Genomic DNA, 57,450 nt, shown 5'->3' with positions numbered 1-57,450 from the left:
TGTCCAGATGTCCTTGTACATCACCCAGTCGCCCATGAAGCTGTAAAGCGGGCGCTTGAAGCTGGCGGGCTTGTTCTTCTCGAAACCAAAGTGCCCCACCCAGGCAAAACCGTAGCCGCAGAGGAGGCCGTACAGCAGGTACTGGGGCTTGCCGGTGGCCACCATCATGCCCAGGCAGACCAGGGCGAGTGTCGAGCCCACGAAATGCAGGCGGCGGCAGGTGCGGTTGCTGTGCTCGCTCAGATAGAACGGGTAGAAATCGGCAAAGCTCTTGAAGCTGCGCGGGTCGGTGGGCGTGGTGCTGGTTGGCGCGCTGATGTCCATCGTTGTCTCCTCTGTTGTAGTTCAGGAGCCTGCCAACATCCCGCATGCTCGCTGCGAGCAATGGAACGAGGCGGCTCCTGGCGCTTTATACGCCCAAGCCCGCAGCAATGGGGTAGCGGATTTGACAGGGGCGCGGGTGCAGTGTTTTAATAAATCGACTGGTTGATCTATTAATAACTGCGCAAGGTTTTTGACATGCGTACCGTGGACCCCGAGCGCCATCAGGCGCGGCGCCAGCAGATCCTGGAGGCGGCCGTGGCCTGCTTCATGCGCAAGGGCTTTCATGCCACCCGCACCGCCGAGATCTGCGCCGAGGCGGGCATGAGCCCTGGCAACCTGTTCCACTACTTCCCCACCAAAGAGGCCATCATCGCGGCCATCGTGGAAGAGGACCAGTGCGAGACGGCCGCGCGTTTCGCCGCTGCGGCGGGTGCCCGCAACCTCTACGATGCCTTGATCGCCATCGTGGAAGAAAGCCTGGCCCTGCTGGCCGACCCGGTGTACACGCGCATCGGCCTGGAGGTGCTGGCCGAAGCCGTGCGCAACCCCGAGGTGTTTGCCAGCGTGGCCCAGAGCGAGGCTGGCCGCAAGGCCCAGCTGGTGCACCTGCTGGCAACCGCCGTGGAGCGCGGCCAGGCCCGCCTGGCCATGCCGCCCGCGCAGGCCGCCGACTGGATCCTGCTGCTGCTGGACGGTGCCTTTGGCCGGGCCATGGTGGAAGAGCATTTCGATGCGCAGGCTTATCACACGCTGGTGCTGGGGGCTCTGGCCGCAGTGGTGGTGCCGGCAGGAGGGGGGGCATGACCCAGGCCGTGCACTCCATCGAACCACTCCGCCCCCCCGACCCCGTTCAGCCTGCAGCGGCCAGTGCCGGGCGCGAGCGCGCCATCGACGCGCTGCGCGGTTTTGCGCTGCTGGGCATCCTCATGGTCAACGCGGGCAGTTTTGCATCCACCTACTTTGGCGTGAGCGTGGCAGACCCGGCCTTCTCCCGCCCCGTGGACCATGCCGTGCGCTTGCTGGTGAGCCTGGTGTTTGAAACCAAGTTCTACCTGCTGTTCTCGCTGCTGTTTGGCTACAGCTTTGCGCTGCAGATGGATTCGGCGCAGCGCTCCGGCAGCGCCTTTGTGCCGCGTTTTCTGCGCCGCCTGCTGGGGCTCTTGCTGCTGGGGCTTGCGCATGCCTGGCTGCTGTTTGCGGGCGACATCCTGGTCACCTACGCACTGCTGGGCTTGCTGCTGCTGGCCTGGCGCGGGCTGAAACCCGTGGCTGCCACGGTGCTGGCCCTGGTGCTGCTGGGCATGGTGGCCTGGGGCTGGGGCCTGCTGGCCTGGCTGGTAGCGCATGTGCCGCCCCTGGAGGTGCCGGTGGCCGAGCTGCATGCCAAGGCGCAGCAGGCTGCACAGGCCTACCGCGCGAGCGCCCTGGATGCCATCGCCCAGCGCGGGCGCGACATGGCCGAAGGCGTCTGGTTTGTGCTGGTGTTTGTGCAGGGGCCCTGTGCACTGGCCATGTTCCTGCTGGGGCTCGCAGCCCATCGCTCGGGTTATCTGGCCCGAATGGCGCAGCAGCCCGCGCGCCTGCGGCGGTGGATGGCGTGGTGCCTGCCTGTGGGAGGGGCGGGGGCTTTGTTCTATGCCACGGCACAGGTGGGCACCGGTAGCGTGCAGCAGCCCGAGCACGTGGTGCTGGCCGCGCTGGCGGTGGACCTGGCCACGGCGCCGTTTCTCACCTTGGGCTACGTGGCGGTGCTGCTGTGGTTACTTCAGCACCGTCACGTAGGCCAACCCCTGGGCGCGGCGCTGGAGCCTGCGGGGCGCATGGCGCTGTCCAACTACCTGCTGCAGTCGTTGGTGGGGGCGCTGGTTTTCACTGCCTATGGACTGGCGCTGGTGGGCCGGGTGGCGCCCTGGCTGGTGGCGCTGGGCGTGTGCATGCTCTACGGGGCCCAGTTGGCGTGGAGCCGCCGCTGGATGGCCACACACGCCTATGGCCCGGTGGAGTGGCTGCTGCGCGCCTTCACGCTTTGGCAGTGGCCTGCGTGGCGGCGCGGCGTACGCTGACCTGCGGCTTGGCAGGTCAGCGGATTCAACAGACCCGCGAGGATCAGCGGGCCAGAAAGTCGCGCAGCGCGAACAGCGTTTCTTCCGGCGCCTCGGTCATCTGGTGGTGGCCCACGGGCAGGCTGGCGATCGAGACCGATTGGCCTGCAGCACGGGCCGCGTTGATCAGGCCTTGCGCGGCCTTCGGGGGGGTCATCTGGTCCTGCGCGCCCAGCGCAAACAGCACCGGGCAGGTGAGTTGCGCCATGGCCGCTTCGCCACCGGCATAGCTGTCGCACGCCACAAAACCTCGGTGGAACACGTTGACCGCCGTGTTGCTGCGCAGCACCTTGCGCCCCAGCGCCATGCCCGCGCCAAACACCCAGGTGCCAGGCCCTAAAGCAGAAGGGGGCGCTGACAACGTGCTGCGCGAGAACACATTGACCATGCGCATCGCCTTCTCCGGGGCGGTCTGCGAGGCCTCGATGAGTGCGGGCGACACCTTCATCGGGAACGCCGTTCCCACCAGCACCAGATGGCTGATGCGGTCCTGGAGCCGTGCGGCAGCTTCCATGGCGATGAGCGAGCCCCAGCTGTGGCCCACCAGCGCCGCACGCTGCACGCCCGCGGCATCGAGCAGCGCGCCGATGAAGTCCGCGCCTTGCTCCACCGTGGCGGGGGCATCGCCGCCACTGCGGCAGTGGCCGGGCAGGTCGATGGCCAGCACGTTCCAGCCGTGGTTGGCCATGTAGCGGCTTTGCAGGGCCCACACGCTGTGGTCGTTGAGCACACCGTGGATGAACACCACCGTGGGCTTGGCGGCATCAAACGCCTTGCCGCCGGTGTAGCAGTAGATGGTGGCGCCGTTGACTTGGATGTGCATGGTCAGGCCCCGGCTTTCTCGGCGGCTTTCAGCGCGCGTTTCAGGTCGTCGATGAGGTCGTCGGCGTCTTCGAGGCCGATGGACAGGCGGATCGTGCCCTGGCTGATGCCTGCGCCCGCCAGCGCGTCGTCACTCATCCGGAAGTGCGTGGTGCTGGCCGGGTGGATCACCAAGCTGCGGCAGTCGCCCACATTGGCCAGGTGGCTGAAGACCTTGAGGGTTTCGATGAACTTCTTGCCCTGCTCGCGGTTGCCCTTGAGGTCAAAGCTGAACACCGAGCCCGCGCCACGCGGCAGCAGCTTTTGAGCGAGGGCGTGGCTGGGGTGGGATGCGAGCATGGGGTGGCCCACGCGCGACACAAAGGGCTGCGCGGCCAGAAATTCGACCACCTTCTCGGTATTGCGCATGTGCTGCGCCATGCGCAGCGGCAGCGTTTCGATGCCTTGCAAGATGAGCCAGGCTGTGTGCGGGCTCATGCAGGCGCCAAAGTCGCGCAGGCCCTCGCGGCGGGCGCGTAGCAAGAAGGCGCCCACGGTGCTCTCTTCGGTGAACACCATGTTGTGAAAGCCGTCATAGGGCTGCGTCAGCTCGGCAAACTTGCCGACGGATTTCGCGCCGTCCCAGTCAAAGCTGCCGCCATCCACCACGATGCCACCCACCACGGTGCCGTGGCCCGAGAGGAACTTGGTGGCCGAGTGGTAGACCAGGTCCGCGCCATGTTCAAACGGTTTGATAAGCCAGGGCGAGGTGAGGGTGGAGTCCACCAGCAGTGGCACGCCCGCTTCGTGCGCAATGGACGACACGGTGGGGATGTCCAGCACATCCAGGCCGGGGTTGCCCACGGTTTCGCCAAAGAAGAGCTTGGTGTTGGGGCGCACAGCGGCGCGCCAGCCGTCGATGTCACCCGGCTTGACGAAGGTGGTCTCGATGCCAAAGCGCGACAGCGTGTAGTGCAGCAGGTTCTGCGATCCGCCATACAGCGCCGTGCTGGCCACGATGTGGCTGCCCGCGCCCATCAGTGTGGCAATCGCCAGGTGCAGCGCGGCCTGGCCGCTGGCGGTGGCGATGGCGCCCACGCCGCCTTCGAGGGCGGCTACACGCTGCTCCAGCACTGCGTTGGTCGGGTTGCTAATGCGGCTGTAGACATGGCCGCCGCGCTCCAGGTTGAACAGCGAAGCCGCATGGTCGCTCGATTCGAAGACGAACGAGGTGGTCAGGTGGATGGGCACGGCACGCGCGCCGGTGGCGGGGTCGGGGCTGGCGCCTGCGTGCAGGGCCAGCGTGTCAAAGCCGGGGTCGGAGTAACCGGGCATCTGTGTGTCTCCCATGTTGTCAATGCAGGCGGGCATTGTGGGCTATATTTGCTGACAAACGGCCTGCAGCACCTGGGCAACCCCAGCGGATGTGCTGGTGTCTGCGGGCCCACACATACTCTTTCCGATTCTTCCCGATCCCCCGGAGACTCCGCACCATGAAAGTCAGCGACATCCTTCGCGTCAAAGGCAACACCCTCTACACCGCATCGCCGGATGAGCCGTTGGCGGGTGCTGTGAGCCTGATGGCCGAGCGCGACATTGGCTCGCTGGTGGTGATGGCGCATGGCGATTTGGTGGGCATGCTCACCTTCCGCGAAGTGATCCAGGCCCTGGTCAAAAACGGCGGCAGCGTGGGCACGATGCTGGTGCGCACGGCGATGGACGACGCGCCCCTGACCTGCACGCTGGAAACCGACATGGACGAAGTGCGCCGCATGATGCTGGACCGCCATGCACGCTACATGCCCGTGATGGACCGTCGGATGCTGATGGGCGTGATCAGCTTCTATGACGTGGCCAAGGCCGTGGTGGACAGCCAGAACTTCGAGAACAAAATGCTCAAGGCCTACATCCGCGACTGGCCTGAAGAAGAGCCCCGTACCTGATGTCGTGAGCAGGGCCTGAGACGCACGCCCTGGCCCAACCCACCTAGGACTCTGACCGTATCAACGGTAAGGGCTAGGCGCCTGGGCACACAGCCAGGCCTCAATCTCATCGGGCGGCAGCGGCTTGCCAAACAGATAGCCCTGCATCACCGGGCAGCCATGGGCCTGCAGCCACTGCTGCTGGCCGGTGGTCTCCACGCCTTCGGCCACCACCACCATGCCCAGGCTGTGCGCAATGCTCAGCACCGACACCGTGAGGGCGCGTGCCGTGGCGCTGGTGGTCAGGTCTTGCACAAAAGCCATGTCGAGCTTGAGCTCGCTGATGGGCAGGCGGTGCAGATAGCTCAGGCTGGAATAGCCGGTGCCAAAGTCATCCAGCGACAGCTTGAAGCCCTGGTGGTGCAGTGCCTCGATGTTCTTTAGTGTGACGGGCCGCGCATCCATCATCACGCTCTCCGTGATCTCCAGCAGCACATCGCTGGTGCGCAGGCCATGGCGCTGCAGCGCATCGCCGATTTCCTGTGAAAACTCCGGCCGGTGGAAGCTGCGGCCCGACAAGTTGACGGCCACGCAGGGTACGTCATGGCCTGCAGCGCGCCAGGCCGCCAGCTGGCGGCAGGCTTCGTCCAGCAGCCACAAGGTCAGCTCGTGGATCAGCCCGGCGTCCTCGGCCACGGGGATGAACTGGGACGGCGGCACCATGCCCCACTGCGGGTGGTTCCAGCGCGCCAGGGCCTCTACACCATGCAGTGTGCCGGGTGAGCTGCTGAGCACCTGGGGCTGGTAGTGCAGCGTGAGGCTGCGTTCGGACAGCGCCTGCTGCAGCGCACGCTCCAGCGAGGCGCGCTCCTGGGCGCGGCGGTTCATCTCGGCGCTGAACAGCTGCATGCTGTGCCGGTGGTCGCTCTTGGCCTGGTGCATAGCCTGGTCGGCATGGCGCAGCAGGGTGTCGATGGTGTCACCATCGTTCGGAAACATCGCAATGCCAATGCTGGCGTGGGGCACATGGGTCTGCCCCAGGATGTTCAGCGGCTGGGCAATGTCGTGCAGCACGCGGTGGGCGCTTTGCACCGCTTGTTCGGTGGTGCACTCGGACAACAGCAGCACAAATTCGTCGCCGGACAGGCGGGCAATCAGGTCGCGGGCGCGCAGGCCCTGTGTCAGTCGCTTGGCCACTTCGCTCAGCAGCACATCGCCTGCGGCATGCCCTTGGGTCTCGTTGATCTGCTTGAACCGGTCCAGGTCCAGGAACAGCAGGGCACCGGTGTGGCCACCCTGCTGCAGGTCGGTCAGCGCGCGGTCGGCGCTGTTGCGAAAGAGGGCGCGGTTGGGCAACCCGGTCAGCACGTCAAAAAACGCCAGCTGGTGGATGCGCTGGTGCGTGCTGTCACGTTCAATGGCCAGCGCACACAGGTGCAGGCACACCTGCACCAGCCGCTGGTGCAGCGCGTCGGGCGCGCGGGGCTCCCGAAAATAAAACGCAAAGGTGCCAATCGGCTCGCCCCGGTGGTCGCGGATGGGGCTGGACCAGCAGGCACGCAGGCCGCTCGGTGCAAACAGGTCCTTGTAGTCAGCCCATAAGGGATCGGTCCGGATGTCGGTGACGAGCACCGGGGTGTTGAGAAATGCCGCTGTGCCGCAGGACCCCACGGTCGGGCCGATGGGTAGTCCATCGAGGGTCCGACTGATGGATTCGGGCAGGCTGGGGGCTGCCAGCGGATGTAACCGCCCTTGCGCATCCACCGCCAGAATGGTCGCAGTGACTTCGGGGGCAATGCGTTGAACCTCGCGGCACACCAGTGCCATCAGGTCGGACAGGGGCAATTCATTGACCATGCCTTCGAGCACCCGTGTCTGCAGCACCTCGTGCATCTTGGTGAGCGTGATGTCTGTCAGGATCGAGATGCTGCCCCCCGGGCCGCCGGTGTCCTCGTCGGATGCATTGATCACCAGCGACACCCAACGGGGCTGCCCCGTCTTGCTGTACAGCAGTGTGTCGGTACGAAACTGGCCGCAGGTCTGCAAGTTGGTGCGGATGCGTTCCAGTAGATCGGGGTTCGAGTGCGGGCCCAGCAGCACTTCGCTCAGGATCCTGCCCAACACTTCAGCAGGCTGATAGCCAAACAGCCGCGTGAATCCGTCGTTGACATACACCACGCGTCTGGCGCTGTTGGTCAGGATGATGGCGTTGTCGCTGGCATCCAGCGCATGGCGCAATGGGGCGTCGGCCAGAGGGGCGGGCGCGTAGGCATTGGACGGCGACGGGGGAACCAGAGAGGGCGGCGCAAATGCGGGCATGAATGTCCCAGAAATCGGTGGTCGATGCTAGCAAGCGCGCATGGCTCTGCCAAGCACGATCTGTCCAAACCGTGCGATTTGCACCGGTGATGGCGTGTTGTCCGCTTGGCCTGGGTAGAGCGTGGCGTGGTGCCAAGGCTCTGGGATAATCCCGCCCATGAGCGGCAACACCATCGGTACCCTATTCGCAGTCACCAATTTTGGTGAATCCCACGGCCCGGCCATTGGCTGCGTGATCGACGGTTGCCCGCCTGGCATGCCGCTGGTCGAGTCAGATATCCAGGCAGACCTGGACCGACGCCGCCCTGGCACCAGCCGCCACGTCACGCAGCGCAACGAGCCCGATGCGGTGGAGATCCTGTCCGGCGTGTACGAGGGCAAGACCACCGGCACACCCATTGCCCTGCTGATCCGTAATACCGACCAGCGCAGCAAGGACTACAGCAACATCGCCGAGAGCTTCCGCCCCGGCCATGCCGACTACACCTACTGGCACAAGTACGGCATCCGCGACCCGCGCGGCGGTGGTCGGTCGTCGGCGCGCCTCACGGCCCCCACGGTGGCCGCTGGCGCGGTGGCCAAGAAGTGGCTGGCCCAGCAATACGGAGTGCAGTTCCGCGCCTGCATGACGCAGTTGGGCGAGTTGGCCATCCCGTTCGAGAGCTGGGACCATGTGCAGAGCAACCCTTTCTTCGCCCCCGTGGCCGACGTGCAGCAGTACGAGGACTACATGGACGCCCTGCGCAAGGCCGGTGATTCGTGTGGCGCCCGCATCCGTGTGCAGGCTACGGGCGTGCCCGTAGGCCTGGGTGAGCCGCTGTACGACAAGCTCGACGCCGACATCGCCCACGCCATGATGGGCCTGAACGCCGTCAAGGGCGTGGAGATTGGCGCCGGTTTTGCCAGCGTGGCCCACCGGGGCACCATGCACGGTGATTCGATGACGCCCCAGGGCTTTCGCACCAACCATGCGGGCGGCGTGCTGGGTGGCATCAGCACCGGGCAGGACCTGGAGGTGAGCATTGCCATCAAGCCCACCAGCTCCATCATCAGCCCGCGCGAGTCCATCGACATCCATGGCAAGAGCACCGAGGTGATTACCAAGGGCCGCCACGACCCGTGCGTGGGCATTCGCGCCGCACCGATTGCCGAAGCGCTGCTGGCGCTGGTGGTGATGGAGCACGCACTGCGCCACCGTGCCCAGTGTGGCGACGTGGTGCCACCCGTGCCGCCCATTCAGGCCTCGTTTCTGTAAACCTTTTCTTTTTGCGCCGTCCCCTGGGGCGGTCTCTTTCCTATGAGCAACCGCTTGTTCAAGGCCGATGGCCCGACGGCGCGCATGCGCTGGGCCCTGCGGGGCACCTGTGGCGTGGTGCTGGCCAGCAGCATGGCACTGTGGCTGACCGGTTGCACCAGCCCAGGGGCTCCCGCGCTGGTGGCTGAGGCCACGCCGCCCGCCATCGACATTACCCTCATCGGCTTCAACGACCTACACGGCAACCTGGAGCCGCCCCACATGGCGCACCGTGTGCAGGGGCCCACAGGCCCGGTGCTGGCGCCTGCCGGGGGCATGGCGTACTTCGCCAGTGCCATGGCAGCCCTCAAGGCTCAGTCTCGCCACCACGCCGTGGTGTCTGCGGGTGACATGGTGGGTGCGTCGCCACTGGTGTCGTCGTTGTTTCTGGACGAGCCCACGATCGAGGCCGTCAACCGCATGCAGATCGACTTCAATGCGGTCGGCAACCACGAATTCGACCGGGGCTGGCGCGAGCTACTGCGGTTGCAGCACGGGGGCTGCGAGAAGTTCACCTCGCGCGAGCCTTGCCGCATCAGCAAACCCTTCGAGGGCGCCAAGTTTGGCCTGTTGGCCGCCAACACGGTGCGCGAGGACGGTCGCACCCTGCTGCCCGCCACGGGGCTCAAGCGGTTTACCGAAGGCGGTGTCACTGTGACGATGGGCTTTATTGGCCTCACACTGCAGGCCACGCCCACCATGGTCAGCCCCTCGGGGGTGGCGGGGCTGCGGTTTGAAGATGAAGCTGCCACAGCCAACGCGCTGATCCCGCAACTCAAGGCCCAGGGCGCTGATGTGATCGTGGTAGCCATCCACGAAGGTGGTGGCACCACGGCGGGCGTGCAGGAGACCAGCTGTGCAGGTCTGTCGGGCGACATCGTGCCCATTCTGGAGCGCCTGGACCCGGCCGTGGATGTGGTGGTCTCCGGCCACACGCACCAGGCCTACGTGTGCGACTACAGCCGTGTGAACCCGGCCAAGCCCTTCTTGCTGACCAGCGCAGGCCAGTACGGCACGCTGCTCACCAACATCCAGCTGCGCGTGGACACCCAGACCCGCCGCGTGATTCGCAAGACGGCCCGCAATGTGGTGGTGCAGGGCGAGGCTTTCACGGGTGCCCAGGGGGCTGTGCCACTGACCACCGCCGTGCCGGTGTTCCCCGCCGATGCGGGCGTGCAGAAGATCATCGATACCTATCGAGCCGCCGCCATTCCTCTGGCACAGCGGCCGGTGGGCCAGGCCCAGGGGGCCATGCGCCGCCAACCCAATGCGGCGCTGGAGAGCGCGCTGGGCAACCTGGTGGCGGACGCCCAGCTGCTGGCCACGCGAGCGCCTGCGGACGGCGGTGCGCAACTGTCCTTCATGAACCCGGGTGGCCTGCGCGCCGACCTGGTGCCTGATGGGCAAGGCCTGGTGCGTTACGGCCAGCTGTATGCGGTGCAGCCCTTTGGCAACCAGCTGGTGGTGAAGACCTTCACGGGCGCGCAGATCCGCGCGGTGCTGGAGCAGCAGTTCGCCAGCGGCGGCAACACCGTGCAACGGCCCCGGGTGCTGTCGGTGTCCAGCGGGTTCAGTTACCGCTACGACCTGAGCCAGCCAGCCGGGGCGCGCATCAGCCACATGGTGCTGAATGGCGCGCCGGTGACGGATGCGCAGTCCGTGCGTGTGGTGATGAGCAGCTTTCTGGACAGCGGCGGCGACAACTTCACGGTGTTGACACAAGGCCAGGACCGGCGCGTGGGTGAGCTGGACCTGGATGCGCTGGAAGCCTATTTCCGTCTGCAGAGCCCGGTGGCTCCCCCAGCCACCAACCGTATCACCCGCGTTGCGACCGTCGCGCGCTGAGGCGCGCCCCCGGCGCTTGGTCGCTGGGTCAGTCAGTGGGGCAGTGGATCAGCCATCGGTGCGGCGCAGTGCGCCCAGCCATCGCAGGGGGTTGAAGCCCGTCACCAACCCGGTCGCCACCAGCACCAAGGTGCCGCCCCAGAGCATGCCCGGCCCCAGGGCTTCGCCCAGAAACACATGCCCCCAGGCCACACCAAACAGCGGGATCATGAAGGCGGAACTCATGGCGGCCACGGGCGAGACATGTTGGAGAACCCGCAGGTTGAGCCAGTACGCCAGCCCCGAGGTCACGATACCCATCACAGCCACGGCGGCCAGCGCCTCCGGGGTGAAACGCGCGGTGGGCAAGGTCCACGCCGCACCCGGTAGCAGCAGCACCAGGGCTGCGGCGTGGATGCCTGCAGCAATCGACAGCGGTGTCATGCGTGTCGTCGCCCGTTTCATCCAGGTGAGGGACAGGCCATAACAGGCAGCAGCTGACACGCACGCGCCCGCCGCGAGCAGCACCGATGAGGTGGGCTCCACAGGCCCCAGCTGCACGATCAGCGCGACCCCCGCAAAGCCGCTGAGGCAACCCGCCCATTTGCGCGTGCTCAGCGTGTCTTCCTTCATCCAGGCGGCGGCAATCACGCCAAACGGTACGGCCATGGTGTTGAGCAGCGAGCTGTAGCCCGCAGGCAGGTGCAGGGCCGCCCAGGCGTACAGCAGAAAGGGCGCGGCCACCGTCAGCGTGCCCAACCCCAGCAGCTCCCGCCAGTGGCGCCAGGGCCAGGGCTCGCCTGCCCACCGCATGATGCCGATCAGCGTGAGGGTGGCCAGGCCAATGCGCAGCGCGGCCATCACATTGGGGCCCAGCACCGGGCTGGCGACGCGGATGAACAGAAAGGAAGCGCCCCACAGGGCAGACAGCAGCACCAGCTGCAGGAAATGGCGGGTTCTCACCGCGCGCATTGTGGGGCACGGGGGACGTGCGCGCTGGCGCATGCCTGGCTAACTTTTAAGTCAAATTGGCCTCTGGCGCTTATCCATAAAGCGCGAGCAGCTATCAATACAGGAGTATTTTCGATGTGGCACGCGCGACAGCGGTGGTCCACCCCGGCACACACCCATATCCTTTGGACGTGAGTTTGCTATGATGTTTATAGCTTTTGGTGCTTGTGGGCTATGCGCTGGAGGCCAAAAACGCTTTAAATCACCCGGCCCTGATGCCGGCTCCGGTGCAGATGCGAATGCAAGTGCCGTTTACTTGCGCACTTCATCGACCATGGCGCGGAAGTCGTCGATGTCTTCAAAGCTGCGGTACACGCTGGCAAAGCGGATGTAGGCGACCTTGTCGAGCTTCTTGAGTTCACGCATCACCAGCTCGCCAATGCGGCTGGAGATCACTTCGCGCTGTCCCAGGTTGAGTAGTTTTTCTTCGATGCGCTCGATGGCGCTGTCGATCTGGTCGGTGCTGACCGGGCGCTTGCGCAGTGCCAGATTGAACGAGGCGAGTAGCTTGCCTCGCTCGTACTCGATGCGGCGCCCGTCCTTCTTGACGATGGCCGGGAAGCTCACTTCCGGCCGCTCGTAGGTGGTAAAGCGCTTGTCGCACGCGCCGCACTGGCGGCGGCGGCGAATGAACACCCCATCCTCAGACACCCGTGTTTCAACGACTTGCGTTTCGAGGTGACTGCAGAAGGGGCACTTCATGGCGCTGGGCTGCTGGTTTAGCCGTAGACAGGGAAGCGTGCGGTCAGGGCGTTGACCTTGGCGCGCACTGCGGCGATGTTGGCCTCGTCGCGCGGATTGTCCAGCACGTCGGCGATCAGGTTCGCCGTGATGCGGGCTTCTTCTTCCTTGAAACCGCGTGTGGTCATGGCGGGGGTGCCAATGCGCACGCCGCTGGTCACCATCGGCTTTTCAGGGTCGTTGGGGATCGCGTTCTTATTGATGGTCATGTGGGCAGCGCCCAGCACGGCCTCGGCTTCCTTGCCGGTGATTCCCTTGGCACGCAGGTCGACCAGCATCACGTGGCTTTGGGTGCCGCCAGACACGATGCGCAGGCCGCGTGCGGTCAGCGTCTCGGCCACGACCTTGGCGTTCTTGGCCACTTGTTCCTGGTAGGCCTTGAACTCGGGCTGCATCGCTTCCTTGAAGGCCACGGCTTTGGCTGCGATCACGTGCATCAGCGGGCCGCCTTGCAGGCCAGGGAAGATGGCGCTGTTGATGGCTTTTTCGTGTTCTGCCTTCATCAGGATGATGCCGCCACGGGGGCCGCGCAGGCTCTTGTGCGTGGTGGAGGTCACCACGTCGGCGTGGGGCACGGGGTTGGGGTACACACCGGCGGCGATCAGGCCAGCGTAGTGGGCCATGTCTACCATGAAGATCGCGCCGATTTCCTTGGCGATCTTGGCAAAGCGGGCGAAGTCGATGTGCAGGCTGTAGGCGGATGCGCCGGCCACGATGAGCTTGGGCTTGTGCTCGCGGGCCTTGGCTTCCATCGCGTCGTAGTCAATGGCTTCGTTGGCATCCAGGCCGTAGCTGACCACGTTGAACCACTTGCCCGACATGTTCAGCGGCATGCCGTGTGTCAGGTGGCCGCCTTCGGCCAGGCTCATGCCCATGATGGTGTCGCCGGGCTTCAAGAAGGCCAGGAACACGGCTTCGTTGGCAGATGCGCCGCAGTGGGGCTGCACGTTGGCGGCGTCGGCGCCGAAGATCTTCTTGACGCGGTCGATGGCCAGTTGCTCGGCCACGTCCACATGCTCGCAGCCACCGTAGTAGCGCTTGCCGGGGTAGCCTTCGGCGTACTTGTTGGTGAGCTGGGTGCCTTGCGCCCACATCACGGCGGGGGAGGCGTAGTTCTCGCTGGCGATCAGCTCGATGTGGTGTTCTTGGCGGGCGTTTTCAGCCTGGATGGCGGCAAACAGCTCGGGATCGGTTTGTTCGACAAGAATATTGCGGTCGTACATGATTGGCAGTCCTATGAACTTGTGTCCCTTGAAACAAGGGCTGCCCAGGCGAACGGCTGAACGCACGGGGCTTACCCCCTGCGGCACGCTTCCCAGTGGTTCACAAGAAGTAGGTTCTTGCTGGTTTCCACGTCAGCGGCAACATCCAGTGACTGAATGCAGCGCCTATCGCCAGTCGCGTACTTCGCTAGTGTAGCCGACACTGCGCAACCGGCGTACTAGGCCATCAGCTTGGCGCAAAGGTCGTTGCCAGGGCGCTGGGTGACCTGCCTTTTTAGAGGCTAGGCGTCAGCAGTGCCACCTTGTCGCTGGCTGCTGCCGGGGGCGTGATGCGGGGCGCTGCTGCGGGAATGCTCTGCACCGGAGCCTGTGTGGACAAAGAGGGCGGAGGATTGAAAGGCACCGCGCGGCCACCCGCCACCTGGCGCAGGCGGAAATGTTCTGCCATCACCTTGGCTGCATAGCCGCCATCGTCGGCCATGTTGCCCGCGCCCACATAAAAGCGCAGGCCACCTTCGAGCGAGCCAGCGCGGGCGATGCACTCCTGTAGCACCTTCACACCCACCCGCAGGTTGCTCACCGGGTCAAAGGCGGCAAAGTGGCCACCAAAGTTCTGGTACTTGTCGGTGTGCACGCGGGTCATCACCTGCATGAGTCCTTGTGCGCCAACGGCGCTTTCGGCAAACGGGTTGAAGCTCGACTCGATGGCCATGATGGCCAGGATCAGGGTGGGGTCGATCTTGGCACGGGTGCCAATCTCGTAGGCCTCGGCTACCAGCGCGCTCAGGGGCTCGGGTGCCACACGGTATTTTTTGCTGAGCCAGAAGGCCACCGCAGCCTGTTCCTTGGGCAGGTCCTTGGGGTTGACGGCCGTGGCGCGCTCGCTGGCTTCCGGTTCGATGGGCATGCCTAGCACCTCCACCTGGCGGGCCTGCAGCCAGTTCATCAATTGTTCTTCACCCGCCTGGCGCAGATCGGGCCGTGCTGTGAGCGCAATGACGACAAAGGCAACGGCCAAGCCGATGAGGGCAAAGCTGTTATGGGTGATTTCAAGAAAACCTTCGGTCACGTCGGCCACGAAGGTTCGCACGCCGGAGACTATTTTTCCTGACGCTGTCATAGCTCTTCCTTTCTGAGGCGGGCCAGTGGAGCGGCGCAGTCGCGGAGGACTGTGCTTTTCTGGCAGATCGCCTGGATTGGTACGCCATCAAGTCCGGGCTGCACGTCTGTGGAGTGCTTGGCGCCCTGAGTTGACTTAGCCGGGTTCGGCAGCGATTGGGGTTTGTACTAGCCCCGTTTTTGGGGCTGGCGGATTCTAGAAGCTCACTAAATGCATAGTCAATACTAACAAACAAATTTTTAAGACATATGAGTTATGAAAAAACATGTAAAAAAGCACAGTTTGGTGCTTCGGAGCGCGGTTTTGCGCTGTGGGTAGGCAGGGGGCGGCAGACATCAGCATGTCAAATTCAATCGGGCTTTTCGCAGCCATTGAGAATTCGATTTGAGTTGACGGGATGAGTTTGATAAGGTGGAGGCGCCTGTAGATTTCAGGCATCGCCAGACGAAGCGAAGTCTCCCTCCGAGGGCATTCAGTGCCAAGGTGCAGCAGATACCGCTTCCATGGCAACCCCTGGAGGCAATACCTTGCCTCCTCGCCATGTGGACCTTTCTCTCCGCATAGCGACCGATGGCAAAGACCGTTGTGTCAGCCGTCAAGCCCGGCGGGCAGGCCCTTCAGGCACTGCTCGTCGGGCTTTCTTGTTGGTGCTTCGCCATGTGTGTGGGCGGCACTGCCTTATATATAGATAATGGGGGCTGTTCCCTAGAGCGGCGACCCTTCGCCCGGAGTGTCGCGCGGCGTCTTCGCAGAGGTCCATCAGCGGGGCGGCCTGTCTCGCAGAGCCTTGTGCCAGATCACCCTGCAGGTGTTGATGAGGCACCCCGCTACGGCCTGCTGGCCCAATCCGGTGAAAATAGCCCCTTTGTTGCCCTCGCGTGCGCATGGTGCGGTCGCTCGGGCACGGCCCCAGGCACTGCGCCTGGGACGCCTTCGTTATCCATTGGATCCATGTTTCCATTTTTTTCCCGCAGCAAAATGTCCGACGCACCTGAAGTGAATCCGGCCCCGGCCAAAACCCACGAGCCGCACCCGCTCGATGCGCTGACCGGCGGCGCTTTTTCTGCCGCCACGTCGGGTGAGCGCGCCTCCCGCATCCGCGACTGGCTGGCCACGCAGCCAGCGCCCGAGCAACTGCAAGAGGTGTTCAAGGAGTTGAGCGGACGTGACAAGGGTGCAGCCCGCGCTGTGCGCGAACGTCTGGATGAAATCCGCCGTGCCAAGGGGCAGGAAGCCATTGCTGCCGAATGGGCTGACAAGGCCCAGGCCCTTCTTGCAGCCTCCAAGCTCAATATTGCAGATGCCCTGGCCTGGCAGCGTGATGCCGCCAAGGCAGGGGCGCCGCTGTCGCGCGAGCCGCTGTCGCTGCTCAAGGTGCAGCTGGCAGACCGTGTGAAGGTCATCGAAGACCTGCAACACCGCGTGCAGGTGCAGCGCGAAGCCGCCGTGCTGTTGGCGCAGCGCATCGAAGTGCTTTCTACCAAGCCTTGGCGCGACGCCCATGCCACGCTGGAGCTGCTGCGCGCCGATGTCGCGCGCTGGCAGGAGCAAGCTCAGGAGCTGACGGGTGACGCGAGCTGGGCGAGTGTCGAGGCGCGGTTCCCCCCTTTGCTGGATGCATCGCGCACCCAGTTGCTGGTGGTGTGGGAGGCTTTTCAACCCGCAGTAGCCCAGGCCGCCGCAGCCGCAGAAGATGCCTCCGCGCCGCTGCCACCCGTGCCGGTGTGGGCGGACGAGTTGCGCGCCGCGCGTGGCCTGCCTACTGAGGCCGCCGCCGCTGCGGCCGCTTCCGCCGCCGCCAGCAAGCCAGCGCGTGCCGCCAAGCCCAAGGTGGCGCCAGAAGTGATCGAAAAGGCGCACCAACTGGTGCGCGATGCGTTGGCAACGCTCGAAAAAGAAACCGCCGAAGGCCATGGCAAGGCCAGTGCTGGCGCGGCAGCAGCACTGCGTGCCGTGCTCAAGGTACATGGCAAACACATTGACAACGCCCTGGAGCAACAGGTGCACACGGCGCTGGTGGCTGCGGGTGAACTGGAAGGCTGGCAGCGCTGGAGTGCAGACCAGGTGCGTGAAGACTTGGTGGCCAAGGCTGAGGCCCTGCTCAGCCGCCCTGAGGGTCAGGCCCTGGGTGGCCGCAAGATGCAGGAGACCCTGCGCAATCTGCGAGACCAGTGGAAGCAAGCAGACCAGGGCGGCGCCCCCAACCACGCTCTCTGGAAAAAGTTCGATGAAGCCTGCAACGCCGCGCACAAGGTGGTTGAGTCCTGGCTGGACAAGATCCGCGCCGAAGCGGCTGAGCACAAGGCCCAGCGCCTGGCGTTGATCGAAGAGGTCAAGGCCTGGGCGCAAGAGCATGCTGCGTCGGGCGACTGGAAGTCCATCAACCGTGCGCTGTACCAGTTTGGCGACCGCTGGCGCGAAGGCGGCCATGTGGGGGAAAAAATCTTTGCCGAACTGCAGCCGTTGTGGAAGCAGGCCATTGCCCTGGCTGCTGCGCCGCTGGAAGCAGCACAAAAGGAAAGCCTGGCACGTCGCCACGCGATGATTGACGAAGCCACAGCCCTGGGCGCTGCACCGTCGCTGCGCGTCGATGCCGTCAAGGCGCTGCAGCAGCGCTGGCAAGCCGAGGCGCAGGCGGTGCCGCTGGACCGCAAGCATGAGCAAAAGCTGTGGGACGCGTTCCGCAAGCCCATTGACGAAGCGTTCAACCGCAAGTCGGCAGATCGTGATCGCGCTGTCACCGAGCTGAGTGCGCGGGACCGCGTTGTTCTAGATGCATCGAAGGCCCTGGAGGCTGCCAACGCCACCGGTGACGCGCAGCAAATCCGTGCTGCCATGCAGGCGCTGGAGGCCGCATTGCGCGGCCAGGCACAGGCGGCCGAAGCTGTCGCTACGGCCAACAAGGATGCACAGTCGCACGCCGAAGCGCAGGCGAATGCTGCTCCAGTTGCGGTTGAAGGCGGAGTTGATGCGTCTGTGGATGCCGCCGAAGGCGGTGAGGTTGCCGCGCCTGCTCCAGCACCTGCGACTCCCAAGCCTGCTGCACGACCTGTCGTGGCTGTGCGTGGGGATGATCGCCCTGGCATGAAGAAAGACGCTCCGGTTGCCCCTGGTCGTGGTGCGCGACCCGGTGACCGCCGTGATGGTCGTCCTGGCGACCGTGACGGTGCCCGTGGCCCACGCACTGATGGCCGCATGGGAGATCGCGCCGACCGGGGTGGCCGTTTTGGTGATCGTCCGGCGTTCGAGGACCGTGGCCCCCGTCTGGGTGACACGGCCTTCCGCGCTCAGCGTGAGGCGATGGAACACGCGCAGCTGGCTCTGAAGAAGTTGGCCGCGCAGGCCCATGGCGAAGCCCTGACCCAGTTATTGACCGCATGGGAAAAGCGTGATGCAGCGCAGGTGCCCGGCACGCAAGACCTGGGTTCGGGTGTGACGGCGTCGGTGCGCAGCGCCTGGACCCAAGCGCTGTCGGCCGCACCCAAGGGAGATGCGGCAGAAGCGCTGCTGCGCCTGGAGATGGCGGCTGAGGCCCCAACGCCAGCGGAGCACATCGCCGCGCGGCGCATGCTGCAGCTGCAGTTGCTCACACGCCGCAACGACCCCGCGCCGGCCCAGACCTGGGGTCTGGATGTGGCGCGCGTGCTGACGAGCGCCAGCGATGCTGCCAACGCACGCCGTTTGCAAAACGTGCTCAAGACGCTGCTGCGCAAGTAATCGGAGGGCTGGGGGTGTGCGCACTGCGGTGCGTGTGCCCGCAGCGCAGCAGTCAGAACAAAAGACGAGATCTCTGGCGGTCTCGTCTTTTTTCTTTGGTGGCCTGAAAACAAAAAAGCCGTTGCAGTTGCAACGGCTTTTTATGTGTTTGGTGCCCAGGAGAGGACTCGAACCTCCACGATGTTACTCGCTAGTACCTGAAACTAGTGCGTCTACCAATTCCGCCACCTGGGCTTTCAGATCAGCCTCGAATTATAGGACAAGAAATTCGGGCTTTCGGAAAGTTTGCAAAAAAATATGCCGAACGCTTCAAATGGAAAGCTGGCAGCAGGCGATGCCAAGCGCATCGGCAAATAAAAAAGCCGCTGTGGGCACAGCGGCTTCGATATTTTGAAAACCATCACTGGTTCTCGTTAAACTTGGTGCCCAGGAGAGGACTCGAACCTCCACGATGTTACTCGCTAGTACCTGAAACTAGTGCGTCTACCAATTCCGCCACCTGGGCATTTCAGGAAAGACTAAGATTGTATAACAAAAAATCCACCCTCGGCACGCAGCCGGCCACACATTTGTCGCAAGAGATCGAAGGCAGCGTGCAGGGGCACCGTGATGGACACGGTTTCGTCATCCGCGACGATGGCGAAGGCGATATCTATATCCCCCCGAACGAAATGCGCGCTGTCCTGCACAAAGACCGCGTGCGCGTGCGCATCGTCCGCCAGGACCGCCGTGGCCGCCCCGAGGGGCGAGTCGTTGAAATCATTGAGCGTCCACCCCAGCCCATCATTGGCCGACTGCTGCAGGAAAGCGGTGTGTGGCTCGTTGCGCCCGAAGACAAGCGCTATGGCCAGGATGTGCTGATCCCCAAGGGCGCCACCGGCGCCGCGAAGCCCGGGCAGGTCGTGGTGGTTGAGCTGACAGAACCTCCTGCCTTGTTCGGCCAGCCTGTGGGCCGTATCACCGAGGTGCTGGGCGAGGTGGATGACCCCGGCATGGAGATTGAAATCGCCGTGCGCAAGTACGGCGTGCCGCACGAGTTCTCCGCCGAGTGCCTGGCGCAAGCCAAGGAACTGCCCGACAAGGTGCGAGCGCAAGATAAGAAGCGCCGCGTGGACCTGACCGATGTGCCTCTGGTCACCATCGACGGTGAGGACGCTCGCGACTTCGACGATGCCGTGTACTGCGAGCCCGCCAAGGTCGGCCGCAGCAAGGGTTGGCGCCTGCTGGTGGCTATTGCCGATGTGAGCCACTATGTGGAGACCGGCAGCGCCATCGACATCGATGCCTACGACCGCGCCACTAGCGTGTACTTCCCGCGCCGCGTGATCCCTATGCTGCCCGAGAAACTCAGCAACGGTCTGTGCTCGCTCAACCCCGAGGTGGAGCGTCTGTGCATGGTCTGCGACATGCTGGTCACGGCCAAGGGTGAGGTGCATGCGTACCAGTTCTACCCGGCCGTGATGTTCAGCCACGCCCGCTTCACGTACACCGAGGTGGCGGCCATCCTGGCCAACACGCGCGGCCCCGAGGCCAGCAAGCGCAAGGACCGCGTGAAGGACCTGCTCAACCTGCACGACGTGTACCGCGCGCTGCTCATCGCGCGCCAGGCGCGCGGCGCCGTGGACTTCGAGACCACCGAGACGCAAATTGTTTGTGACGAAAACGGCCGCATCGAAAAGATCGTGCCGCGCACCCGCAACGATGCGCACAAGCTCATCGAGGAGGCCATGCTGGCCGCCAACGTGTGCAGTGCGGACTTCATCGCGCAGGGCGGCCAGCCGGGCCTGTTCCGTGTGCACGAAGGCCCCACGCCCGAGAAGCAGGAGATCCTGCGCAACTACCTCAAGGCCATGGCCGTGGGCATGACGATTGGCGACGACCCGAAACCCGGTGACTTCCAGGCCATCGCCACGGCAACCAAGGACCGGCCCGACGCTCAGCAGATCCACACCATGCTGCTGCGCTCCATGCAGCAGGCCATCTACACGCCCGTCAACAGTGGGCACTTTGGCCTGGCGTTCGATGCCTACACGCACTTCACCAGCCCGATTCGGCGCTATCCCGACCTGCTGGTGCACCGCGTCATCAAGGCCATTCTGAGCAAAACGAAGTACGCGCTGCCGTCCTTGCCCACACCCGGCGAAGCCCATGCCAAGTTGGCCAAGCGGTTGGCGGCCCGCGTGGCGGCACCCGGCACTAAGCCCCGCAAGGATGTGGCACCGCCAAGCCGCGACACCCAGGCCTGGGAGGCCGCTGGCCTGCACTGCAGCGCCAACGAGCGCCGCGCCGACGAAGCCAGCCGCGATGTGGAAGCCTGGCTCAAGTGCAAGTACATGCGCGAGCACCTGGGCGAGGAGTACAGCGGCGTGGTCAGTGCGGCGACGAGCTTCGGTATCTTCGTGACGCTGGATGCGATGTACGTCGAGGGTCTGGTGCACATCACGGAGCTGGGCGGCGAATACTTCAAGTTCGACGAGGCGCGCCAGGAACTGCGTGGTGAACGCACAGGCATCCGCTACGCCATCGGCGCGCGGGTCCGGGTGCAGGTCAGCCGTGTGGACCTGGACGGACGCAAGATCGACTTCCGCCTGGTGCGTGAGGGCGAAGAGCTGCTGGGCCGCGCGCTCAAGGACAAGGGCGCGGGCGCCGAGGGCGCTGGTGGTGGTGCCCGCAAGGCGGGTGGCCGCTCCGGCGGACGCAAGTCCGACAAGGCCGCAGGTCCATCTGCCACGGAGCAAGCAGGCCTGACCCGCGAGCGGGCCGCGCGTTCGCCGATCCAGTCGCTCAAAGCATCGGTCAAGAAGGCGGTGGCGGGTAAATCCAGCAAAGGCAAAGCGCGCAAGCCACGCCGGGGCTGAGGTCGCCGAGCTGGTGTGCAAAGGACTCTCCAGTCCGCCTCCTCACTGCTACTTAATTGATAGCTGTTGGCGCATATAGAACATGCGCTAGCGGCTATTTTTTATTGAAATGTGCATGCTTGGCGCTTTGAGGTGTGCTCAATTGCTCCAGAAAGCGCGCATACCGTTGTGCCGTGTCGGCGGGGGCTTCCATCATGGGCAGGTGCCCAATGCCAGGCAGCGCCGCGATCTGCGCCTGCGGCAGCAACTTCTGCACCGTCTGCAGGCCAGAGCGGTCGAACACGCGGTCGCTGTCGCCCCACAGGACCAGGGTGGGGTGTTGCTGCAGGTGGCCCAGGTGTTGTTCCAGTAGATAGCGGTCTTTCAGCTGCGCGTCCCACAGGCGGGTGTTGGATGTGGCGTTGTGTAGCGCGTCCTGCTCGGACGCGTGCAGGATGGGGTAGGGCAAAAAGGGGCGCTTTTCAAACACCAGATCCATCATGGCGCCGAAGGCTGCGGCATCGTGGGCTACCAGCGGGCGTTGCCCGGCGTCGATGAGGCGGTCCATGGTGCTGGGCTGGGGTGATCGGATGCCGTGGGGCGCGCCGATGAAGGCCACGCTGGCTACGCGCTCGGGGTACTGCAGGGCAAAGAGCGCTGCGATGGTGCCACCCATCGAGTTGCCCGCCAGATGCACTTTCGCAAGGCCGAGCGCGTCCAGAAACGCGGCCAGCCGCGTGACGTGGGCAGCGTAGTCGTAGGGCTGGTCGTCCCGCCGCGTGCTCTCGCCAAAACCCGGGATATCAGGGGCAATCACCCGGTACTGGCCGGTGAGCGGTCGCGCAAAATCCACCCAATGGTCCTTCTCCGCAAAAATGCCGTGCAGCAGAACGATGGGTGTGCCAGTCCCGGTGTCAGTGCCGTGGCCCGGCGCGGGGTTTGGGGGCGTGCCGTTGTCCAGGTAGTGGATGGCGTGCATCGCCGCGTCGGTGGTTTTTTCTTCCAGACCGGACAGATGGCGATTGGCGCTGAGCAGAGGCTCTTTGAACAGCGAAGGTGCCCCGTAGTAGAGGCCGACCATGCCCAGTACCAGTGCCGTTGCGACAGAAATAACGATGCGTTTCAAAAAGCGTTCTCCAGGAAGATGGCGGTGTGCATGCCAGTGGGCCGCTGCTTCAACACCTGCTCGACCCACGGCGGGAGAGGCAAGGCTACGGAAGCCGCGGTAAAAAGACTTGTAGGTTTGGGCTATGTCGACACGCAACACACTGACCCTGGGCACTGACCGGGCGCTCTATGTCGGAGAGATCCCGGCCACGGGCTGGCATTGCCATGCGTCGCCGGTGCTGCTCATGGGGCTCTCGGGTCGGTTCGCCGTGCACTGGGGGGCGGGGCGTGTGGAAACCTGCCACAGCGCGCTAATCGATGCGGGTGTGGAGCACCTGTTTGACCCTTGCGGCGAGACGGTTGCCCTGGTGTACATGGAACCCGATTCGCACGAGGCGCGCGGCCTGCGGGGGCTGTTCGGGCAAGAGGAGGGGGGCGTGGTGCTGGATGTTGCAGCTCCTGTGGGTGCACGCAGTGCCATGGAGGGTTATCTGCATCACTTCGACCTGCCCTCCTTGCTGCGGTGCCCGCTCGATAGCGAGGTGGCGCCTCTGGACCCACGCGTGGCGCGCAGCCTGCATGTGCTGCGCCATCCGCAAGCGGGGCGGGTGGCACGCGGTGAGCTGGCCTCGGGCGTTCAGCTTTCAGCGTCGCGTTTCAACCACCTGTTCCGTGCCGAGATGGGGGTGAGCTTGCGTACTTATCGGGTCTGGTCTCAGGTGCGGCTGGCCATGGCGGGGCTGGCCGTCAGCCCGCGATTGACCGATGCAGCACTGCACGGCGAGTTTTCTGATTCGGCCCACTTCAGCCGCATGTTCCGGCAGACCTTTGGCATGACACCGTCGAGCGTGCTCAAGCCACTCCGGCAGGTCACACTGCTGCGTTAGTGCTCAGCCGCCCACGCGCCCTGCCAGCACGCTGGCCGTCAGCGTCTGGCACGCTGGCCAATCATCAGCCGCCAGGCCATGCTGGTACACCGCTTCACTCGCAGCGCGCAAGGCGCTGGCGCCGGCGGCCAGGTGGGCGCCCACCATGCCTGCCAGTACATCGCCCGTACCCGCTGTGGCCAGCCGCGCGTTGCCTGTGGGGTTGATGGCCGGAATGTGGTCAGGTGCAGCAATCACGGTGCCCGAACCCTTGAGCACGGCCACACAGTTGAACTGGTCTGCCAGCTGCTGCGCGGCATCCAGCCGATTGGCCTGGACTTCGGCCGTGGTCAGGCCGAGCAGGCGGGCGGCCTCCAGTGGGTGGGGCGTCAGCATCGTGGGTTGCCCGTGCTGTCCGCGTGCCACCACCAGTGCGTGCAGTGCGGCCTGGGTGGCGATGGTGTTGAGCGCGTCGGCATCCAGCACCAGGCGGGCCGCGCGGGTGATGACCTCGGGCAGCACACGCGCGATGGCCTGGCCGCCGCCACAGCCGCAGACCACGGTGAGCTGCTCCAGCGCCAGTGCATCAAAGCGGCGCAGCATCAGCTCTGGCTGCTGCAGGTCCAGTTGCAGATGCCCGTTGTCCAGCAGTGCCACCAGCACCCGGCCCGCGCCGCTGTGCAGGGCGGCCGATGCGGCCAGCAGGGCGGCGCCCGCCATGCCCATGCCGCGCTCGGCCAGTCCCTCGCCGCCCACCACGGCCACGTCGCCATAGCTGCCTTTGTGGCTGGCATGGGCGCGGGGGGCGGGCAGGGCGGGGCCGGAAAGCCAGGCGTTGGGCGGCTTATGCCCGGGTGCTACGCCCAGATCATCCAGCCAGACCTGGCCTGCAGCATCCCGCCCGGCGGCGGTGAACAGGCCGGGCTTGAGGGTGAGCAGACTCAGCGTGTGGCGTGGCGGGGGGGCGTGATGGTGCAGGTGGGGTGGGGTGTTGGGTGCAAAGCCTGCAGCAAACTGGCCGGTGTCGGCGTCCAGCCCGCTGGGCAGATCCACAGCCAGCACGGGGGCGGGGCTGCGGTGTAGGACTTGCAGGCAGGCCTGGAGCCGTGCATCGGGCGTGCGTGCGGGGCTGTGGTGTGAAGAAGAGACACCAATGCCCAGCAGCGCATCAATGCACAGGTCGCTCGCACCCAGGTCGTCGGGTGCGGTGTCGGCCCAGACCACGCCCGCGTCCCGTGCGCGTTGCCACGACGCCCTCGCATCTGCCGGGGCCGTGTCGGGCTGGCCCAGCCAGGTCACTACGACCCTGCGGCCACTGCGCTGCAAGTGCATCGCAGCCTCCAGCCCGTCACCGCCGTTGTTGCCGGGGCCGCAGGCAATCCACACCGTGCGCGCGTGGGGCGCCAACGCCTGGGCCAGCCGCGCCACGGCCAGACCGGCGCGTTGCATGAGTGCGTGCGGGGGCAGGGCGGCCGCTGCCGCTTTCTCCAGGCGGCGTGTGGCTGCTGTGTTGAACAGGGGGTGGGGTTGGTGGGCGGTGATGCGGTGCATGGGGCTGCATGGGGCGATAGGCGCTGTAAACGGCAGTGCGCCTGCCATTGTGCGCCGCCGCCCGGTGTGGTGAAAGCGCAGGCTGGCTTAGAACCGGCGCATGCCCAGCCCGTCCAGCGACAGCTCGGGCTCGCGCTGCGCGATCAGGTCCGCCACGGCCCGTGCGCTGCCGCAGGCCAGGGCCCAGCCACCGGCGCCGTGACCGGTGTTGAGCCACAGTCCTGGCACGCCGCTGGCGCCTACCACCGGGGCGCCGTCGGGCAGCATGGTGCGTGCGCCGCGCCAGATTTGCAGGTTGGACGACAGCTGCGCGCCACCAGGGAACCAGTCGTTCAGCGTGCGGTACAGGCGCTGCAGTGTGGGCGTGTGGTGTTCGGCATCGGCGCCCGCCAGTTCGGCGCCGCCAGCAATGCGCACGCGCTGGCCCAGGCGGGTGATGGAGATCTGCTGGCCCGCATCCACCACGCTGGCGCGGGGGGCGTGGGTGGATTCGCGCAGCGGGGCGCTGACGGAATAGCCATACACGGCCGCCATGGGCAGGCCCAGGCCCAGCGCGGGCAGCAGCGTGGCCGATGCCATGCCCGCGCACAGCACCACGGCATCAAAGCGGCGCAGGTCCGCTTCGCCTTGCAGCGCCACGCCGGTGGGGCTGGTGCCGAGGCGGTCCACGCGGGTGTTGAACACAAACTGCACACCTGCACCTTGGATGCCCTGGCGCAGCAGCTGGGCAAACAGGCGGCAGTTGCCCGCGCGCGCGTCGGGCAAGTGGATGGCGCCTGCCAGCGGCGCCTCAGGCGACAGGCCGGGCTCGATCTGGCGTGCCACATCGGCATCGATCTCGCGCAAGGTCACGCCGCTGTCGCGCAGCACCTGCAGCGCGGGCTGCAGGCGGGTGCGGTCTTCCTCGGTGCGCAGCAGCACCAGGCGGCCATCGCTGGCCTCAAAGTCCAGCTCGTGCTGGCTGGCGATGGCTTGCAGGCGCGTCTGGCTGTACTGCGCCAGGCGCTCGACGGCGGCGGCCGGTGCGCTGTGGCTGCGAGCCATGCTGCGCCAGCGCCGCAGCCAGGCCCAGTTGGCGCGGGTCAGGCCACCAGCCAGTCGCAGGGTGGCCTGTGCCCCCATCAGTCGCAGCGGCTGGCCAAAGCCCGGCAACGCCCAGGGGTTGAGCAGGTGGGGCGCGAGCAGTCCGGCGGTGGCAAAGCTGGCCTCTTCGGCGGCCGCGCTGCGTTGTTCAAACACCGTGACTTCGTGGCCGTCGCTGGCCAGTTCGTACGCGGTGGTGACGCCGACAATGCCGGCGCCCACGATGGCAATCTTCATGAATTTGGGTGTTTTTGGCTTCTAGCGCTTATTGGTAAATCGCTAGTAGCTATTATTTTTGTAGTATTTGTTCGATCTGCAGGCTCACATTGAGCACTGTGTCGTCCCTGAGCGCTCCGTGCCAGACCATCAGCCCGACCGGGAGTTCCCCTTGCACATGGCAGGGCAGGGACAGCGCGCAGCCGTCCAGCAGGTTGACCACGCTGGTGTTGCGCAGCAGCAGGTTGTTGACGCGGAAGAACTCTGCGTCGCGGGCTGCGTCCTGGGTTTTATCTACGCCATCTACGGGGGCAACATCGGCCACCAGCGGTGCCACGATGGGCACGGTGGGCGACAGCAGCGCGTCGTACTGATCCATGTCGGCGAGCATGTGTGCAATCCATTGCTGGCGCGCCTGCAACAGGTCGATGTATTCCCAGGCCATCAGCGTGGCGCCTTTTTCGATGCGCATGCGCACCCGGGGGTCGTAGCGGTCGCCTGCGCGCTGCAGCAGGTCGCGGTGCCAAGCGTAGGCTTCGGGGGCGGCAAATCCGTAGGCGGGTTGCTCCAGCACGGCGGGCAGGGCGATGGTGTCGATCTGGGCGCCAGCCTGGCGCAAGGCTTCCACACTGCGCTCAAAGGCGCGGGCCACAGTGGCGTCCAGCCCGTCGAGGAAGAGGGTGGATGGCACGGCCAGCCGGTACTGGGACAGTGGCGCCAGGCTGCGCGTCACGCGCCGGGCGGCCAGCACCTCGTGCGCCACGATGGCATCTCGCACGGTGCGCGTCATGGCGCAGGCAGTGTCGAGGGTGGTGGACAGTGGCACAGCCCCGGTGGTGGGCACCAGCCGGGCGGTGTTCTTGAAGCCCACGATGCCATTGAGCGCTGCAGGAATGCGGATGGAGCCGCCGGTGTCAGACCCCAGCCCGATGAACGCAGCCCCGGTGGCTACCGACACCCCGGCGCCAGACGAAGACCCCCCTGGCACGCGGGGCGCGCCAGGCAGGGCGCCAAAACGGGCGTCCCAGGCTGCGGGGGTGCCGTAGTGGGGGTTGACACCCACGCCCGAGAATGCGAACTCCACCATATTCGTGCGGCCAATCAGGCTGGCACCCGCCGCGCGCAGCCGGGCCACGGCCGGGCAGTCTTGCGCTGCTGCGGGAGCCCCTGTCAGCGCGGTGGAGCCCGCCGGGGTGGGTTGGCCTGCCATGTCAAACAAATCCTTCACCGACACGGCCAGCCCTGCCAAGGGCAACTGGGCCACGCCTGGCTGCACCGCCGTGGTGCGTGCGGCGTCAAACAACGTTCGTACAAAGCTGCGGGTGTTGGAGGTTGCCTGGGCCGCGTTGATGCAGCGCTCCAGTTCGGCGGGCGCGGTGGTGGCGCCGTCCCGCAGTTGCTCACGGGTGGCGATGAAGTCAGGGAGCATGGGTGTGCTAGAATCTTTGGGTTTTGCTGGGAGCAGTAGCGCTGTGTGCAAGGTTTGCACAACCGGCGTGGCCGCTGCGGCAAGACCAATCGCAAAGCAGCCCTGTCAAGGTGTTGCGGTGTTCGTGAGGATCACGGCACTGCAAATATTGGGGCTGATTTTAGACCTAACCTTTGGAGTATTTTTATGTCCGTTACCATGCGCGAAATGCTGGAAGCCGGTGTCCACTTCGGTCACCAAACCCGCTTCTGGAACCCCAAGATGGCCCCCTACATCTTCGGCCATCGCAACAAGATTCACATCATCAACCTGGAAAAGTCGCTGCCACTGTTCCAGGAAGCCCAAAAGTTCGCAAAGCAACTGGCTGCCAACCGCGGCACCATCCTGATGGTCGGCACGAAGCGCCAAGCCCGTGAAATCCTGGCCACCGAAGCGCAACGCGCTGGCGTTCCCTTCGTGGACCAGCGCTGGCTGGGCGGCATGCTGACGAACTTCAAGACCGTGAAGACCTCGATCAAGCGCCTGAAGGACATGAAGGCTCAGCAAGAAGCTGGCCTCGACAGCCTGAGCAAGAAGGAGCAACTGACGTTCTCCCGCGAAATCGAGAAGCTCGAAAAGGACATCGGCGGCATCCAGGACATGGCTGCTCTGCCCGACGCCATCTTCATCATCGACGTGGGCTTCCACAAGATCGCCGTGGCCGAAGCCAAGAAGCTGGGCATCCCGCTGATCGGCGTGGTTGATACCAACCATTCGCCCGAAGGCATCGACTACGTGATCCCTGGTAACGACGACTCGGCCAAGGCTGTGACGCTGTACGCCCGTGGCATCGCTGACGCGATCATCGAAGGCCGCGCCAACGCCGTGAACGAAGTTGTGAAGGCTGTTGCTGCCGAGAGCTCCGACGAATTCGTGGAAGTGCAAGAAGCCGCTGCCTGATAGCCCGGCTGCGCGATCCGTCGCGAACAAAAGCGGGGCCCCTGGTGAGCCCCCTTTTTTTTAGCTCGACTCTGAACTGACTGAACTGAACACTGAAGGAATAAAGATGGCTGCAATTACCGCAAGCATGGTGGCTGAACTGCGTGGCAAGACCGACGCTCCGATGATGGAATGCAAGAAGGCTCTGACGGAAGCCGACGGCGACATGGCCAAGGCGGAAGAGCTGCTGCGCGTCAAGCTGGGCACCAAGGCTGGCAAGGCCGCATCGCGCATCACCGCTGAAGGCGTGGTCGCCAGCTACATCGACGGCACCACGGGTGCCCTGGTCGAAGTCAACAGCGAAACCGACTTCGTCTCCAAGAACGACAGCTTCATCGCCATGGCCAATGCTGCTGCCAAGCTGGTGGCCGAGCACAACCCTGCTTCTGTCGAAGCCCTGGGTGCGCTGCCCTACATCCAAGACAGCTTCGGCCCCACGCTGGAAGACGTGCGCAAGGGCCTGATCGGCAAGATCGGCGAGAACATGTCGTTCCGCCGCTTCAAGCGCTTCAGCGGCTCCAACTTGGCTGCCTACCTGCACGGCTCGCGCATCGGCGTGGTCGTCGAGTTCGACGGTGACGCCACCGCCGCCAAGGATGTTGCCATGCACGTGGCCGCCATGAAGCCCGTGGCCCTGACCAGCGCCGACGTGCCAGCCGACCTGATCGCCAAGGAGCGCTCGGTGGCCGAAGGCAAGGCTGATGAGGCCAACAAGGAACTCGTGGCTGCTGGCAAGCCCGCGCAAAGCGCCGAAATCACGGCCAAGCGCATCGACGGCGCTGTGCAGAAGTACCTGAAGGAAGTCTCGCTGGCTGACCAGGTCTTCGTGAAGGCTGCCGACGGCAAGCAGACCGTGGCCCTGATGCTCAAGGCTGCCAACACCAACGTGAAGGGTTTCACCCTGTACGTGGTGGGCGAAGGCATCGAAAAGAAGGTGGACGACTTCGCTGCTGAGGTGGCTGCCCAGGTGGCTGCTGCCAAGGCTGCTGCCTGATCGTTCCCTGTATCCACCCCACCCAAGCCTCGTACCACTTACCGGAGAAATTTCCCATGTCCAACGCTGCACCAGCCCACAAGCGCATTTTGCTCAAGCTGTCTGGTGAGGCGCTGATGGGGGATGACGCCTTCGGTATCAACCGTGCCACCATCGTGCGCATGGTCGAGGAGATCGCCGAAGTGACCCGCCTGGGTGTCCAGGTGGCCGTGGTGATCGGTGGGGGCAATATCTTCCGTGGTGTCGCGGGCGGCTCGGTCGGGATGGACCGGGCGACTGCCGACTACATGGGCATGCTGGCCACCGTGATGAATGCCCTGGCCCTGGCAGATGCTATGGACAAGCAGGGCTTGGTGGCCCGCGTGATGTCCGCCATTGCCATCGAGCAGGTGGTCGAGCCCTATGTGCGCCCCAAGGCGCTGCAGTATCTTGAAGAGGGCAAGGTCGTGGTCTTCGCGGCCGGGACGGGCAATCCCTTTTTCACCACCGACACGGCGGCCGCCTTGCGTGGCGCCGAAATTGGTGCCGAGCTGGTGCTCAAAGCCACCAAGGTGGACGGCGTTTATACTGCCGACCCCCAGAAGGATCCTACGGCAACGCGCTACACCAAGCTCAGCTTTGATGAGGCCATGTCCCGCAATCTGGGCATCATGGATGCGACCGCCTTCGCCCTGTGCCGTGACCAGAAGCTGCCGGTGAAGGTGTTCTCCATCATCAAACACGGCGCCTTGAAGCGCGTGGTGATGGGTGAAGACGAAGGTACGCTGGTTTACGCTTGACCACGATGGATGATGGCCTGCACCGGATGCAGGCCGGCCCCAGGAGAAAACATGACGATTGCCGACATCAAGAAAAATGCAGAAACCAAGATGGACCAGTCCATCTCGGCGTTCAAGAACAACCTGCAGAAGATCCGCACAGGCCGAGCCAATCCGGCGCTGCTTGATACGGTGCAGGTCGAGTATTACGGCTCCCTGGTTCCGCTGAGCCAGGTGGCCAATGTGGCCCTGATCGATTCGCGCACCATCAGCGTGCAGCCCTGGGAAAAGGGCATGGGCGCCAAGATTGAAAAGGCCATCCGCGAGAGCGACCTGGGCCTGAACCCGGCCTCCATGGGCGACCTGATCCGCGTGCCCATGCCCCCCATGAGCGAAGAGCGCCGCAAGGAAATGACCAAGCTCGCGCGCAACGAAGGTGAAAGCGCCAAGATCGCCGTGCGTAACCTGCGCCGCGATGCCAACGAATCGGTCAAGAAATTGGTCAAGGACAAGCTGGCGTCCGAAGACGACCAGAAGCGCGCCGAAACGGACGTGCAAAAGTTCACCGACAAGCACATCGCCGAAATCGATGCGTTGGTGGCTGCCAAAGAGCAGGAAATCATGGCGGTTTGAGCCCCCAGGGCTCGAACATTCTCATGTCTGTATCTCCGGTGGTGCCACACCACATTGCGATCGTCATGGATGGCAACGGCCGCTGGGCCACGCGCCGATTCCTGCCGCGTCTGGCCGGCCACAAACAAGGGGTTGACTCACTGCGCCGCTGCGCACGCGCTTGCGTGCAGCGCGGCGTGTGTGTGCTCACGGTGTTCGCCTTCTCTTCCGAAAACTGGAACCGTCCCGCGGACGAGGTCTCTGGCCTCATGGAACTGCTGGCGATGGCACTGGCACGCGAAGTGCCGCAACTCAAGAAGGATGGCGTGCGTCTTCACTTTGTGGGCGAGCGAGACAGCCTTTCGCCCAAGGTGCAAAACGGCCTGGCGCAGGCGGAAGCTGCCACGGCGGACAACACCAGCCTCGTGCTCAACGTCTGTTTCAACTACGGAGGCCGTTGGGACATCGCGCAGGCTGCCGCATCGCTGGCAGCCCGTGGCGAGCCCATCACCGAGGCCAGTCTGCACAGCGCGATGGGATTGGCCCATGTGCCGGACCCCGACCTGGTGATTCGTACCGGGGGCGAGATGCGGATCAGCAATTTTTTGCTCTGGCAGTCGGCATACTCCGAGTTCTTCTTCAGCGACCGGCTGTGGCCCGATTTCGATGAGTCCGCACTGGACGAAGCCATCGACGCCTTCAGCCGCCGCGAGCGCCGTTTTGGCAAAACCTCTGAACAGATTCTGTCCGCGCATCCTGACCCGATGCCGGGCTGAGAACCTGAACAGGTTCTGAAAGCCCCCATGCTTCAACAGCGCGTGATCACCGCCCTTGTTCTGCTGGCTATTTTGTTGCCCGCGCTTTTCTATGCCAACACCGTCCCGTTCACGCTGGTCGTACTGGTCCTGATGGCCGCAGGGGCTTGGGAATGGGGTCGTCTGAGCGGATTTGGTCAGGCGGGCTCTGTGGCGGTGGGTGTGGCGTGTGTGGCTCTGTGTGCCGGGTCGTGGGCTCTGGGCTGGGTGGGCCGGCCGCTGACCGCCCTCTGGGTGGTGGGGGGCGGGCTGTGGGTCCTGGCAGCGGCCTGGCTGCTCAAGGCCGGAGTGCCCGGCTGGCCCCGCATACCGGCGGGTTTGCGCCTGGTTGCCGGTGTGCTCGCCTTGTGGTTGGCGTGGCTGGCCGTGGTGCAGGCCCGCAATGTGGGCATCAACTTTTTGCTGTCGGTGTTGTTGCTGGTGTGGGTGGCAGACATCTTTGCTTACTTTGCGGGCCGCGCGTTCGGGCTGCGGTTTACCAAGGGCAAGCTCGCACCCTCGATCAGCCCCGGCAAGAGCTGGGAGGGCGTGTGGGGTGGCCTGGCAGGTGTGATGGTGATGGCCTTTGTCTGGGTGGCGGCCGATGCCCACTGGCAGGCGGTAGTGCCCAGTTTCTACACCCTCATGGCGCAACAGGGCTGGTGGTTGCTGGTGATTGCGGCGCTGTTCATGGTGGCCATGAGCGTGTCGGGTGACCTGGTGGAGTCGCTCATCAAGCGCAGCGCCGGTGTCAAGGACAGCAGCGGTCTGTTGCCCGGACACGGCGGCGTGCTCGACCGCGTGGACGCCTTGCTGCCCACACTGCCCCTGGCCATGATGCTAACGAGCCTGACGACCCCATGATGAAACAACGACTCACCGTTCTCGGCTCCACCGGCTCCATCGGGACCAGTACGCTGGATGTGGTGGCACGCCACCCCGAGCGCTTCGAGGTGTTCGCCCTCAGCGCTGCGACACAAGTGGACTTGCTGCTGGCGCAATGCGCTCAGTTTCGCCCTCGCTATGCGGTGATGGCCAGTGCCGCTCATGCGGCAGTTCTGGCAGAGAAATTGCAGGCGAATAGCCTTCCAACGCAGGTGATTCAAGCGCAAAATGCTCTTGAAACCATAGCAGACCATGAGGAAGTCGATGCCGTGATGGCGGCCATCGTGGGGGCGGCCGGCCTTGCCCCTTGCCTGGCTGCGGCGCGTGCAGGCAAACGATTGCTGCTGGCCAACAAGGAGGCCCTGGTGGTGGGCGGTGGGCTGTTCATGCAGACCGTGCGCGACGGCGGTGCCACATTGCTGCCCATCGACAGCGAACACTCTGCGATTTTCCAGTGCTTGCCGGAAGACCCTGCCACCTGGTCTGACCGGGTGGACAGTATCCTGCTCACGGCTTCAGGCGGCCCGTTCCGTCAGCGGGACCCGTCCACGCTGTCGCAGATCACCCCCGACCAGGCGTGTGCGCACCCCAATTTCTCGATGGGGCGCAAGATTTCGGTGGACTCGGCCACGATGATGAACAAGGCCCTGGAGGTCATCGAGGCGCGCTGGCTGTTTGACCTGCTCCCGGACCAGATCAAGGTGGTCATCCACCCGCAGCAGATCATCCACTCGATGGTTCAGTTCAAGGATGCCTCCATCCTGGCTCAGCTGGGTACCCCCGACATGCGCGTGCCCATTGCCTGTGGCCTGGCCTGGCCCGAGCGCATCACCAGCGGTGCCAGCAAGCTCGATTTCTCCACCCTGAGCGCCCTGGCGTTCGAGGACGCGGATGCCATGCGCTTTCCGGGCCTGCACCTGTCCTGGCAGGCCCTGAAGGCGGCGGAGGGAACCACGGCGGTGCTGAACGCTGCCAATGAGGTGGCGGTGGGGGCCTTTTTGTCTGGCCGGCTGCGTTTTGACCATATTCATGCGGTCAACCTTGCAACTTTGGATGCAGTTTCGCCCTCCAAGCCCGATTCGCTCGCCGCATTGCTGGATCTGGATACTCAGGCCCGCCATGCGGCAGAACATGTGGCGGGCCGTCTGGCTGCCTGACTGTCGCCCAACTCAGGAACCATCCATCCATGCTGCTCACTATCGCTGCCTTCATCGTGGCCCTCGGTCTTCTGATCGCGGTGCACGAATACGGGCACTACCGCGTGGCGGTGGCCTGTGGGGTCAAGGTATTGCGGTTCTCAGTGGGTTTTGGTAAGCCATTGCTGCGTTGGCAGCCCCAGGGCTCGCCCACGGAGTTTGTGCTGGGCGCCTTCCCTCTGGGGGGCTATGTGCGCATGCTGGACGAGCGTGAGGCTCCGGTGCCTGCCGAAGAGCGGCATCTGGCCTTCAATACCCAACCCCTGCGCTCGCGTGCGGCCATCGTGGCTGCCGGGCCTGTCGCCAACCTGCTGCTGGCAGTGCTGCTGTATTCGGTGGTGAACTGGAATGGCGTTGAAGAGCCTCGGGCCATCTTGGCGAGTCCGGTGGCGGGCTCCGTGGCACAAAGTGCTGGTTTGCGTGGTGGCGAACTGGTGGAGCGCGCCGCATTGGGCGCCGAAGATCTGGAGCCGGTTCGCTCGTTTGAAGACCTGCGCTGGCTGCTGACCCGTGGTGCGCTGGAGGGGCTGAACGTACGCCTTGACGTGCAGTCTGCCCATGGTGCAGGCCACCGCGAGGTCGTACTCGACATGTCCCGTATCGACAGCCGTGAGGCCGATGCCCAGCTGTTTCGCAAGGTCGGCATCCTTGGCCCCTGGACCCGTCCCGTGCTGGGTGAGGTGATGGCGCAAAGCGCGGCCGAGCGCTCTGGTCTGCGCCAGGGCGATGTGGTGCTCAAGGTGGGCCAGACCGATGTGGTGGACGGGCAGCAGCTGCGCGGGCTGATCCGGCAGTCGGTGCGTGGCAACGAGCCGCTGGTGCAGCCATGGCGCATTGAGCGCGGTGGTCAGGTGATCACGCTGGACGTGTTGCCAGAGGCCGTGGCCGAACCCGGTAGTACGGTGGGGCGCATTGGAGCTTATGTGGGCGCCGCGCCAGAGTTTGTCACGGTGGACTACGGGCTGGTCGATGGCCTGTGGGGTGGGGTGGTGAAGACCTGGGATGTGTCGCTGCTCACCCTGCGCATGATGGGGCGCATGGTAATCGGCGAGGCGTCGCTCAAGAACCTCAGCGGCCCCTTGACCATCGCCGACTATGCGGGCCGCTCGGCCAGCATGGGGCTCACCCAGTACCTCATCTTTCTGGCCCTCATCAGTGTGAGCCTTGGGGTGTTGAACCTGCTTCCACTACCTGTCTTGGACGGTGGGCACCTGATGTATTATCTTTGGGAGGGTGTCACGGGCAAAGGCGTTTCGGATGCGTGGATGGAGCGACTGCAGCGTGGAGGCGTTGCAGTCCTGTTGGTCATGATGTCCATAGCCCTGTTCAACGATATCACCCGGCTCTTTGGCTAACACTTTTGCCGCGCTTGCCTAGCAACTGCGGCTCCCGCTTCATTCATGAAAAAACACATCAATCGCCTGGGCGTGCGTACCGCATCGGCCGTTGCAGCCATGGTTTTTGCCGCCAATGCGGCATGGGCTCTGGAGCCATTCAAGGTGCAGGACATTCGCGTGGAAGGCTTGCAGCGTGTGGAGCCCGGTACCGTGTTCGCGTCCATGCCCCTGCGGGTCGGTGACGACTACAACGACGAAAAAGGTGCAGCGGCGATCCGCGCCCTGTTTGGCCTGGGGCTCTTCAAGGACGTGCGCCTGGAAGCCAGCGGCAGCGTATTGGTGGTGGTGGTGGAAGAGCGCCCCACGGTGGCCGACGTGGACTTTGCCGGTGCCCGCGAATTCGACAAGGACGCACTCAAAAAAGCCATGCGCGAGGTGGGACTGACGGAGGGGCGCCCTTACGACAAGGCGCTCACCGACCGTGCCGAGCAGGAGCTCAAGCGCCAGTACATCAACAAGAGCCTGTACGGCGCCGAGGTGGTGACCACGGTGACGCCCATCGAGCGCAACCGCGTGAATCTGACTTTCACGGTGACAGAAGGCGAGCCTGCGCGCATCAAGGAAGTGCGTATTGTGGGCAACAAGGCGTTCAGCGAGTCGACACTCAAGGGCCTGTTCGACCAGGACACGGGGGGCTGGCTGAGCTGGTACACCAAGTCCGACCGTTATTCGCGTGCCAAGCTCAACGCCGACCTTGAGACGCTGCGTTCGTACTACCTGCAGCGCGGCTACCTGGAGTTCCGCGTGGACTCGACGCAGGTCGCCATCTCCCCGGACAAGCAGGACATTTCCATCATCGTCAATGTCACTGAGGGAGAGCGGTATGTGGTGTCGGGCGTGAAGCTCGAAGGCAACTATCTGGACCGCGAAGACGAGTTCAAGTCGCTGGTGACCATCCGGCCCGGTGAGCCCTACAACGCCGACCAGGTGACCGAAACCACCAAGGCGTTTTCCGAATACTTTGCCCGTTTTGGCTTTGCATTTGCCCGCGTGGAGGCCGTGCCCGAAATCGACCGCGAAAACAATCGCGTCAATTTCGTGTTGCAGGCCGAGCCAGCGCGCCGCGCCTATGTGCGCCGCATCAACGTGAGTGGCAACAACCGCACACGCGATGAAGTCATTCGCCGGGAGTTCCGCCAGTACGAAGCCTCCTGGTACGACGGCGACAAGATCCGTCTGTCCCGCGACCGCGTGGACCGTCTGGGCTTCTTCACGGAAGTGAACGTGGAAACACAGGAAGTGCCAGGCTCGCCCGATCAGGTCGACCTAGTGATCAATGTGGCAGAAAAGCCCACTGGCTCGCTACAGCTGGGCGTGGGTTTCTCCAGTGCTGAGAAGGCGTCACTCTCGTTTGGTATCAAGCAGGAGAACATCTTTGGCTCGGGCAACTACCTGGGCATCGACGTCAACACCAGCAAGTACCGGCGCACACTGGTGTTCAGCACCACCAACCCGTATTTCACGCCCGAAGGCATCTCGCGCACGCTCGATGTGTACTACCGCACCGACAAGCCCTATGAAGACCAGGGTGGCAACTACCAGTTGGTCACCACAGGGACGTCCGTGCGTTTTGGCGTGCCTTTCAGTGAGACCGACACCGTGTTCTTCGGCGGCGGGCTGGAGCAGACCCGCATCAAGCCCGGCACGAACATCCCCGCCACCTACCTGTTCTATGCCGACAAGTTCGGCTACAGCAGCACGTCGATTCCTTTGACGGTGGGTTGGTCCCGTGATGACCGTGACAGCGCGCTGGCGCCCAACTCCGGCCGCTACCAGCGCCTCAATTCAGAGTGGTCTGTGGCTGGTGATGCGCGTTACGTGCGGGCCAATTACCAGTACCAACAGTACATTCCGCTCAATAAGCGCTTCACCATTGCCTTCAATGGCGAGGCGGGCTATGGCAAGGGCATGAATGGCCGTCCGTTCCCGGTGTTCAAGAACTTCTACTCCGGTGGCCTGGGCTCGGTGCGTGGTTTCGACCAGGGCACCCTGGGCCCGCGTGATGTGACCGGAGCTTCGCTGGGGGGGCCCAAGAAGATCACGCTGAACACCGAGTTGATTGCTCCGTTCCCAGGCGCGGGCAATGACCGGACCCTGCGTGTCTTCACGTTCCTGGACGTGGGCAATGTGTACGGCGAGAACGACAAAGTTACCTTCAGTGACATGCGTGCCTCTGTGGGCCTGGGTCTGAGCTGGATTTCACCGCTTGGCCCCTTGCGTTTGGCGTTTGCGCAGCCGGTGCGCAAGTTCGCCGGCGATAGAATCCAGAAACTGCAATTCCAGATTGGAACGTCTTTCTAATGAAATCCTTTTCTCGCCATCTCTCCGTGGCCTTGCTGCTCGGCACCGTTGCCATCGCAGCCCCAGCTCAAGCGCAAGAGTTCAAAGCCGGTTTCGTCAACACCGACCGCATCTTCCGTGAGGCCACCACGGCCAAGGCTGCACAGGCCAAGCTGGAGCAGGAGTTTTCTCGCCGTGAGAAAGAACTGGTGGACATGGGCAACACCCTGAAGACTGCCAGCGACAAGTTTGAGCGTGAAGCTCCCACCATGGCAGAAAGCCAGCGCACTGCGCGCCAGCGTCAGCTGGTGGACCAGGATCGCGATTTCCAGCGCAAGCGCCGTGAATTCCAGGAAGACCTGAGCGCCCGCAAGAACGAAGAGCTGTCGCAAGTGCTGGAACGCGCCAACAAGGTCGTCAAGCAGGTTGCCGAGGCCGAGAAGTACGACGTGATCCTGCAAGAGGCTGTGTACATCAACCCCAAGCACGACATCACCGACAAGGTGATCAAGGCCCTGAATGCCGCTGCTGCTGCCAAGTAAGCCGCTGCGCAGGACAGGTGGCGCGTGAGCAGCTTGCTTCTCGGGCACATTGTTGATGCGCTCGGTGGTTCGCTGGAAGGGGGCGTGCGGGAAACCGCCATCGCCCGCATTGCGCCACTGGAGGTCGCGGGCCCAGGAGACCTCAGTTTCCTGAGCAACCCTCGCTACCAACAGCAACTGGCCGCCTCCCGGGCGGCCTGTGTCATTGTGGCGCCTGCCATGCGCGAGGTCGCGCTGGCGCGTGGTGCCTGCATCGTGGCTGATAACCCCTACGTGTACTTTGCCAGGGCCACCCAGTTGTGGCGGCAACACAATACGCCACCGCGGCCGTCCGGCGTACACGCCAGCGCAGTGGTTGATCCCACGGCGCAGGTGCACCCCTCGGCCACCATTGGTCCGCTGTGCGTGGTCGAGCGGGGTGCCACGGTGGGCGCAGATACCGTACTCAAGTCGCGCGTCACCGTGGGCGAGGACTGCCATATCGGCGCGCGCTGCATCGTCCACCCGGGCGTGGTGATCGGGGCCGACGGGTTCGGTTTTGCACCGGAAAACGGGCAGTGGGTCAAGATCGAGCAACTGGGTGCTGTGCGCATCGGGGATGACGTCGAGATTGGTGCCAACACATGCATCGACCGGGGTGCGCTGCAGGACACGGTGATCGAAGACGGCGTAAAGCTCGACAACCTGATCCAGATCGGCCACAACGTTCGCATCGGCAAACACTCGGCCATGGCTGGGTGTGTAGGTGTGGCGGGCAGTGCCACCATCGGGGCGCATTGCACCGTGGGTGGCGGCGCCATCGTGTTGGGGCACCTGGAGCTGGCCGACAACGTGCATATTTCGGCCGCCACGGTGGTGACGCGCTCTCTGACCCGGCCTGGCCAGTACACCGGCATGTTCCCCATCGACGACAATGCGCGCTGGGAAAAAAACGCTGCCACACTCAAACAATTGCACAGCCTGCGCGAGCGCATCAAGACGCTGGAGCAGGCCCTCAAGGCAGCATGAACGGAAGAACAACTCGATGATGGATATTCACGCAATTCTCAAACAACTGCCCCACCGCTACCCGTTTTTGCTGGTGGACAAGGTGATCGAGTTGGAGAGCAACACCCGCATCAAGGCCATCAAGAACGTCACGTTCAACGAGCCCTATTTCATGGGGCATTTCCCCGGTCGTCCAGTGATGCCAGGTGTGCTGATTCTGGAAGCGCTCGCCCAGGCGGCGGGCTTGCTGGCATTTGATGCCATGGGCAAGGTGCCCGATGAGAACAACATCTACTACTTTGTCGGCATTGACGGCGCGCGTTTCAAGCGCCCTGTGGAGCCCGGCGACCAGTTGATCCTGAGCATCACCATCGACCGCGTGCGTGGTGGCATCTGGAAGTTCAAGGGCGTAGCCAGTGTGGGCGAAGAGGTGGCCTGCGAGGCCGAGCTCATGTGCACCATGCGCAGCGTGGGTTGATCGGTTCAGGCCTGTTGGATCGTGAGCAATATCCACCCCACAGCCATCGTTGCGGACGGCGCCCGTCTGGACCCCACGGTCACAGTGGGGCCGTATGCGGTCATCGGCGAGCACGTGTCCATCAGAGCAGGGACTACGGTCGGCGCGCATTGTGTGATCGACGGGCGCACCACGATTGGTGCCGACAACCGTATCTTTCAGTTCAACTCGATCGGCGCCATCCCTCAAGACAAGAAATACGCGGGCGAGCCCACGGAGCTGGTCATCGGTGACCGCAACACCATCCGCGAGTTCTGCACCCTGAATCTCGGTGTACCCCAGGCCGGTGGTGTCACCACAGTGGGTGATGACAACTGGATCATGGCGTACACCCACATCGCCCACGATTGCCATGTGGGCAATCACACCACGTTGGCCAACAACACCACGCTGGCTGGCCATGTACACCTGGGCGATTGGGTGACGGTGGGCGGGCTCACCGGCATTCACCAGTTCGTCAAGGTCGGCGCCCATGCCATGGTTGGTTTTGCCAGCGCAGTGAGTCAGGATGTGCCCCCCTTCATGCTGGTAGATGGCAACCCTCTGGCCGTGCGCGGCTACAACGTGGTGGGGCTGCGTCGCCGTGGTTTCTCGGCCGAGCGCATTGCCGCAGTCAAGCAAATGCACAAGCTGATCTACCGCCAGGGCCTTACGCTGGAGGCCGCACGAGCCGCCATTGCAGAGCTGGCACAGTCCGCGCCGCAGGCCAGTGATGATGCCGCGATGATGGAACGGTTCCTGGCCGACGCCACGCGCGGCATTGCGCGCTGAGGGCTCGGTGATGGCAGATTCCCCCCGCGTCGCCATGGTGGCGGGCGAGACGTCGGGCGACTTGCTGGCGGGCTTGCTGATCGACGGCATGCAGGCGCATTGGCCCGGGCTGCAATCCAGCGGCATTGGCGGGCCGCAGATGGCACGCCGTGGTTTTGCTGCCTGGTGGCCCAGCGAAAAACTGGCAGTGCATGGCTACAGCATGGAGGTGTTGCGCCGGTTGCGCGAGTTGCTGGGCATTCGCAAGCAGCTGCGTGAGCGCCTGCTCAAAGACCGCCCCGATGTGTTCATTGGTGTGGATGCGCCCGATTTCAACTTGGGCCTGGAGGCCGATTTGCGCGCCGCGGGTATCAAGACCGTGCACTTCGTGTGCCCCTCGATCTGGGCGTGGCGCGCCGACCGTGTCGAAAAAATCCGCCGCAGTGCAGACCATGTGTTGTGCATCTTCCCGTTTGAGCCGGAGCTGCTGGCGCGGCACGGCATTGCCGCCACCTATGTGGGGCACCCGCTGGCAGGCGTGATTCCCATGGTGCCGGACCGCGCTGCCGCTCGGGCGCAACTGGGTTTGAGTGATGACGACGAGGTCCTGGCCATCCTGCCTGGCAGCCGGTCCTCCGAGATCCAGTACATCGCCCAACCCTTTTTTGAGGCGGCAGCGCTTGTCCTGAAAGCGCGACCAGCTATCAAATTGGTAGTGCCTGCCGTGCCCGCCTTGCGTGAGCGCATCGAGCAGGCCGCCCAAGCCAGTGGGCTGGGTGGGGCGGTGCAGATTGTGGGGGGCCAGTCCCACACGGTGCTGGCCGCCTGTGATGCGACCCTGATTGCCAGCGGCACCGCGACGCTGGAGGCCGCGCTCTTCAAGCGTCCCATGGTGATCGGTTATCACATGCACCCGCTCAGCTGGTGGCTCATGCGCCGCAAGCAGTTGCAACCCTGGGTTGGGCTGCCCAATATTTTGTGCCGCGAGTTTGTGGTGCCTGAACTGATCCAGGATGCCGCTACGCCGCAGGCGCTGTGCGCTGCAACGCTGGATTGGCTGGATGCGCGGGGCCAACAACCACAGAAAATCGCCGCCCTGGAGCAGCGCTTTACGGCCCTGCACGAAAGCCTGCTGCGCAACACTCCCCAACTGGCTGCCGATGCGATCCAGAAAATCCTCGCTCCCGCTGCCTGAGCAGGCCTGCCTGCCCTGGCATCCGCCCGGCCTGGTGGCAGGGGTGGATGAGGCCGGCCGTGGCCCCCTGGCCGGGCCGGTGGTGGCGGCTGCCGTGATCCTGGACGACTTGCACCCCATTGCAGGCTTGGCCGACTCCAAAAAGCTCACGGCCGCGCGGCGCGAGAAGCTCTACGACGAGATCCGTGCCAAGGCCCTGTGCTGCAGCATTGCCGAGGCCAGCGTTGAAGAAATCGACCAACTCAACATCCTGCAGGCCACACTGCTGGCCATGCGCCGGGCCGTCATGGGGCTGCGGCTCAAACCGGCCATGGTGCTGGTGGACGGCAACCGGCTGCCGGTGCTGGATGTCCCGGCCGAGGCCATCGTCAAGGGCGACGCGCTGGTGTCGGCCATCTCGGCGGCTTCGATCCTCGCCAAGGTGCACCGCGACCGCTGGTGCGTGCAGGTGCATGACGAGTTTCCTCAATACGGCTTTGCCGGCCACAAGGGCTACGGTACGGCCGTGCACATGGCGGCCCTGCGTGAGCACGGCGCCTGTATCCACCACCGCCGCTCGTTTGCGCCCGTGGCCCAGAACCTGCGTGCCTGACCCTGAACGGGCCCTGAGAAATTGCCATGACCTCCTCGTCCGTGACCGCCATTCATTCCCGTGACAACGCCTTCGTCAAGGATTTGCGTCGTTTGGCCCAGGACACCACGGCCTACCGCAAGCAAGGCCGCGTCTGGCTGGAGGGAGATCATCTGTGCCGCGCTGCGCTCGCGCGAGGCTTGCGGGCATCGGTAGCGGTGTTTTCAGAGTCTTTTTGGCCACAGGCGCAGGTGGAATATGCGGGAGCAGCTACAAAATTCATAGTGCTTGCCGATGCACTGTTTGCGGACGTGAGCGGGCTGGAGTCGCCCGCCTCGATGGGTTTTATCCTGGACCTGCCCGCACCGGCGTCGCTCAGGTCCGATGCAGCCACCGTGGTGCTGGACAGGGTGCAGGACGCGGGCAACGTGGGCTCCATCCTGCGCAGCGCCTCGGCGTTCGGTTTCCGCCAGGTGGCTGCCATCAAGGGCAGCGCCGCGTTGTGGTCGCCCAAGGTCTTGAGGGCTGGTATGGGGGCGCATTTCGCGCTCGACCTGATCGAGGGGTTGGCGCTGGACGACTTGGCAGCCCTGCAAATGCCGCTGCTGGTCACTAGCTCGCACGCGGGCGAATTTTTGCACCGTGCCGCCTTGCCCTGGCCCTGTGCCTGGGTGCTGGGCCACGAAGGGCAGGGCGTCAGCCCGGCACTGGAAGACCGGGCCGCCCTGCGCATCCGCATCGCCCAGCCCGGGGGCGAGGAGTCGTTGAACGTGGCGGCCGCCGCGGCCATCTGCCTGCACGCGAGCGGGGCAGGGCGCTGAACCTGCGGCCACAGTGGTCTCGTGGACGCTTTGGGCGGGGTGAAATTCCGCAGGTCATAGTCGCTGGTATCAGGGTTATGCAAGGAGTGCATTGCGGCTGAGATAGCGCTCAGGGGTATAATCGGGAGCTTTTCTCGCAACAGCGTCGCCCGACCGCACCCAAAGCAACAACCCATCTGAGAGCAGCCATTGGCACCGTCGCACTTCGAGTGTGCGAGTGGCCTGCAGGCGCCGGGCGACCGTAACCATCCGGAGAACCCAGTGCTTTTGTCTCTCAAGGGAAACTTCCCGCCCGCCATTCTGGCGCTCGCAGACGGCACGGTCTTTATCGGTAACTCGATCGGTGCCACCGGCACCACGGTCGGTGAAGTGGTGTTCAACACCGCCATCACCGGCTACCAGGAAATCCTCACCGACCCCAGCTACTGCCAGCAGATCGTCACCCTGACGTATCCGCACATCGGCAACTATGGCGTCAATGCGGAAGACATCGAAGCCGACAAGGTCCACGCTGCAGGCCTGATCATCAAAGACCTGCCCCTTCTGGCCAGCAACTTCCGATCCACCGAAACGCTTTCGCAGTACCTCGTGCGCGAAAAGACGGTGGCCATTGCCAACATCGATACCCGCAAGCTGACCCGCCTACTGCGCGACAAAGGCGCGCAGAACGGCGCGATCCTGGGTCTGGCGACCGGTGAGGCCGTCACACAGGCTCGCATCGACGAAGCCCTGGCTGCAGCCAAGGCTGCGCCCAGCATGAAGGGCCTGGACCTCGCCCAGGTGGTGACCACCCCCTCGACCTACACCTGGGACCAGACCGAGTGGAAGCTGGGTGAAGGCTACGGCAAACAGGCTGCACCGCGCTTTCACGTGGTGGCGTATGACTACGGCGTCAAGAAGAACATCCTGCGCATGCTGGCCGAGCGTGGCTGCAAGCTCACCGTGGTGCCAGCCAAGACGCCCGCTGCCGACGTGCTGGCCATGAAGCCGGACGGCGTGTTCCTGTCCAACGGGCCTGGCGACCCAGAGCCCTGCGACTACGCCATTGAAGCCACGCGCCAGATCATCGACGCTGGCGTGCCCACCTTCGGCATTTGCCTGGGTCATCAGATCATGGCCCTGGCCAGTGGCGCCAAGACCTTCAAGATGGCCAACAGCCATCACGGTGCCAACCATCCGGTCAAGGACCTGGACAACGGCCGCGTGAGCATCACCAGCCAGAACCACGGTTTTGCCGTCGAGATGGCCTCGTTGCCTGCCACATTGCGCCCCACGCACATCAGCCTGTTCGATGGCACGCTGCAAGGGTTGGAACGTACCGACAAGCCTGCGTTCTGCTTCCAGGGCCACCCCGAGGCATCGCCCGGCCCGCACGACATCGCCTACCTGTTTGACCGCTTCACCGCGCTGATGGAGAAGAAATAATGCCAAAGCGCACAGACCTCAAATCGATCCTCATCATTGGCGCCGGCCCGATCATCATCGGCCAGGCCTGCGAGTTCGACTACTCCGGCGTGCAGGCCTGCAAGGCCCTGCGCGAGGAAGGCTACAAGGTCATCCTGATCAACAGCAACCCCGCGACGATCATGACCGACCCGGCCACTGCCGACGTCACCTACATCGAGCCCATCACTTGGCAGACGGTCGAGAAGATCATCGCCAAGGAACGCCCTGACGCCATCCTGCCCACTATGGGCGGACAGACTGCGCTGAACTGCGCGCTGGACCTGTGGCACAACGGTGTGCTCGACAAGTACAAGGTCGAGCTGATCGGCGCCACACCCGAAGCCATTGACAAGGCCGAAGACCGCCTGAAGTTCAAGGACGCCATGACCAAGATCGGTCTGGGCTCCGCGCGCTCTGGCATCGCCCACAGCATGGACGAAGCCTGGGCCGTGCAAAAGAGCGTGGGCTTCCCCACGGTGATCCGCCCCAGCTTTACGTTGGGTGGCACGGGCGGCGGCATTGCCTACAACCCCGAAGAGTTCGAGACCATCTGCAAGCGCGGCCTGGAAGCCTCGCCCACCAACGAGCTGCTGATCGAAGAGTCGCTGCTTGGCTGGAAAGAGTACGAGATGGAGGTGGTGCGCGACAAGGCGGACAACTGCATCATCATCTGCTCCATCGAGAACCTGGACCCGATGGGCGTGCACACGGGTGACTCGATCACTGTGGCCCCTGCGCAGACGCTGACGGACAAGGAATACCAGGTCTTGCGCAATGCATCCCTGGCCGTGCTGCGCGAAATTGGCGTGGACACCGGTGGCTCCAACGTGCAGTTCTCGATCAACCCCAAAGACGGCCGCATGGTCGTGATCGAGATGAACCCGCGCGTCTCGCGCTCCTCGGCACTGGCCTCCAAGGCCACCGGCTTCCCCATCGCCAAGGTCGCGGCCAAGCTGGCGGTGGGCTACACGCTCGATGAGCTCAAGAACGAAATCACGGGCGGCGCTACGCCCGCGTCGTTCGAGCCTTCGATCGACTACGTGGTCACCAAGATCCCGCGTTTCGCGTTCGAAAAATTCCCCACGGCCGACAGCCGCCTGACCACGCAGATGAAGTCCGTGGGCGAAGTCATGGCCATGGGGCGCACTTTCCAGGAATCCTTCCAGAAAGCCCTGCGCGGCCTAGAAGTGGGCGTGGACGGCATGAACGAAAAGACCCAGGACCGCGAAGTGCTGGAGAAGGAACTGGGCGAGCCCGGCCCCGAGCGCATCTGGTACGTGGGCGACGCCTTCGCCATGGGCCTGTCGGTCGATGAAGTGTTTGACCTCACGAAGATCGACAAGTGGTTCCTGGTGCAGATCGAGCAGATCGTTAAGATCGAACTCGACATCGACAAGCTGGTGGCCGAAAAGGGTGATGGTGCCCTGGCGGCGCTGGATGCGGGCACGCTGCTCACGCTCAAGCAAAAAGGTTTCTCGGACCGCCGTTTGGCCAAGCTGCTCAAGACCACCGAGAAGGCGGTGCGCGAGGCGCGCCGCGCGCTCAAGGTGCGCCCCGTGTACAAGCGTGTGGACACCTGTGCGGCCGAGTTTGCCACCAACACTGCGTACCTGTACTCCACCTACGAAGTCGCACCCCACGGTGGTGTCGCCGAGTGCGAGTCGGAGCCTACGAACAACAAGAAGATCATGGTGCTGGGCGGTGGTCCCAACCGCATTGGCCAGGGCATCGAGTTCGACTACTGCTGCGTGCATGCAGCGCTCGCCATGCGCGAGGACGGCTATGAAACCATCATGGTCAACTGCAACCCCGAGACCGTCTCCACCGACTACGACACCTCCGACCGCCTGTACTTCGAGCCCGTGACGCTCGAGGACGTGCTCGAGATCGTGGACAAGGAAAAGCCGGTCGGCGTGATCGTGCAGTATGGCGGTCAGACGCCTTTGAAGCTCGCCCTGGGCCTTGAAGCCGAAGGCGTGCCGATTATCGGCACCACGCCCGACATGATCGATGCGGCTGAAGACCGCGAGCGCTTCCAGAAGCTGCTGGGTGACCTCGGCCTGCGCCAGCCGCCCAATGCCACGGCCCGTACTGAGCCCGAAGCCCTGGAAAGGGCCGCTGCCCTGGGCTACCCCCTGGTGGTGCGTCCCAGCTACGTGCTGGGTGGCCGTGCGATGGAAATCGTGCATGAGCAGCGTGACCTGGAACGCTACATGCGCGAAGCCGTCAAGGTGAGCAACGACTCGCCCGTGCTGCTGGACCGTTTCCTCTCCAACGCCATCGAGTGCGATGTGGACTGCGTGCGTGACTCCGCAGGCGTCACCTTCATCGGTGGTGTGATGGAGCACATCGAGCAGGCCGGCGTGCACAGCGGCGACTCTGCCTGCTCGTTGCCCCCGTACTACCTGTCGCAGCCGACCATCGACGAGATCAAGCGCCAGACTGCCGCCATGGCCCAAGGCCTGAGCGTGGTGGGCCTGATGAACGTCCAGTTCGCCATCCAGGAAGTCGACGGCAAGGACGTGATCTACGTGCTCGAAGTGAACCCCCGTGCATCGCGCACGGTGCCCTTCGTGAGCAAGGCCACGGGCATCCAGTTGGCCAAGGTGGCGGCGCGTTGCATGGCGGGCCAGACCCTGGCTTCGCAGGGCATCACCAAGGAGGTGACGCCGCCTTACTTCAGCGTGAAGGAAGCCGTGTTCCCGTTCGTCAAGTTCCCCGGCGTGGACACCATCCTCGGCCCCGAGATGAAGTCCACCGGCGAGGTGATGGGCGTGGGCAAGACCTTTGGCGAAGCCTTCGTGAAGAGCCAGCTGGGCGCGGGCACCAAGCTGCCAACGTCCGGCAAGGTGTTCCTCACCGTCAAGAACAGCGACAAGCCCCGTGCGGTGGACATTGCCCGCCAGCTGGTGGCGTTGGGCTTTGAGCTGGTGGCTACCAAGGGCACGGCAACGGCCATTGAGGCTGCCGGTGTGCCGGTGAAGGTGGTCAACAAGGTCACCGAAGGCCGCCCGCACATCGTGGACATGATCAAGAACAACGACATCGTCATGGTCATCAACACGGTGGAAGAGCGCCGCAACGCGATCGCTGATTCGCGGGCCATCCGCACGTCTTCGCTGCTGGCTCGCGTCACGACCTTCACCACCATTTTTGGTGCCGAGGCTGCCGTGGAAGGCATGAAGTACCTGGACAAGCTCGACGTGTACTCGGTGCAGGAATTGCACGCCCAACTGCTGGCTTGAGCCGCAGCAAAAGCGGCATAATCTGCCCTTGATCTGACACCGCCGCTCGGCAACGTGCGGCGGTTTCCTTTTGTAGATGTGCCATGTGCATCCCCAGGTATTGGCGGGGAGCAGCGTGGCGACCGATCGGTGGAAGTGCATTGCACTTTCACCGTTTTGACTTGTGGAGACTCAACAGCATGGCCACCATCCCAATTACCAAGCGCGGCGCTGAAATGCTCAAGGAAGAGTTGCACCGACTCAAGACCGTGGAGCGTCCCTCCGTGATCTCGGCCATTGCCGAAGCGCGCGCGCAGGGCGACCTGAGTGAAAACGCCGACTACGATGCAGCCAAGGACCGCCAGGGCTTCATCGAAGGCCGCATCCAGGAGATCGAGGGCAAGCTCTCGGTGGCCCAGGTCATTGACCCCAGCGCGGTCGATGGTGGCGGCAAGGTGGTGTTTGGTGCCACGGTCGAACTGGAAGACGAAGACTCTGGCGACACGGTGAAGTACCAAATCGTGGGCGAAGACGAGGCAGACCTCAAGCAGGGCCTGATCAACATCTCCAGCCCCATCGCGCGTGCGCTGATTGGCAAGGAAGAGGGCGATACCGCTGAGGTGCAGGCTCCCGGCGGTATTCGCCGCTATGAAGTGGTGGCGGTCAGCTACCAGTGAGCAGGCACAGCATGTTCCACCGCCTTCCTGCCCTGGTCGCAGCACTCTGGTGGGGCAGTCTGACCACCATCGGGTTTTTGGTCGTGCCCATGCTGTTTGTCCACCTTCCGTCGCCCATGGTGGCAGGCAACATGGCGGCCAAGTTGTTTGCGGCGCAGACTTGGGTGGCGGTGGCCTGCTGTCTGGTGCTGCTGCTGGTTTCAAGGCCCAAACAGGCCGTAGCGCAGTATCCATGGGCACAAGCTGCTATGGTTTTTATACTTGGTGGCCTGCTGCTGGCGCTGCTCACGCAGTTTGGCGTGGCGCCGCGCATCGTGGCGCGGCAGGATCTGCGGCTGTGGCACAGCGTGGGGACTGTGATGTATGGGCTGCAGTGGTGCTGCGCACTGGCTGTGCTGTGGCAAACATTGCGCTCCGACCAGAAACCGCCGGGGTTGTCGGGCGGGCCTGCAGACGCCTGAAACGCGTGCTGGGCGGAGCCCGCGCTGCCTCCAGGCTGCCTATTCTCGCCAGTGCTTGGCCACCCAGGTGGCAGGACGAATGAAGCGAAACCGCCGGTTGCGCCGCCCGGCCAAGGCATCGGGGGGGTTGCATTCCCCATGAAAAATCACGATGCGTGCTCCGTCGGGCACGAACGGTGCGCGCCAGTAGTTGGTAGGCCACGGCGGTATCCCGTGGTACTTGAAACTGGGGCACCACGCAGCGGGCCAGTATTGCAACTTGCCCTGCTTGTGCAAGAAGTCGGACAGATAGGCCTGCTCATTACGGAACTGCGTACGGATCTCGGCGAAGTGCTCGCGAAAATACGCCAGCACATCGGGGTGGGCGCCCAGTTCAAAGCGGTACACCGACGAGTTGCCCGTGATGCGCCATGGGCGCTTGTAGTCGTGGATGATCAGGAATTCGCCGGGCTGGGTAAAGAAATCATCCAGGCTGCCGGTGATGACCACATCCACATCCAGAAACAGTGCGGTGCCGCGCAGGCCGTGCAAATCTGCACTGAAGGTGGCCAGCTTGGTCCAGCCTCGCTCGGGAATGCCAGGCGGCAGATCGAGCGCGGGGATGGGCAGGCATTGCACTTCGCTGCGGATGCCGGTGTGGTCATCGGTGAGGCAGACAAAGCGGAAGTCTCCGCTCAGATGCCGTCGCACCATGGCATACAGCCGGTTGACGTATTCGGGGCCGTACTTTGTGCCCCATTTCATGCAGAGAATGTGGCGGGTGGGCGCCATGTTGGCAGGTGCTGCAACGCTTGCAGGTACTGCCGAGCCTGCCTCGTGGCTCATCAGTCGGCCTGGCGCTTCTTGATGGATTTTTGCTTGGGCTTGGCACGCTTGATCTGGCCGCCTGAAGTGAGGCGCTGGTTGCCAAGTACGCGCAACTGCTTGATCTCGGGGCGCTGGCCGCCACGTTTGCTGTACTTGAGCACTTTGACGTCGCGTGGACCGGGCATGCGGTCTTCATCGACGGTACGTTCCTTGACGGGCTGAGGCCGCCACAGCACCAGCAGCTTGCCAATATGCTGGATGGGCGCGGCGTTGAGTTCTGCGGTCAGCTCCTGGTACATCAGCTCGCGCGCCACGCGGTCATCGTTGAAAACACGGACCTTGATCAGTCCATGGGCATTGAGGGCGGCGTCGATTTCCTTTTTGACCGCAGGGGTGAGGCCATCGCCGCCGATCAGGACCACGGGGTCCAGGTGGTGAGCATTGGCGCGTTGTTCCCGGCGCTCGGCAGGAGTCAGTTGAATTTGGGGCATACCCGTATTATGTCTGCGGCCCGTCGTGGCGTGATGCCACCTCCCGTGTGGGGCCAGGCTTTGAACTCACCAGCTGCAACGATTGTCGAGAGACAATACCGCCATATGAAAGTCAAAACCCAGAGCAAGAAGGTGAACAAGGCGTGGCTCAACGACCACGTGAACGACACCTACGTCAAATTGGCGCACAAGGAGGGCTATCGAGCCCGTGCCGCATACAAGCTCAAGGAGATTGACGAGCAACTGGGCCTTATCAAGCCGGGCTATACGGTGGTCGATCTGGGCTCCACGCCTGGCGCGTGGAGCCAGTATCTGCGCAGGCGCATGTCGCCAGCAGGCGCCGCAGCGGGGCAGCTCAACGGGGTGATCATTGCGTTGGACATCCTGCCCATGGAGCCCATAGAAGGCGTTACCTACTTGAATGGCGACTTTCGCGAGCCCGAGGTGCTGGAGCGCCTGGAGCAGGCGCTCGACGGCCGGGTGGTGGACGTGGTGGTGTCTGATATGGCACCCAACCTGTCGGGCATCGAGTCGGCCGATGCGGCACGGATTGCGCATTTGGTGGAGTTGGCCGTGGATTTCGCGTGCAATCACTTGAAACCGGAGGGGGCCCTGGTGGTCAAGTTGTTCCACGGCAGTGGATACAGCGATCTGGTCACCCTGTTCAAGCAGACCTTCAAGGTCGTCAAGCCCTTGAAGCCCAAGGCCTCACGCGACAAGTCGTCGGAAACCTTCCTGGTGGGCATGGGGCTCAAAAAAGCGGGCGGTGCGGGCTTGCCTCAGGTCAAGAATCCGTGAGCTTTGCCCTCAAAGCCCGTGCAGATTCCATGGGCGTGAGGGGGAATAGAGCTGGCCCTGTGGCTTGAAAGACCTAAAATGGGCCGCACATGCGTGCCATGACGGCAGTGTGTCCGTTTTCTGTTCCCTGCAACTGGAGCCCCGCTTGAACAATCAGTGGTTTTCAAAAATTGCCGTATGGCTGGTCATTGCCATGGTGCTGTTCACGGTGTTCAAGCAGTTTGACACGCGTAGCGGCGCCAGTGCAGGTCATGTCGGGTATTCCGAGTTTCTGGATGAAGTCCGCAACAACCGCATCAAAAGCGCCACCATTCCAGAAGGGCTGAGCGGCGGCGAGATTGTGGCGGTCACTACCGACGACCGCAAGATCCGCACGAACGCTTCGGTGCTCGACCGTGGTTTGGTGGGTGACCTGCTGAACCACAACGTCAAGTTCGACGTGAAGCCCCGCGAAGAAGGTTCCTTGCTCATGACCCTTCTGGTCAGCTGGGGCCCCATGCTGCTGCTGATCGGCGTGTGGGTGTACTTCATGCGCCAGATGCAGGGGGGCGGCAAAGGCGGTGCCTTCAGCTTCGGCAAGAGCAAGGCGCGCATGCTCGACGAAAACAACAACCAGGTCACGTTCGCTGACGTCGCCGGGTGCGACGAGGCCAAGGAAGAAGTCAAGGAAGTTGTGGACTTCCTGAAAGACCCGCAAAAGTTCCAGAAGCTCGGTGGCCGTATTCCGCGTGGCTTGTTGCTGGTGGGCCCTCCCGGCACTGGCAAGACGCTGCTCGCCAAGTCCATCGCAGGCGAAGCCAAGGTGCCGTTCTTCAGCATCTCGGGCTCCGACTTTGTGGAAATGTTCGTCGGCGTGGGCGCAGCCCGTGTGCGCGACATGTTCGACAACGCTAAAAAGAACGCCCCGTGCATCATCTTCATCGATGAAATTGACGCAGTGGGCCGCCAGCGCGGTGCTGGTTTGGGTGGCGGTAATGACGAGCGCGAACAGACCCTGAACCAGATGCTGGTCGAGATGGATGGCTTTGAAACCAACCTGGGCGTGATCGTGGTGGCTGCCACCAACCGCCCCGACATCCTGGACGCGGCCCTGCTGCGCCCCGGCCGTTTCGACCGCCAGGTGTATGTGACGCTGCCCGACATCCGTGGCCGCGAGCAGATCCTGAACGTGCACATGCGCAAGATCCCGATCGGCCAAGATGTGGCCCCCGGCATCATCGCCCGTGGCACCCCCGGCATGAGTGGAGCCGACCTGGCCAACCTGTGCAACGAAGCCGCTCTGATGGCTGCGCGTCGCAATGCGCGCACCGTGGAGATGCAGGACTTCGAGAAGGCCAAGGACAAGATCCTGATGGGCCCGGAGCGCAAGAGCATGGTCATGCCCGAGGAAGAGCGTCGCAACACGGCCTACCACGAGTCTGGTCACGCCCTGATCGGCAAGCTGCTGCCCAAGTGCGACCCCGTGCACAAGGTCACCATCATCCCCCGTGGCCGTGCCCTGGGCGTGACGATGAGCCTGCCCGCGCAGGACCGCTACAGCTACGATCGCGAATACATGCTCAACCAGATCAGCATGCTGTTCGGTGGCCGTATCGCCGAAGAAGTGTTCATGAACCAGATGACCACCGGTGCCAGCAATGACTTTGAACGGGCTACGCACATCGCCCGTGATATGGTCACTCGCTACGGTATGACCGATGCCCTGGGGCCTATGGTCTATGCCGAGAACGAAGGCGAAGTGTTCCTGGGCCGTTCGGTCACCAAGACCACCACCATGAGTGAGCAGACCATGGAGAAGGTGGACATGGAAGTGCGCCGCATCATTGATGAGCAGTACAACCTGGCACGCCGCCTGATTGAAGAGAACAGCGACAAGATGCACGCCATGGCCAAGGCCTTGCTCGAATGGGAAACCATTGATACCGAGCAATTGGACGACATCATGGCTGGTAAGGAACCCCGCCCTCCCAAGGACTGGACGCCACGCACGCCTCCCTCGTCGGGCGGAGACAACTCCAGCGGTGGCACTCCGGCCGTAGCCACGGACACCGCGCCGACGGCAGCCTGACCGGGCTTGCGGTCCAGCCGTTCGAACGGGGCCTTGTGCCCCGTTTTTCATGGGGACCATCATTTTTCTTTTTGCGGAATGCTCTGCCGAGCCGCTATTTCGCCAATCTGCATGGGTGTGATCGACACATGATCTGGCAAACCTCTCGCTTCGCAATTGACTTGGTCCGTCCCCAGGTTATGGGCATCGTCAACGTCACGCCCGATTCGTTCTCAGATGGGGGGCGCCATGGCTCCACGGCTGCTGCGCTGCGGCATTGCGAGCAACTGCTGAAAGAGGGCGCCGACATCCTGGATATCGGCGGCGAGTCCACACGGCCGGGCAGCCCTGCTGTGCCACTGGATGAGGAACTGTCTCGTGTGGTGCCGCTGGTGCGTGAGGCGGTGGCGCTGGGCGTTCCGATTTCGGTGGACACCTACAAGCCGGAGGTCATGCGCGCTGTGCTGGACCTGGGCGCTGACATCGTCAACGACATCTGGGCCCTGCGGCAGCCGGGAGCCGCGGCGGCGGTGGCTGCACACCCGCGGTGTGGCGTGTGCCTGATGCACATGCACCGCGACCCGCAGACCATGCAGCAGGCGCCCATGGAAGGGGATGTGGTGCCCCAGGTGCTATCATTTTTGGAGCTGCAGGCGCATAATCTACTTGCGCTAGAGGTCGAAAAGACTCGTATCTTGCTGGATGCCGGCATTGGTTTTGGCAAAACAGTGGAACAGAACTTTGCCTTGCTGGCACGGCAGTCCGAGCTGTTGGCCGCTGGCTATCCGCTGCTGGCAGGATGGTCGCGCAAGTCATCGCTGGGCACGGTTACCGGGCTGGAGGTAGACGAGCGCATGGTGCCCAGCGTGGCCGCAGCCTTGCTGGCGGTGGAGCGGGGGGCATCGGTGGTGCGTGTGCACGATGTGCGCGAGACGGTGGCAGCGCTGGCTGTGTGGTCCGCGATGCGGCGCTCGGGCTGAGGGAGTCAGCGCCCAGGATGGCTGGGCAGGTTCGGCGCCACGCCACTGCCATTGATAACAACATACTGAGATTCCTAAGAGGAGACCCTACAACATGACACGCCAATACTTTGGAACCGATGGCATCCGTGGCACCGTGGGGCAGCCGCCCATCACGCCGGATTTTGTGCTGCGCCTTGCCCATGCCGTGGGCCGTGTGTTGCGCCGCACGGAAGAGCGCCCCACGGTGCTGATCGGCAAGGACACGCGCATTTCGGGCTACATGCTCGAAAGCGCGCTGGAGTCTGGCTTCAACTCGGCAGGGGTGGATGTCGTGCTGCTGGGGCCGTTGCCCACGCCCGGCGTGGCTTACCTGACCCGTGCTCAGCGCGCCAGTCTGGGTGTGGTCATCAGTGCCAGCCACAACGCCTACCCTGACAACGGCATCAAGTTCTTCAGCGCGCAGGGCACCAAGTTGTCGGACGCTTGGGAACTGGCTGTGGAAACGGCCCTGGCCGAACCTCCGGTGTGGGCCGACTCTGCCAGTCTGGGCAAAGCGCGGAGGTTGGACGATGCAGCAGGCCGGTACATTGAATTTTGCAAGAGCACCTTTCCCCAGGACCTGACGCTCAAAGGACTGAAGATTGTGGTGGACGCCGCCCATGGTGCGGCGTACCAGGTGGCGCCCAAGGTGTTCCATGAGTTGGGGGCAGAAGTGCTGTCGATAGGCTGCGCACCCGACGGCCTCAACATCAATCACGAAGTGGGAGCCACGCACCCAGACGCCTTGGTCCGCGCTGTGCGCGCCAACCATGCCGACTATGGCATTGCGCTGGATGGCGACGCAGACCGGTTGCAGATCGTGGACGCCACAGGGCGCTTGTACAACGGTGACGAGTTGCTGTACCTGATGGCTGCCGACCGCATGGGCCGTGATGAGCACGTGCCTGGCGTGGTGGGCACGCTGATGACCAACATGGCTGTGGAAGTGGCACTGCAGGCCAAGGGCGTGAAGTTTGTGCGTGCCAAGGTCGGAGACCGGTACGTGCTGGAAGAACTGGCGCGCCACCATTGGGTGCTTGGAGGAGAAGGCTCAGGGCATTTGCTCGCACTGGACCGCCACACCACCGGCGATGGCTTGGTGAGCGCCCTACAGGTGCTCCAGGCCTGTGTGCGCAGTGGGCGCACGCTGGCGCAACTGCTGGCTGACGTCACGCTGTATCCCCAGGTGTTGCTCAATGTGCGCTTGGCGCCTGGCCAAGATTGGAAGGCGAATCGTTTGCTGGCTGACACCACGCAGGCCGTCGAGCAGCAGCTGGGTTCCTTGGGCCGGGTGCTGATCCGTGCCAGTGGCACCGAGCCTTTGCTGCGCGTGATGGTCGAGGCGCAGGACGCGCAGTTGGCCAGCTCTTGCGCGCAGCGCCTGGCTGACGCCGCTCGCGCGGGTTGAGTTCCTGGGGCCCGGGGGCGCAGCGATCTCTGCCGCGCCACGAGTGGCCCCGGGGCCGCGCTCAGTGCGCTGTTGTGTGTCGCCGCATGAAGCGTTCCAGCTGCTCCGCGGGCAGCGGTGTGCTGAAGTGGTAGCCCTGTGCTTCGTCGCAACCTTGTTCGTGCAGAAAAGCCAGCTGGCTCGCTGTTTCCACCCCTTCGGCCGTAGTGCGCATACCCAGCGCCTGCGCCATGCGGATGATGGCGCTGACGATGGCGCGGTCGTTGCTGTCATTGCCCAGGTCGCGCACAAACGACTGGTCGATCTTGAGCTTGAAGATCTGGAACCGCTTGAGTTGGCTCAGTGACGAGTACCCCGTTCCGAAGTCATCCATCGACATCCGCACCCCACGCGCATGCAGCTGGTCCATGGTGGCCACTGCCGCGTGGGGGTCGTCCACGGCTACACCTTCCGTCAGCTCCAGTTCCAGCGAATCCGGGGGCAGGTCAAACTCCGCGAGCACCCGGCTCACCAGCTCTGGCAATTGAGGCTGACGAAACTGGATGGCCGAGAGGTTGACTGCCATCGTGAGCTCAGGAAATCCGCAACTGCGCCATGCCTTGAGCTGAGCCAGCGCCGTGCGCAGCACCCACTCGCCGATCTGCAGAATCTGTCCGCTGTCTTCAGCGATGGGGATGAACTCGGCCGGGGAAATTGCCCCCAGCTGGGGGTGTTGCCAGCGCAGCAGAGCTTCTACACTGCGCACGGTGCCCGTGGCGAGGGTCATCTGTGGCTGGTAGTGCAGGTGGAACTGCTCGCGCTCCAGGGCGCGGCGCAAAGCATTTTCGAGCTGCAAGGCGCGCACCGACTGGGCCTGCATCTCGGGGGTGAAAAAGCGGAAGGTGTTGCGTCCATCCAGTTTGGCGCGGTACATGGCCACATCCGCAGACTGAGTCAGCGTATCGAAGTCGTGACCATCCTGCGGAAAAAGCGCAATACCCATCGACGGAGCCATGGTCAGTTCGTGGTGATCGATCTGGTAGGGCTGGCGCGAGGCCTCTTGCAGCTTGCCCGCTACCCGGGCAGCGCCGTGCGCGTTGGCGCCGGGCAGCAGCAGGATGAACTCGTCACCCCCCAGGCGCGAGACGGTGTCTTTGTCGCGCACCACAGCCCGCAGGCGCTTGGCAATCTCGACCAGCAGCACGTCGCCCACCCGGTGACCCAGGGAGTCGTTCACATGCTTGAAGTGGTCCAGGTCCAGAAAGATCACGGCCAGCGGCGTCTGGTTCTCCTGGGCCAAGCGGATGGCCTGCTGCGCGCGTTCTGCCAGCAGCGCCCGGTTAGGCAGACCAGTCAACGCATCGTAGTGGGCCAGCCAGTAGATCCGCTCCTGGTCGGCCTTGCGGTCATTGATTTCACGGTGCAGGTTTTTCACCGTCTCGCGCAGCTCATGCGTGCGGTCTTGTACCTGCCGCTCCAGCTCCTCATGGGCCTGGGCCAGCACCGCCTGCGCGCGCTTGCGGTCGGTGATGTCCATGGTGATCCAGATAGTGCCCTGGGCGGGGTCGGCCGGATCGATGCATTTGCTGCGGACTTCGCAGATCACGGGGGTTCCGTCTTTGCGGCACAGCTCCACCTCGCCCTCGTACGACTGTCCTACCACCAGCGCGGGGTAGCAGCGGTAGCCCACTTCTTCCCAGGCGGCATCGCTGGCGTACCAGCGGCGCGATGAACTGCCCATGAGTTCACCCGGCTCAAAGCCCAGCATCTGCTCAAAGTGATTGTTGCAACGGGTCATGTGCCGGTCTCGCAGAAACACGATGCCAACCATGGCACTGTCAAACAGCAACTGCTTCTCGCGCACAGCGGCATTTAGCGCAGCCTGGGCGCGCTTTTGCTCGTCGATGTCGTCCACGATCCAGATGGAGCCTTCACTGGTGTCGAGCGGATTGATGAGCCGCCCCGTGAGGCTGCCCCAGAACAGCGTGCCATCACAACGGCGCAACTGGCGCTCGACGCGGAATGACTGCCCCTGCGCCAACACGGGATAGGCGGTACGCCCCAGATCCCGAAAGGCATCGCGGTCTGGGTAGAAGGCTTCGGTGTTGAGTCCCACCAAGCGGGCAGGGCTGCCATAGCCAAAAATTTCGGCGTACCGCTGGTTGCAGCGCACTACGCTACGCTGGCGCAGGAACACGATACCTACTCCCGCACTGTCCAGGAGGGTTTGTTGTTCACGCAGGGTGCGTTGCAGGGGGGTGTCGGGGGGCACTCCGGCGCGCTGCAAGGGCGGAGTGCTGAACAGCGAATACATAAGACCAATACAGGCGGCAGGGCCAGGCGGCCT

The 57,450-nt window shown here is 63.9% G+C and carries 47 protein-coding genes, 2 tRNA genes and 1 riboswitch (1 of these 50 cut by a window edge); of the genes, 32 read left to right on the top strand and 17 right to left on the bottom strand.

What is annotated here, in order from left to right; all coding sequences use genetic code 11:
* A protein-coding gene (locus OIN59_RS13560; protein ID WP_274111104.1) for a DUF962 domain-containing protein crosses the window boundary here: on the bottom strand, window positions 1-324 show its 5' portion. Its footprint begins 18 nt before the window's first position; only the first 324 of its 342 coding nucleotides appear in the window; it begins with the start codon at window positions 322-324; its stop codon lies off the left edge, out of view.
* Window positions 325-519: 195 nt separating this feature from the next.
* On the opposite strand from OIN59_RS13560, the gene OIN59_RS13555 reads away from it, so the two are divergent.
* Entirely contained in the window at window positions 520-1,128 is a 609-nt protein-coding gene (locus tag OIN59_RS13555) for a TetR/AcrR family transcriptional regulator (RefSeq protein ID WP_274111102.1), read from the top strand.
* On the top strand, window positions 1,125-2,387 hold the full coding sequence (locus OIN59_RS13550; RefSeq protein ID WP_274111100.1) for a DUF418 domain-containing protein: 1,263 nt from the start codon (window positions 1,125-1,127) through the stop codon (window positions 2,385-2,387). Before OIN59_RS13555 ends, OIN59_RS13550 begins: the two co-directional genes overlap by 4 nt.
* 43 nt (window positions 2,388-2,430) lie before the next feature.
* Here the strand turns inward: OIN59_RS13550 and OIN59_RS13545 are convergent, their stop codons facing one another.
* On the bottom strand, window positions 2,431-3,249 hold the full coding sequence (locus tag OIN59_RS13545) for an alpha/beta fold hydrolase (RefSeq protein ID WP_274111098.1): 819 nt from the start codon (window positions 3,247-3,249) through the stop codon (window positions 2,431-2,433).
* Between the two features lie 2 nt (window positions 3,250-3,251).
* Window positions 3,252-4,562 (bottom strand): O-acetylhomoserine aminocarboxypropyltransferase, encoded by a 1,311-nt coding sequence (locus tag OIN59_RS13540; RefSeq protein WP_274111096.1) that lies wholly within the window; start codon window positions 4,560-4,562, stop codon window positions 3,252-3,254.
* 158 nt (window positions 4,563-4,720) lie between these two features.
* On the opposite strand from OIN59_RS13540, the gene OIN59_RS13535 reads away from it, so the two are divergent.
* On the top strand, window positions 4,721-5,170 hold the full coding sequence (locus tag OIN59_RS13535; protein WP_274111094.1) for a CBS domain-containing protein: 450 nt from the start codon (window positions 4,721-4,723) through the stop codon (window positions 5,168-5,170).
* A gap of 60 nt (window positions 5,171-5,230) precedes the next feature.
* Here the strand turns inward: OIN59_RS13535 and OIN59_RS13530 are convergent, their stop codons facing one another.
* Window positions 5,231-7,468, bottom strand: a complete 2,238-nt coding sequence (locus OIN59_RS13530) for a sensor domain-containing protein (RefSeq protein ID WP_274111092.1) — start codon at window positions 7,466-7,468, stop codon at window positions 5,231-5,233.
* 157 nt (window positions 7,469-7,625) lie between these two features.
* Here OIN59_RS13530 and aroC point away from each other — a divergent pair, with 157 nt between their 5' ends.
* Complete coding sequence (gene aroC, locus OIN59_RS13525; protein ID WP_274111091.1) at window positions 7,626-8,723, top strand: chorismate synthase; 1,098 nt, start codon at window positions 7,626-7,628, stop codon at window positions 8,721-8,723.
* A 132-nt stretch (window positions 8,724-8,855) separates the two neighbouring features.
* On the top strand, window positions 8,856-10,607 hold the full coding sequence (locus OIN59_RS13520; RefSeq protein WP_274111194.1) for a bifunctional metallophosphatase/5'-nucleotidase: 1,752 nt from the start codon (window positions 8,856-8,858) through the stop codon (window positions 10,605-10,607).
* A gap of 48 nt (window positions 10,608-10,655) precedes the next feature.
* Here the strand turns inward: OIN59_RS13520 and OIN59_RS13515 are convergent, their stop codons facing one another.
* The 4 genes from OIN59_RS13515 to OIN59_RS13500 form a co-directional block, all read right to left on the bottom strand.
* The gene (locus OIN59_RS13515; RefSeq protein ID WP_274111089.1) at window positions 10,656-11,558 is read right to left on the bottom strand and encodes a DMT family transporter; all 903 of its coding nucleotides are present in this window, start codon (window positions 11,556-11,558) and stop codon (window positions 10,656-10,658) included.
* A gap of 291 nt (window positions 11,559-11,849) precedes the next feature.
* Window positions 11,850-12,299 carry a transcriptional regulator NrdR gene (gene nrdR, locus OIN59_RS13510; protein ID WP_274111087.1) on the bottom strand — a complete coding sequence of 150 codons (450 nt, stop codon included), beginning with the start codon at window positions 12,297-12,299 and terminating at the stop codon, window positions 11,850-11,852.
* A gap of 17 nt (window positions 12,300-12,316) precedes the next feature.
* Complete coding sequence (glyA, locus tag OIN59_RS13505; RefSeq protein ID WP_274111085.1) at window positions 12,317-13,561, bottom strand: serine hydroxymethyltransferase; 1,245 nt, start codon at window positions 13,559-13,561, stop codon at window positions 12,317-12,319.
* A gap of 35 nt (window positions 13,562-13,596) precedes the next feature.
* Window positions 13,597-13,750: riboswitch (ZMP/ZTP riboswitch) on the bottom strand.
* Window positions 13,751-13,835: 85 nt separating this feature from the next.
* Window positions 13,836-14,681, bottom strand: coding sequence for a lytic transglycosylase domain-containing protein (locus OIN59_RS13500; RefSeq protein ID WP_274111083.1), 846 nt, complete (start codon window positions 14,679-14,681; stop codon window positions 13,836-13,838).
* A gap of 951 nt (window positions 14,682-15,632) precedes the next feature.
* On the opposite strand from OIN59_RS13500, the gene OIN59_RS13495 reads away from it, so the two are divergent.
* The gene (locus tag OIN59_RS13495; protein ID WP_274111081.1) at window positions 15,633-18,398 is read left to right on the top strand and encodes a DUF349 domain-containing protein; all 2,766 of its coding nucleotides are present in this window, start codon (window positions 15,633-15,635) and stop codon (window positions 18,396-18,398) included.
* Between the two features lie 149 nt (window positions 18,399-18,547).
* Here OIN59_RS13495 and OIN59_RS13490 read toward each other — a convergent pair.
* Together OIN59_RS13490 and OIN59_RS13485 are read right to left on the bottom strand one after the other, a co-directional pair.
* Window positions 18,548-18,632, bottom strand: a tRNA-Leu gene (locus OIN59_RS13490).
* A 186-nt stretch (window positions 18,633-18,818) separates the two neighbouring features.
* Window positions 18,819-18,903 (bottom strand) — tRNA-Leu (locus OIN59_RS13485).
* A gap of 19 nt (window positions 18,904-18,922) precedes the next feature.
* On the opposite strand from OIN59_RS13485, the gene rnr reads away from it, so the two are divergent.
* A complete protein-coding gene (rnr, locus tag OIN59_RS13480; RefSeq protein WP_274111079.1) occupies window positions 18,923-21,256 on the top strand; it encodes a ribonuclease R in 2,334 nt (777 codons plus the stop codon).
* 94 nt (window positions 21,257-21,350) lie between these two features.
* Here rnr and OIN59_RS13475 read toward each other — a convergent pair whose 3' ends face one another.
* Entirely contained in the window at window positions 21,351-22,361 is a 1,011-nt protein-coding gene (locus OIN59_RS13475; RefSeq protein ID WP_274111077.1) for an alpha/beta fold hydrolase, read from the bottom strand.
* 124 nt (window positions 22,362-22,485) lie between these two features.
* Here OIN59_RS13475 and OIN59_RS13470 point away from each other — a divergent pair, with 124 nt between their 5' ends.
* Window positions 22,486-23,229: a helix-turn-helix domain-containing protein gene (locus OIN59_RS13470; RefSeq protein ID WP_274111075.1), complete on the top strand. Its 744-nt coding sequence runs from the start codon at window positions 22,486-22,488 to the stop codon at window positions 23,227-23,229.
* A 3-nt stretch (window positions 23,230-23,232) separates the two neighbouring features.
* On the opposite strand, the gene OIN59_RS13465 is transcribed toward OIN59_RS13470, so the two are convergent.
* The 3 genes from OIN59_RS13465 to OIN59_RS13455 form a co-directional block, all read right to left on the bottom strand.
* A complete protein-coding gene (locus OIN59_RS13465; RefSeq protein WP_274111073.1) occupies window positions 23,233-24,759 on the bottom strand; it encodes an NAD(P)H-hydrate dehydratase in 1,527 nt (508 codons plus the stop codon).
* Between the two features lie 87 nt (window positions 24,760-24,846).
* Window positions 24,847-26,079, bottom strand: a complete 1,233-nt coding sequence (locus OIN59_RS13460) for an FAD-dependent oxidoreductase (RefSeq protein ID WP_274111071.1) — start codon at window positions 26,077-26,079, stop codon at window positions 24,847-24,849.
* A gap of 52 nt (window positions 26,080-26,131) precedes the next feature.
* Window positions 26,132-27,487, bottom strand: coding sequence for an amidase (locus OIN59_RS13455; RefSeq protein ID WP_274111069.1), 1,356 nt, complete (start codon window positions 27,485-27,487; stop codon window positions 26,132-26,134).
* A 186-nt stretch (window positions 27,488-27,673) separates the two neighbouring features.
* Between OIN59_RS13455 and rpsB the strand changes: the two genes are divergently transcribed.
* The 20 genes from rpsB (at window position 27,674) to OIN59_RS13355 (ending at window position 48,572) form a co-directional block, all read left to right on the top strand.
* Window positions 27,674-28,426 carry a 30S ribosomal protein S2 gene (gene rpsB, locus OIN59_RS13450; RefSeq protein ID WP_274111067.1) on the top strand — a complete coding sequence of 251 codons (753 nt, stop codon included), beginning with the start codon at window positions 27,674-27,676 and terminating at the stop codon, window positions 28,424-28,426.
* 106 nt (window positions 28,427-28,532) lie between these two features.
* On the top strand, window positions 28,533-29,459 hold the full coding sequence (gene tsf, locus OIN59_RS13445; protein ID WP_274111065.1) for a translation elongation factor Ts: 927 nt from the start codon (window positions 28,533-28,535) through the stop codon (window positions 29,457-29,459).
* Between the two features lie 56 nt (window positions 29,460-29,515).
* A complete protein-coding gene (gene pyrH, locus OIN59_RS13440; RefSeq protein WP_008906712.1) occupies window positions 29,516-30,238 on the top strand; it encodes a UMP kinase in 723 nt (240 codons plus the stop codon).
* A gap of 51 nt (window positions 30,239-30,289) precedes the next feature.
* On the top strand, window positions 30,290-30,850 hold the full coding sequence (gene frr, locus OIN59_RS13435; protein ID WP_055398246.1) for a ribosome recycling factor: 561 nt from the start codon (window positions 30,290-30,292) through the stop codon (window positions 30,848-30,850).
* Between the two features lie 23 nt (window positions 30,851-30,873).
* Window positions 30,874-31,605: a polyprenyl diphosphate synthase gene (gene uppS, locus OIN59_RS13430; protein ID WP_274111060.1), complete on the top strand. Its 732-nt coding sequence runs from the start codon at window positions 30,874-30,876 to the stop codon at window positions 31,603-31,605.
* A 27-nt stretch (window positions 31,606-31,632) separates the two neighbouring features.
* The gene (locus OIN59_RS13425) at window positions 31,633-32,487 is read left to right on the top strand and encodes a phosphatidate cytidylyltransferase (protein ID WP_274111057.1); all 855 of its coding nucleotides are present in this window, start codon (window positions 31,633-31,635) and stop codon (window positions 32,485-32,487) included.
* A complete protein-coding gene (ispC, locus tag OIN59_RS13420; protein ID WP_274111192.1) occupies window positions 32,487-33,665 on the top strand; it encodes a 1-deoxy-D-xylulose-5-phosphate reductoisomerase in 1,179 nt (392 codons plus the stop codon). The genes OIN59_RS13425 and ispC overlap by 1 nt, the downstream gene beginning before the upstream one ends.
* 29 nt (window positions 33,666-33,694) lie before the next feature.
* Entirely contained in the window at window positions 33,695-35,059 is a 1,365-nt protein-coding gene (rseP, locus tag OIN59_RS13415) for an RIP metalloprotease RseP (protein ID WP_274111055.1), read from the top strand.
* A gap of 45 nt (window positions 35,060-35,104) precedes the next feature.
* Window positions 35,105-37,402 (top strand): outer membrane protein assembly factor BamA, encoded by a 2,298-nt coding sequence (gene bamA, locus OIN59_RS13410; RefSeq protein ID WP_274111053.1) that lies wholly within the window; start codon window positions 35,105-35,107, stop codon window positions 37,400-37,402.
* The gene (locus OIN59_RS13405) at window positions 37,402-37,923 is read left to right on the top strand and encodes an OmpH family outer membrane protein (protein WP_274111051.1); all 522 of its coding nucleotides are present in this window, start codon (window positions 37,402-37,404) and stop codon (window positions 37,921-37,923) included. Before bamA ends, OIN59_RS13405 begins: the two co-directional genes overlap by 1 nt.
* 24 nt (window positions 37,924-37,947) lie before the next feature.
* Window positions 37,948-38,931, top strand: a complete 984-nt coding sequence (lpxD, locus tag OIN59_RS13400) for a UDP-3-O-(3-hydroxymyristoyl)glucosamine N-acyltransferase (RefSeq protein WP_274111049.1) — start codon at window positions 37,948-37,950, stop codon at window positions 38,929-38,931.
* A gap of 16 nt (window positions 38,932-38,947) precedes the next feature.
* Window positions 38,948-39,388: a 3-hydroxyacyl-ACP dehydratase FabZ gene (fabZ, locus tag OIN59_RS13395; RefSeq protein WP_010457855.1), complete on the top strand. Its 441-nt coding sequence runs from the start codon at window positions 38,948-38,950 to the stop codon at window positions 39,386-39,388.
* A gap of 21 nt (window positions 39,389-39,409) precedes the next feature.
* The gene (gene lpxA / locus OIN59_RS13390; protein WP_274111046.1) at window positions 39,410-40,198 is read left to right on the top strand and encodes an acyl-ACP--UDP-N-acetylglucosamine O-acyltransferase; all 789 of its coding nucleotides are present in this window, start codon (window positions 39,410-39,412) and stop codon (window positions 40,196-40,198) included.
* A gap of 10 nt (window positions 40,199-40,208) precedes the next feature.
* A complete protein-coding gene (lpxB, locus tag OIN59_RS13385) occupies window positions 40,209-41,372 on the top strand; it encodes a lipid-A-disaccharide synthase (RefSeq protein ID WP_274111044.1) in 1,164 nt (387 codons plus the stop codon).
* Window positions 41,338-41,964: a ribonuclease HII gene (gene rnhB, locus OIN59_RS13380; protein WP_274111042.1), complete on the top strand. Its 627-nt coding sequence runs from the start codon at window positions 41,338-41,340 to the stop codon at window positions 41,962-41,964. Before lpxB ends, rnhB begins: the two co-directional genes overlap by 35 nt.
* A 26-nt stretch (window positions 41,965-41,990) precedes the next feature.
* Window positions 41,991-42,764 carry a TrmH family RNA methyltransferase gene (locus tag OIN59_RS13375; protein ID WP_274111040.1) on the top strand — a complete coding sequence of 258 codons (774 nt, stop codon included), beginning with the start codon at window positions 41,991-41,993 and terminating at the stop codon, window positions 42,762-42,764.
* Between the two features lie 261 nt (window positions 42,765-43,025).
* Window positions 43,026-44,189: a glutamine-hydrolyzing carbamoyl-phosphate synthase small subunit gene (carA, locus tag OIN59_RS13370; RefSeq protein ID WP_274111038.1), complete on the top strand. Its 1,164-nt coding sequence runs from the start codon at window positions 43,026-43,028 to the stop codon at window positions 44,187-44,189.
* Window positions 44,189-47,455: a carbamoyl-phosphate synthase large subunit gene (gene carB / locus OIN59_RS13365; protein ID WP_274111036.1), complete on the top strand. Its 3,267-nt coding sequence runs from the start codon at window positions 44,189-44,191 to the stop codon at window positions 47,453-47,455. Before carA ends, carB begins: the two co-directional genes overlap by 1 nt.
* A 179-nt stretch (window positions 47,456-47,634) precedes the next feature.
* The gene (gene greA, locus OIN59_RS13360; RefSeq protein ID WP_274111034.1) at window positions 47,635-48,111 is read left to right on the top strand and encodes a transcription elongation factor GreA; all 477 of its coding nucleotides are present in this window, start codon (window positions 47,635-47,637) and stop codon (window positions 48,109-48,111) included.
* 11 nt (window positions 48,112-48,122) lie between these two features.
* Complete coding sequence (locus OIN59_RS13355; protein WP_274111032.1) at window positions 48,123-48,572, top strand: DUF4149 domain-containing protein; 450 nt, start codon at window positions 48,123-48,125, stop codon at window positions 48,570-48,572.
* 39 nt (window positions 48,573-48,611) lie between these two features.
* Here the strand turns inward: OIN59_RS13355 and OIN59_RS13350 are convergent, their stop codons facing one another.
* Window positions 48,612-49,397 (bottom strand): glycosyltransferase, encoded by a 786-nt coding sequence (locus tag OIN59_RS13350; protein ID WP_274111030.1) that lies wholly within the window; start codon window positions 49,395-49,397, stop codon window positions 48,612-48,614.
* A complete protein-coding gene (locus OIN59_RS13345; RefSeq protein WP_056637897.1) occupies window positions 49,397-49,870 on the bottom strand; it encodes a YhbY family RNA-binding protein in 474 nt (157 codons plus the stop codon). The genes OIN59_RS13350 and OIN59_RS13345 overlap by 1 nt, the downstream gene beginning before the upstream one ends.
* A gap of 105 nt (window positions 49,871-49,975) precedes the next feature.
* Here OIN59_RS13345 and OIN59_RS13340 point away from each other — a divergent pair, with 105 nt between their 5' ends.
* The 4 genes from OIN59_RS13340 (at window position 49,976) to glmM (ending at window position 55,124) form a co-directional block, all read left to right on the top strand.
* A complete protein-coding gene (locus OIN59_RS13340; protein ID WP_274111026.1) occupies window positions 49,976-50,668 on the top strand; it encodes an RlmE family RNA methyltransferase in 693 nt (230 codons plus the stop codon).
* 145 nt (window positions 50,669-50,813) lie between these two features.
* The gene (gene ftsH, locus OIN59_RS13335; protein ID WP_274111024.1) at window positions 50,814-52,736 is read left to right on the top strand and encodes an ATP-dependent zinc metalloprotease FtsH; all 1,923 of its coding nucleotides are present in this window, start codon (window positions 50,814-50,816) and stop codon (window positions 52,734-52,736) included.
* Between the two features lie 128 nt (window positions 52,737-52,864).
* Complete coding sequence (folP, locus tag OIN59_RS13330; RefSeq protein ID WP_274111022.1) at window positions 52,865-53,695, top strand: dihydropteroate synthase; 831 nt, start codon at window positions 52,865-52,867, stop codon at window positions 53,693-53,695.
* A 94-nt stretch (window positions 53,696-53,789) separates the two neighbouring features.
* Complete coding sequence (glmM, locus tag OIN59_RS13325) at window positions 53,790-55,124, top strand: phosphoglucosamine mutase (RefSeq protein WP_274111020.1); 1,335 nt, start codon at window positions 53,790-53,792, stop codon at window positions 55,122-55,124.
* A 61-nt stretch (window positions 55,125-55,185) separates the two neighbouring features.
* Here the strand turns inward: glmM and OIN59_RS13320 are convergent, their stop codons facing one another.
* Window positions 55,186-57,417: a sensor domain-containing protein gene (locus OIN59_RS13320; RefSeq protein WP_274111017.1), complete on the bottom strand. Its 2,232-nt coding sequence runs from the start codon at window positions 57,415-57,417 to the stop codon at window positions 55,186-55,188.
* Window positions 57,418-57,450 lie beyond the last annotated feature (33 nt).

Origin of the sequence: Acidovorax benzenivorans, assembly GCF_028680575.1 — a bacterium.
GTDB classification, from domain to species: domain Bacteria; phylum Pseudomonadota; class Gammaproteobacteria; order Burkholderiales; family Burkholderiaceae_C; genus Acidovorax; species Acidovorax benzenivorans.
The sequence above is the reverse complement of the archived record's forward strand: the minus strand, read 5'-3'. Positions and strand labels throughout refer to the sequence as shown.

Excerpts from the sequence above, each read along its gene's own strand:
- OIN59_RS13555 (WP_274111102.1), top strand. The coding sequence starts at position 520 with ATGCGTACCGTGGACCCCGAGCGCCATCAGGCGCGGCGCCAGCAGATC.
- OIN59_RS13550 (WP_274111100.1), top strand. The coding sequence starts at position 1,125 with ATGACCCAGGCCGTGCACTCCATCGAACCACTCCGCCCCCCCGACCCC.
- OIN59_RS13545 (WP_274111098.1), bottom strand. The coding sequence starts at position 3,249 with ATGCACATCCAAGTCAACGGCGCCACCATCTACTGCTACACCGGCGGC.
- OIN59_RS13540 (WP_274111096.1), bottom strand. The coding sequence starts at position 4,562 with ATGCCCGGTTACTCCGACCCCGGCTTTGACACGCTGGCCCTGCACGCA.
- OIN59_RS13535 (WP_274111094.1), top strand. The coding sequence starts at position 4,721 with ATGAAAGTCAGCGACATCCTTCGCGTCAAAGGCAACACCCTCTACACC.
- OIN59_RS13530 (WP_274111092.1), bottom strand. The coding sequence starts at position 7,468 with ATGCCCGCATTTGCGCCGCCCTCTCTGGTTCCCCCGTCGCCGTCCAAT.
- aroC (WP_274111091.1), top strand. The coding sequence starts at position 7,626 with ATGAGCGGCAACACCATCGGTACCCTATTCGCAGTCACCAATTTTGGT.
- OIN59_RS13520 (WP_274111194.1), top strand. The coding sequence starts at position 8,856 with ATGGCACTGTGGCTGACCGGTTGCACCAGCCCAGGGGCTCCCGCGCTG.
- OIN59_RS13515 (WP_274111089.1), bottom strand. The coding sequence starts at position 11,558 with ATGCGCGCGGTGAGAACCCGCCATTTCCTGCAGCTGGTGCTGCTGTCT.
- nrdR (WP_274111087.1), bottom strand. The coding sequence starts at position 12,299 with ATGAAGTGCCCCTTCTGCAGTCACCTCGAAACGCAAGTCGTTGAAACA.
- glyA (WP_274111085.1), bottom strand. The coding sequence starts at position 13,561 with ATGTACGACCGCAATATTCTTGTCGAACAAACCGATCCCGAGCTGTTT.
- OIN59_RS13500 (WP_274111083.1), bottom strand. The coding sequence starts at position 14,681 with ATGACAGCGTCAGGAAAAATAGTCTCCGGCGTGCGAACCTTCGTGGCC.
- OIN59_RS13495 (WP_274111081.1), top strand. The coding sequence starts at position 15,633 with ATGTTTCCATTTTTTTCCCGCAGCAAAATGTCCGACGCACCTGAAGTG.
- OIN59_RS13470 (WP_274111075.1), top strand. The coding sequence starts at position 22,486 with ATGTCGACACGCAACACACTGACCCTGGGCACTGACCGGGCGCTCTAT.
- OIN59_RS13465 (WP_274111073.1), bottom strand. The coding sequence starts at position 24,759 with ATGCACCGCATCACCGCCCACCAACCCCACCCCCTGTTCAACACAGCA.
- OIN59_RS13460 (WP_274111071.1), bottom strand. The coding sequence starts at position 26,079 with ATGAAGATTGCCATCGTGGGCGCCGGCATTGTCGGCGTCACCACCGCG.
- OIN59_RS13455 (WP_274111069.1), bottom strand. The coding sequence starts at position 27,487 with ATGCTCCCTGACTTCATCGCCACCCGTGAGCAACTGCGGGACGGCGCC.
- rpsB (WP_274111067.1), top strand. The coding sequence starts at position 27,674 with ATGTCCGTTACCATGCGCGAAATGCTGGAAGCCGGTGTCCACTTCGGT.
- tsf (WP_274111065.1), top strand. The coding sequence starts at position 28,533 with ATGGCTGCAATTACCGCAAGCATGGTGGCTGAACTGCGTGGCAAGACC.
- pyrH (WP_008906712.1), top strand. The coding sequence starts at position 29,516 with ATGTCCAACGCTGCACCAGCCCACAAGCGCATTTTGCTCAAGCTGTCT.
- frr (WP_055398246.1), top strand. The coding sequence starts at position 30,290 with ATGACGATTGCCGACATCAAGAAAAATGCAGAAACCAAGATGGACCAG.
- uppS (WP_274111060.1), top strand. The coding sequence starts at position 30,874 with ATGTCTGTATCTCCGGTGGTGCCACACCACATTGCGATCGTCATGGAT.
- OIN59_RS13425 (WP_274111057.1), top strand. The coding sequence starts at position 31,633 with ATGCTTCAACAGCGCGTGATCACCGCCCTTGTTCTGCTGGCTATTTTG.
- ispC (WP_274111192.1), top strand. The coding sequence starts at position 32,487 with ATGAAACAACGACTCACCGTTCTCGGCTCCACCGGCTCCATCGGGACC.
- rseP (WP_274111055.1), top strand. The coding sequence starts at position 33,695 with ATGCTGCTCACTATCGCTGCCTTCATCGTGGCCCTCGGTCTTCTGATC.
- bamA (WP_274111053.1), top strand. The coding sequence starts at position 35,105 with ATGAAAAAACACATCAATCGCCTGGGCGTGCGTACCGCATCGGCCGTT.
- OIN59_RS13405 (WP_274111051.1), top strand. The coding sequence starts at position 37,402 with ATGAAATCCTTTTCTCGCCATCTCTCCGTGGCCTTGCTGCTCGGCACC.
- fabZ (WP_010457855.1), top strand. The coding sequence starts at position 38,948 with ATGATGGATATTCACGCAATTCTCAAACAACTGCCCCACCGCTACCCG.
- lpxB (WP_274111044.1), top strand. The coding sequence starts at position 40,209 with ATGGCAGATTCCCCCCGCGTCGCCATGGTGGCGGGCGAGACGTCGGGC.
- rnhB (WP_274111042.1), top strand. The coding sequence starts at position 41,338 with ATGCGATCCAGAAAATCCTCGCTCCCGCTGCCTGAGCAGGCCTGCCTG.
- OIN59_RS13375 (WP_274111040.1), top strand. The coding sequence starts at position 41,991 with ATGACCTCCTCGTCCGTGACCGCCATTCATTCCCGTGACAACGCCTTC.
- carB (WP_274111036.1), top strand. The coding sequence starts at position 44,189 with ATGCCAAAGCGCACAGACCTCAAATCGATCCTCATCATTGGCGCCGGC.
- greA (WP_274111034.1), top strand. The coding sequence starts at position 47,635 with ATGGCCACCATCCCAATTACCAAGCGCGGCGCTGAAATGCTCAAGGAA.
- OIN59_RS13355 (WP_274111032.1), top strand. The coding sequence starts at position 48,123 with ATGTTCCACCGCCTTCCTGCCCTGGTCGCAGCACTCTGGTGGGGCAGT.
- OIN59_RS13350 (WP_274111030.1), bottom strand. The coding sequence starts at position 49,397 with ATGAGCCACGAGGCAGGCTCGGCAGTACCTGCAAGCGTTGCAGCACCT.
- OIN59_RS13345 (WP_056637897.1), bottom strand. The coding sequence starts at position 49,870 with ATGCCCCAAATTCAACTGACTCCTGCCGAGCGCCGGGAACAACGCGCC.
- OIN59_RS13340 (WP_274111026.1), top strand. The coding sequence starts at position 49,976 with ATGAAAGTCAAAACCCAGAGCAAGAAGGTGAACAAGGCGTGGCTCAAC.
- folP (WP_274111022.1), top strand. The coding sequence starts at position 52,865 with ATGATCTGGCAAACCTCTCGCTTCGCAATTGACTTGGTCCGTCCCCAG.
- glmM (WP_274111020.1), top strand. The coding sequence starts at position 53,790 with ATGACACGCCAATACTTTGGAACCGATGGCATCCGTGGCACCGTGGGG.
- OIN59_RS13320 (WP_274111017.1), bottom strand. The coding sequence starts at position 57,417 with ATGTATTCGCTGTTCAGCACTCCGCCCTTGCAGCGCGCCGGAGTGCCC.